Raw genomic sequence first — 57,021 nt, 5'->3', positions numbered from 1 at the left:
TTGTAGAACTGGGTGTAGTCCAATTCGTTGTTACGGAACGCGGCAAAGAACTGATAGGGGCCGTTGCTGGCCAATTCGTTGTTATACGCGTTACCGCCTTGGGTGCGCGGGCTGTCCTGGCTGACCAGTTGCAGGCTGAGGCCGGCGAGCACCAGCAGGCCCAGGGCGTTGACCAAACGGCCACGCAGCGCAGGCAAGGGCGCTGCCATCGCGGCATTGAAGGGTTTGCGCAGAGCCACGCTCAGAATCAGTGCCAGCATCGCCAGCAGGCTCAGCAGCTTGCCGATCGGGTAAGACTCCAGCAGGTTGTTCAGTACCTCATCGGAGTACACCAGGTAATCGACGGCGATAAAGTTGAAGCGCACGCCAAACTCATCCCAGAACAGCCATTCGGCCACCGAGGTGAACAGCATGGCGAACAGGCTGACGGTCAGCACCGCTTGCAGGAACCAGCGATGGCCACGGCGGCGCCACAAGGCAGGCGGGCAGAGCAGCAGATACAGGCCAAGCGGCAAGGCTGCATAGGCCAGGAAACCCAAGTCGTAGAGCAAACCCACGCCAAACACCGGCAACAGGTTGCCGCTGACTTCATCCAGGTGGGTAATGAGCAGCACGCTGCGGGTGAGCAGGAAAACCACTAACCAGGCACCGGTGATCAACAGCAAATAGCGCATTGGCGCTGTTTTGAAAAAACCCATGTCTATGTTCCTTAGATCAATGGGGGGCGATCTTCTTCCTGAGGCTGTAGTCAGTTTGTGAAGCTATAGTGAAAAACTTGTTCGGCTCTACAAACAGTTGAAAACCTTTATCGGCGGGGCTCTGCGCTCTATCCCTGAGCCTCGCTTGGCCTTAAGCTGCGCGAGCCAACACGGCCGTTACCGCGTACGGAGACACTGCCCATGCGAATTCTATTGGTTGAAGACAACCGCGATATCCTCGCCAACCTGGCCGATTACCTGGGGCTCAAAGGCTACACAGTGGACTGTGCGCAGGACGGTTTGTCGGGCCTGCACCTGGCGGCCACCGAGCATTACGACCTGATCGTGCTCGACATCATGTTGCCCGGCATCGATGGTTACACCTTGTGCAAACGCCTGCGTGAAGACGCGCGCCGTGATACGCCGGTGATCATGCTCACCGCGCGCGACCAACTGGATGACCGGCTGCAGGGCTTCAAGTCTGGCGCTGATGATTACCTGCTCAAGCCGTTCGCCTTGTCGGAACTGGCCGCGCGTATCGAAGCGGTGTTGCGCCGTGCCCAGGGCGGCGGGCGTCGTGCCCTGCAAGTGGGTGACCTGAACTACGACCTCGATACGCTGGAAGTCACCCGCGAAGGGCGCCTGCTCAAGCTCAACCCGGTGGGTCTGAAACTGCTCGCCGTGCTGATGCAGAAAAGCCCGCATGTTTTGCGCCGGGAAGTTCTCGAAGAAGCCCTGTGGGGCGACGATTGCCCGGACAGCGACAGCCTGCGCAGCCACGTTCATCAATTGCGCCAAGTGATCGACAAGCCTTTCGCCAAACCGCTACTGCAAACCGTGCACGGTGTGGGTTATCGCCTGGCCGAGGGTCGTGATGGAGTTTAAGCAAAGCCTTGCCCAGCGGATCATCATCGCTTTCGCCTTGATGAGTGCGTTGGTGGCGGGGGCCTTCGCCGTGGGCATCATTGCGACGGTGCACCTGGTGGAAGAGAAGTTGATCTCGGCGGGCCTGGGCGGGGACCTGCAGCGCCTGCTGTTGATGGACAGCGTCGAAGACTGGAGCCACCGGCCGGAGCCGGACCAGCTGTTTTATTTCAGCGGCGGGCGTGGCGATTTTGAACTGCCCAAGGACCTGCGCCATCTGGACCCTGGGTTTCATGAGGTGTTTCGTGAGGCGCTGTCGTACCACGCCATGGTTGAAGTGGTCGATGGTCGGCGTTATGTGTTGCTGCAAGACCAGAGCGATTTCGAAGAGCGTGAGCGCGTGCTGTTTGCGGTGGTGCTGGTGGGCTTCGTGCTCAGCCTGGCACTGGCGGCGTTCCTCGGCTGGGTGCTGGCCCGCAAGGTGATGGCGCCGGTGGTACGCCTGGCCCGCCAGGTCCGTCATCGTGACCAACTGTTGGGCCTGGCACCGCCCCTGGCGCCGGATTACGCCGCCGATGAAGTGGGCGAACTGGCGGTGGCGTTCGACGCCACCCTCGGTCGCTTGCGCCAGGCGTTGTCGCGCGAGCAGCTGTTTACCAGCGATGTGAGCCATGAGTTGCGCACGCCCTTGATGGTCCTGGCCAGTTCCTGCGAACTGCTGCGCGAAAACCCAGCCATCGATCAACGAGGTCGCAACCAGGTCGAGCGCATTGCCCGTGCCTGTGAAGAAATGCGCGAGCTGGTGCAGACCTTCCTGATGCTCGCCCGCGCCAAACACGACGACGCCGCCAGTTCGCCCCAGGGCAACCTCACCCAGGTGGCCGAAGACCTGCTCGGTATCTGGCGCGAGCCCATCGAGAAAAAAGGCCTGGCGTTGATCTACCTGCCAGGCAACCCCCTGGACACCCGCTACAACACCACCTTCTTGCATGCGGTGATGGGCAACTTGCTGCGCAATGCCCTGCATTACACCGAACACGGGTTTATCCGCCTGACGCTGGAGCCCAGTGGCTTCGTGGTGGAGGACTCCGGTGTCGGCATCCCCGAAGAGAAGCGCGAAGCGATGTTCGAGCCGTTCGTGCGCGGTAGCGAGAAACGTGGCGAGGGCCTCGGCCTCGGCCTGTCGCTGGTGCAACGGATCTGCGAAAGCCAGGGCTGGAGCGTAAGCCTGAGCACCATGGAGCCCAATGGCTGCCGTTTTCATGTGGAGCTCAACCCAGTCAAAACCTGACCCTTCAGTCTGTCGTTTTGCTGATGCAGACTGCCTGCTTTTCGGCGAAGATGGCCCGGTGCTACTGAATGTTTCTGTAAAGTATTGAAATGTATGCAGTTGGACAGGACAAGATTTTCACAACGAGTTGACCTGTTGATCACAGTTCGCTGCTTAAGGTCGTAGGCATCAGTTACTGGAGACGTAAGATGCCTTCCCCGATCAAGCTGGAATTTTCTGACAAGTACGACGATCAACACGCGCAGAAATATTTGCTCAAGCATCAGGACAATCTGGCTCGCCGGTTGTCCCACAAACGCGACGAGCAACTGGCGCGCGGCGCATTGGCCATGGCCGGTGAGCCGGGCCTGGTGTTGGACCTGCCGTGTGGCGCTGGACGCTTCTGGCCGTTACTGGCCGAAAAACCCAACCGTGTGATTATCGGAGCTGACAATTCGGCGTCGATGTTGAAGATCGCCACCGCTGCCCAGCCGGCAGAGGTGGTGAAACGGGTACGCCCTTTGCAGACGTCTGCCTTTGATATCGATTTGCCAGATAACTCCGTCGACAGTATTTTTTGCATGCGCTTGATGCACCACATTGGTGAGCCGGAGCACAGGCTGACAATACTGCGCGAGTTTCAACGTGTTACCCGCGACAGCGTGATTATTTCGCTGTGGGTGGACGGCAATTTCAAGGCCTGGAAGCGCAAGCGCAGCGAAGTGCGTCGTCGCAAAAAAGGTGAGCAGGAAGGTTACCAAAACCGGTTTGTGTTACCGGCTGCTACTGTCGAGGCAGAATTCGAGCAGGCCGGTTTCCGTGTTCAGGAATCCCTGGACTTCATACCGCTCTACGCCATGTGGCGAGTGTATGTATTGCGCAAGAGGTAACAGGATGGCAGTTGAGTGCGTAGTAGGCAGTCATGTAGCTCCCGAAGAACGATTTGATTTTTTCTGGCGTCAGCAAGGTGAATGGGTGGAAGAACCCAACCGTCGCCGGGGTGGTGAAAGTGGCGTGCAGCGGGTGATCAGCCCTAACGGTCGCTTGCTCTATTGCAAGCGCCAGACCGGCCACATTTACCGCAGTTGGCTGCACCCCTTTGGGCGTCCGACCGTGCTGCGTGAGCGTGATGCCCTCAAAGGCCTGCGTTTGCTGGATGTGCGTGTGCCGGAACTGGTGTTTTGCGAGGCGCGTCGCGACCCGGAGCACCAATGGAAAGCCCTGTTGGTGACCGCGTCCCTGGACGGGTTCGACGAGATCGAAAACTGGTACGCCGCCGGTGGCCGCCAACAGTATGGCGAGGCGGTCCACGAGCGCCTGCTGCAAGAGTTGGCCGGCACCTTGGCCCGTATGCACAAAGGCCGCTGGCAACACGGTTGCCTGTATATCAAGCACATCTTCGTGCGGGTGACCGGTGAGCCTGATGCGGCGACAGTGGAAGTGGCCCTGCTGGATTTCGAGAAATGCCGCCAGCGCCTGACCGCTTATCGGGCCGCGTCCCACGATATGCTGCAATTGCGCCGCCATTCGTCGTGGAATGATACCGACTGGAAAAAACTCAGCTACTTTTACGAGACGGCGTTTGGCAGCGCTATCAAGGGTTTAACCAGATGAAGCTAGAAATAGCACGAGGTTTGTTTCTGGTCGGGGCATTGGGTGTTGCAGCCCTGGCCCTGGCGGTATGGGAACAACCTCGTACACAAGTGTTGAGTGCGGTAGACGGTGGCGGGCAATGCCTGCTGCCACGCATTGCCAAGACGAGTGTGGCGGCCAAGCCCGACCATGAATTGCTGTTATTCATGTTCGGCATGTCTCAAGCGATGAGGCCGCAAAGTTGAAACGATTGACCCCGAAAAGGGCCTTGCCATGCGAGGCCCTTTTTTTATGGTGCGCCAGGCATGATCATTCCCACGCTCTGCGTGGGAATGCCTCTTGAGACGCTCTGCGTCTCGTCCGTTAGCGCCAGTGACGCAGAGCGTCACGGGTTGCATTCCCACGCAGAGCGTGGGAACGATCAGCCACAGAAGGGTAATTTCAGATCAGGTGCAGGTGATTGTCCCAAAGCCCCGCCGGTAGTTGCAGCGGTTGTGCGACCAGGTTTTTCTGGCGGCAGTCATAGAAGCGGCAACGCCCCTGACCGGATGTCACCACAAACCCATCCGCCACAGCGCCCACCCCCGCACAGTCCGGCAAGGGCCCATCCAGGCGCAGTTCGGCGGTGTCCATGTCCCAGATAAAAAAGCGGTTGCCCCGCGGTGCCGTCAACGCCACCAGGCGCAGTTCGCTGTGCACCGCCACGCTGGCGGTGTAATGCCCCATCGCCTGCAACTGTTCATCCGCCACCGGGAACGCCACGAACGGCTGCCCCGGGCGCTTGATCGCGAGCAACTCGGAACGCTCCTGGGACGGGCCCATGAACTGCTGCCCGGTCAGGATGGTGCCATCGCTGGCGATACCCATGTGCCGCACGCTGTTCATCTGCTGGGCCAGGGTTTCCTTGCTGATCAGGCTACCGTCGCGCCGCATCAGCACCAGGCTTGGCTCCATGGCATTGAGGTTCATTTCTACCCGGCTTTCGGCTTCGGTGCGAATGCCGCCGTTGGCCACAATCAGCGTCTCGCCGTCGGGCATCCACGAGACTTGATGCGGGCCGATGCCGTGGGTGGATATCTCGCCGCTGTGCACCAGCCGCTCACCTTCGAACTTATACACCCCCAACAGGCCCCGACCGGGGTCGGAGGTGTCGTTCTCGGTGGCGTACAGCCAGTCACCGCTCTTGTGGATCACCGCATGGCCATAGAAATGGCGGTTGGCGTTCGAGGTGATGGTTTGCAGCAGCCTGCCGTCGCGCAGGTCGATCAGGTAGCTCTCGGTGCCTGGGCGACGGGCGACGAACAGTGCAATCGGCAAGGTCGGGTGGTTGATGATGTCATGGCAGCGCTGGCCGACCTGGGTGGCAAATACCGGCTTGCCGTCCAGGCGATAGCCGACAGCGTAGTGCTTGCCGTCGGCATCATCGCGCGCCGACAGCAGCAGCGGGCCTTTGTCTTTGTGCTTGAACAGCGTCCAGCCACCCAAGGTGATAGCGCTGAGCAGCACGCTGCCCACCGCCAAAGCCTGTCGCCTGAGCATCATCAGTCACCGTCGTTGGCGTTAAAGCCCAGTTGTACGCCCAGCGCCTTGGCCAGTTCACCTTCATGCAGGCGGTGGACCACGTTGAGGCTGTCGTAGATGTCGTTGAGTTGCTGGCGCCCGGCGTCGTCATTCAACAGTTCGTTGAGGGTGCGCTGGTTGCTGGCGAACAGTTTCAGGGACGCTGCGTAGGCGGCGTCGATTTTCTCGGCCAGTGGCTTCTGGTCCGCCGGCAGCAGGCCACGCAGGCCTTTGTTATCGACGCCCACCCACACGGTCTGAGCCGCGGCGAGGCTGGCTTCCAGGCTTTGCAGGGACGACTGGCTGCGCCAGGCATCGGCCTGGAACGGTTGCGGGATGCCCTTGGTCTGGCGGCCCATCGGGGTGCCGAGTTTTTTCTTCAGGGTGTCCAGGGCGGTCACTTGCACGCGCAGCAGGTCGGCGATGGCTTCGTGGGAATCAGCGTAGCGCTGGTTCGGAAACTTGGTCATCTGCGCGAGCATGCCGTCGGTGCTGTTCCAACTGGCCAGGATCTCTTCGGCCAGGACTTTCTGGCGTTCACCGATCGCCATCAGCAGCGGGCAATAGCGCGCTTTCTGGGCGTCGTCGGCGACGTCAGGCTTGGCGTCGTAAAGGATGTATTCGTACGCCGACAGGCCCTGTACCACCACGCTGGATTTCGCCAGGGCCGCGGCGTCGATCTGCGGCTGGGCGCTGACCAGTTGCTCGACCTGACGGCCGACCAGGTTCTTCTTGTCTGGCCAGAACTGCACCTGCCACGCCCGGTTGCCTTCGGCCAGCGGGCCGATCAGCAGCGGTTGCAGCTCGGCCCAGGCTTTTTGCGCGTGCAGGAAGTCGGCGCGGGCGGTGTCCAGGCTTTCCTTGCCTTGGCAGTAAGCCAGGGCGCTGACGGCCAACTGACGGTCGGCCTCAACCCAGCGGCTGTAGGTTGGCAGGATCACTTGCTTGGCGATGGCCGCCGAGGTCACGGCTTGCGGGTCTTGGGGCGAGCAGGCGCCCAAGGCCAGGGCGGCGAGGCTGGTGAACAACAACTTGGGACGAAACATGTCGAGCTCCCTTCTGTAAGTGGGGCAAAGCTTATAAAGAATTCAGGAACGCCAGCAACGCGGCGCGCTGCTCGGCATTGAACGACAACACATGTTGCTGCGCCGCTTGGGCTTCACCGCCATGCCATAGCACGGCTTCAAGCAGGTTGCGGGCGCGGCCGTCATGCAGGAACTGGGTGTGGCCACTTACGGTTTGCGTCAGGCCGATGCCCCACAGCGGCGGGGTGCGCCAGTCGCGGCCGGTGGCTTTGAATTCGCTACGGTTGTCGGCCAGGCCTTCGCCCATATCGTGCAGCAGCAGGTCGCTGTAAGGGCGAATCACCTGGTTGGCCAGTTCAGGTTCGGCGGCGTTGGCGGCCGTTGTGAACATAGGTTTGTGACAGCCCTGGCAACCGGCCTGGTAGAACAGGTTCTTGCCGGCCAGCACTTGCGGCGTATCAACGTCGCGGCGCGCGGGCACTGCGAGGTTGCGGGTGTAGAACAGCACCAGGCGCAGGATGTTATCGCTGACTTCCGGCTCACCCTCGGGGCCATTGCCGTTGGGCGCCTGTTTGCAGGCCACTTGGGCGTCGGTGCAGTCATCGAAGGGTCTCAGGGACGTGGTGAGGCCCATATCACCAGAAAACGCGTGAACGTTTTGTTGATTGAGGTTGGGCTGCCCGGCTTTCCAGCCAAAACGCCCGAGGACAGTTTTGGCCTGAGCGTCATCCCAGACCCAATTGGCGCGGCCCACGATGGCCTCTTTGTCGGCGGTCTTGCGGTCAGTGTTGCGCAGGATATCGGCATCGCTGATCGCTTCGAGCAGGCCCAGGCCGATCATCGGCGGGGCGATACGCGCCGAGAAGCGTGTGTCGGGGTGCATCGGGCCGTAGCCCAGTTGGGTGATTTGCAGGTCGGGCTTGCGCAATTCAACCAGCGTGCCGTCCTTGAACCTGACGTTGACCGGTGTGTAGTCGACCCGCACCTTGCCTTCCGGCGCGACGCCGGGCACGGCCATGTCCTGGAGTTGCCCGCCGTAGACCGGCTCGGGCACCACGCCGATCTGTTCGATGAGCTTAGCGTAAGGCTGAGCATCCGGGATGGACAGGCGCACCAGCATCGACACGGCATTGGGCGCGTCAGGCAGCGGCGGGTGGCCACGGCCATCCTTGATATGGCAGTTCTGGCAGGCGTTGGTATTGAACAGCGGGCCCAGGCCATCGCGCGCCGTGGTGGTGGACGGCGCAATCACCCACGGGTTGCGAAAGAAGCTGTTGCCGACGCTGAAGTCCAGGCGCCGCGTGGGCGCCAGGTTGGCCGAGGGCAGGGAAAAGGCGTTCTGGTCGCGCTTGTTTACCGTCGCCGCGCCACCGGCCCGCGATTCACCCGGCTCTGCTTTTGTGAAGCGAGGGGCGTCATCGCACGCAGTCAGGCTTAAAGCCATCAACGCTGCTGGCAGGTATAAAAGCGCACGGAACATCAAGATTCCTGGACGAGGGCAGAAAATTAAGGCGCAAAGTCTAACAGGGCAGGGCAGATTGAATAAGAGCAATTATCGTTTGGTGGCATCCCGATTCTTTCCCGTTAGAATGACCGCACATTTTTTTATGGAGGTGGCCAATGCAGGCTCTCGACGCTTTGCTCAACCGTGTTTCCGTGCCCCGTTTGCTCGACCCGGCACCGACCCAGGAGCAGCGCGACCTGCTGTTCGCCGCCGCCATGCGCGCGCCCGATCACGGCCAACTGCGCCCGTGGCGTTTCCTTACCGTGGAAGGTGCAGCGCGTGAACAGATGGGCACGCTGTTGGCCGAAGCGGCTCGCCTGCAGGATGCCGACGCACCGCAAGCCGCCATCGACAAGGCCCAGAACGGCCCGCTGCGTGCGCCGCTGGTGGTGGTGGTGATTGCACGTTTGCAAGAGCATTTCAAAGTGCCCAAGTCCGAGCAATTGCTGGCCGCGGCCTGTGCGGCCCACGGCATTCTGCTGGCGGCGTATGCCCAGGGTATTGGTGCGGTGTGGCGTACCGGCGAATTGTCCTACTCGGCCCATGTCGCCAAGGGCCTGGGGCTGGCGGCGAATGAAGAAGTGATTGGCTTTCTCTACCTGGGCACACCGCAGAACCCGCCACGCACGGCGCCGAAGGAAGACCTGACGCCGTTCGTCCAGGCCTGGCCCGGCCGGTAATTCACCACTGTCCTATGTGGGAGCTGGCTTGCCTGCGATGGCATCGACTCGGTTTCACAGACACACCGAGTTGTCTGCATCGCGGGCAAGCCCGGCTCCCACCCAGATGTTTAGTGTTTTCAGAACCGAATCAGACCCTGAACTGATCCATCAACTTCATCTGCTGGCTGGCCAGCGCATTGAGCTGGCTGCTGATCGCCGCCGACTCGGTGGCCTGACCCGTGAGGGTTTCAGTCACGGTGCGAATCGCCGAGACGTTGCGGTTGACCTCTTCGGCCACCGCGCTCTGCTGTTCGGCCGCGCTGGCGATTTGCAGGTTCATGTCGCTGATCACCGTGACCGCGTCGCTGATCTTGCCCAGGGCTTGCACGGCTTGATGGATCTGCCCGGCATTGCTCTGCGCCTGGTGTTGGCTGGAGTGCATGGTCGCCACTACGCCACGGGTGCCGCTCTGGATACGCTCGATCACCAGGCGGATTTCTTCTACCGAGTCCTGGGTGCGCTTGGCCAGGTTGCGCACTTCGTCGGCCACCACCGCAAAACCACGCCCGCTTTCGCCGGCGCGTGCCGCTTCAATCGCGGCGTTCAATGCCAGCAGGTTGGTCTGTTCGGCAATGCTGCGGATCACCTCCAACACTGAACCGATTTGCTCGCTGTTGACCGCCAGGGCTTCGACTTCGCCCACGGCTTTGCTGACTTCGTCGGCCAGAGTGGTGATATCGCGGGTGCTCTGCTCGATGATCGACATGCCTTCGCGTGCCGACTGGTCGGCGCCGCGTGCCGCGCTGGCGGCATTGGAGGCGCTGTTGGCCACGTCGTGGGCGGTGGCGCTCATTTCGTTCGACGCGGTGGCGACCTGGTCGATTTCACGGAACTGCACCTGCATGCCTTCGCTGGTCTGGCGCGCAATGGCGGACGATTGATCGGCCGTTCCACGGGCTTCGGTGATGCTTTGCTTGATCTGCGCAATGGTCGGCTGCAGCTTGTCGAGGAAACGATTGAACCAGTTCACCAGCTCGCCCAATTCGTCCTTCTTGGCGTAGGCCAGGCGCTGGGTGAGGTCGCCGTCACCGCTGGCGATGTCCTTGAGCATGGCGGCCACGCTATTGATAGGGCGGGTCACGCCAGTAGCGGTCAGCCAGATCAGCAGCAAGCCCAGCAGGCCGGCGGCGGCGGCCACCAGCAGGGCTTTGAGCGTGCCCGTTGCCTGGGCCTCGTCGAGTACGGCTTGGAGTTTTTCGTTGTCGGCCAGCATCACCGCTTTGGGCAGCTTGATCACCACACCCCAGGATTTGGCACCGGCAATCGGCTTGAGCGGATATACGGCACGAATGGTGTCGTCCTGCTCACGGATAACAGGACGGTCATTGGCCAGCAGTTGCACGATCTCCTTGCCTTCGGCGCCGATGCTGTCGATCAGGTTCTTGCCGACTTTGGCCGGTTCACCGCTGTAGGCGGCGATCAGGCCGGTGCTGGACAGAATCTCCAGGTGGGCGGCACCGTTGAACAGGTCTTTTTGCGCCGCATCGGTGGTCGCTTGCAGGGCGGTCAGGGCAATGTCCACACCGATGACGCCGATGACTTTGCCGTCGACGATCAGCGGAAGAGAAATGGTGGTCATCAGTACCGGTTTGCCGGCCACTGTGTCTTCGTACGGGTCCAGCAGGCAAGTGCTGCGCGTGTCCCGTGGGCAGGTGTACCAGATGTTGTAGGGCGTACCGCTAAGGTTGAGGGTGGTCTTGGTCAGGTCATCTTCGACCATGATGGTGTTCTGGCCTTCGCCGCCAGCCCGGCTCCAGTAGCTGGAAAACCGACCTTTTTCATTGGAAACGCGCGCCTTGTCGTCGATGAATTCGCTGTCCTTGCCATCCAGCCCGTTGGGTTCGAACGACAACCAGATGCCTAGCACCTTGGTGTTGCGCTCGAACGCGGTTTTGACGCTGCGGTTGAGTTCTTCACGCAGGGCACCGGCTTCCAGGGAACGCTGGGTGCCCAACTGACGCAGGTCTTTGATCTGGTCGGCAAGGGCGGTGATTACCAGCAGGTTTTCGCCGAAGGTCTGCTGTAAGTGGCCGGCCTGTTCGGCCGCTTTGGATTGCAGCAATTGCTCCACGCTGGCGGTGAGCATTCGTGAGCTTGAATCACTGACCAACCGATCGTTCTGGTTGGTGTTGTAGATATTGATGCCGACCACCAGTGCAATCACACCCAGCAGACACAGGCCGGACAGCAACACGATTTTCAAGCGGATGGAGAGGGTGTCGAACATAGGTTCACTCACGAATGGACTTGTTGGAATGCACGCAAACGCGCCAAGTCCCTTCGGCGTCATGCCTGAAACATCGGCGTCACAAATCAATTCATGAGGAAGAGGCGATGAGCGGTAGGAAAACGCCTACAGGCCGCCTTAGACGGGACGTGCCAGCTGTTCGGGGCGGGACCAGATCCACAGGTTGCCCAGGCTCATCCCGGCAATCGCCAGGTATACCGGCCAGCCGTGATCGAGCATCACCAGCATCAACACGGCGCACAGCAACATGCTCACGGTGGCGCTGACCTTGGCGCGACGGGCGATGATCTTGCCATTGCGCCAGTTGGACAGGATCGGCCCGAACAGGCGGTGGTTTTCCAGCCAGGCGCTGAGGCGCGGCGAGCTTTTGGTGGCGGCCCAGGCGGCGAGCAGGATGAATTCGGTGGTGGGCAACCCCGGTATCACAATCGCCACCAAGCCGATGCCCAGGCTCACGTAGGCCAGCAGGCCGAAGAGGATTTGGGCGATTTTGGAGGAGGATTGGGGTTTGCCGGTCATGCTGCAGTTTTCTGGTGGGAGGGTTTACACATTGTCAGCGATGAAACGCACTCAAATGTGGGAGCTGGCTTGCCTGCGATAGCGGTGCATCAGGTTAAACATCTGGAGCTGACCCCCCGCCATCGCAGGCAAGCCAGCTCCCACATTGAACCGCCGTCTACCGGAACACTTACGCCAGTTCTGGGGCGCTAGCGTACGCCTGTTCCAGCAACACGGTGAAGCGCACAAACGCATCAATCGCGCCTTTTTCCACGGCAGCTTCTTCTTCGGCACTGAATGTCAGGCCGTCGAGGGTGCGGGTGAAACTCTTCCAGCCCTCGGCGCGACCGCCGGCCGGCTCGCCCAGGTGGCGCGCACCGAAGGTTTCACTCAGGCCCAGGCCCACGGCGCGCTTGATCAGGAATGCAGCGCCCAGCTTGGAGCCTTCGGAGACGAACAGCCAGCCCAAAGCTTCAGCTTTGCTGGGGTTGTTCACCGCGCCGGCAACCGGGGCCGGGATTTCGGTGTCCAAGTCTGCCAGGTCGAGCTTGGCCGCTTCGGCGCGGCAGCGGGCGGCCAGGTCAGGGATGATCTGGTTCAGCTCGGCATCGTTGTACAGGGCTACCAGTTCCGATTGGAACAGGTATTGGGCCACGACGAAGCGGGCGAAGTTGGCCTGGGTTTCGAACGGCGCGTGAGCCTTCACCAATGCGTCGAGCTTGGTGTGCGGCTCGTTGGTGATCTGGTTCAGGCGTTGGGAGCGCAGGCTTGGGCGTTCTGCGGTGGAAGAAGCGGTCATGAAAAAAGTCCTTGAGAAGAGAAGCGCCTGGGTGCCCTTAAAGAGAGCTGTTATCAACTAGACGAACAAGAAGACGCGGCACAGTAAAAAATCCTCACCTCGCCGCAGATGCATGGGCGGCGAGGTGGGGCGCATGGGTCAGATGTCCCAGATCACGTTGATCGCGAAGTTGCGACCGGGCTGGGTCAGGCGGTCGAGGTTGGCCGGGCCGGTGACACCGGCTTCGCCGACGCTGTCGTAGCTGCGCACGTCATCCCAGTTCCAGTACTTCTTGTCGGTGAGGTTGTAGAGGCCACCGTTGACGGTCACGTCTTTGCTCACCTTGTAGTAAGCGGTCAGGTCGAGGATGCCGAAGCCCGGGGTCTTGAACGGGCCGTCGGTGCCGCCGTCGGGCGCGTGGAAGGTCGTGCTGTCGACGCGGTTCTGTTTTTTCACCAAGGTCCAGCTCAGCAGGCCACCGTAAGTGTCCTGGTCGTAGCCCAGGCCAAACACGCCCTTGAGCGGGTTGACGCTGTTCAACGGCTCGCCATTGTCGTCATTGCGACCGTGGGTGTAGGCAACCGAGCCCTGGGTATACAGGCCCTTCGGCGCGCCGAAGGCATCCAGGTTCAGGCGGCCCTTGGCTTCCACGCCCTTGATGGTGGCGCGCTTGATGTTGACCGCCTGGAACTGTTCCACGGTGCCGCCGACCACGGCGTTGTCTTCGTCGATAAAGTCACGGTACTTGTTGTAGTACACCGCAATATCGAAGGAGCCTTCGTCGAATTTGCCGCGAATCCCGGTTTCGATGCCTTTGCTGGTTTCTGGCTTGAGGTCGGGGTTGGGTTCGACGGTGTAGCCCAGGTTCAGGTTTTCGAAGCGACCGTACAGGGCCTTGGCGGACGGCGTGCGGAAGCCCTCGGCGTATTGACCGAACCAGGTGTAGTTGTCGGTCAGGGCATAGGTGAGGCCGAACTTGGGTGTTACGCGGTTCCAGGTCTTGTCTTTGCCATCGACGGCATAGGCACCGGTCGGGTTGACGGTGTTGAGGAACTCTTGGGTCAGCTTGGGCTTGAGCCGGGTGTAGTCATAACGCACGGCGGGCAGGAAGGTCCATTTGTCCCAAGTGATCTGGTCCTGGGCGAACAGCGAGTAGGTGTTGATGGTCGGGTCGGGGAAGTCGCTGGCCTTCTTCACGCTGTCGCCGGCTGATGGGCTTGGCCCGCCAATGGCGGTGCAGCCGGCGCCAATGGCCAGGCACGAGGCCGAGCCTTCGCGTGAGCCGGTGACTTTCTGCTGCTTGAGGGTGGTGCCGTAGGTGACTTGGTGGTCGGTCTCACCCAGGCTGAAAGCCTTGTCTAACTGAGCGTCGAAGACCCACTGTTTTTCTTCGTAAAGGGTGTCGCGGGTGCGCAGCACGCGACGGCCGGCCTGGTAGATTTCCGCCGTGGTCTGGTCGGTCTTGGCGATCTGGTAGTTGAGGCTGGTCTTGATGCGGTCGGCAATCGGCGACTCCAGGGCGAAGGTGTTTTCCAGGCCGAAGCGCTCGCGGGTAATGGTGTCGTTACCGCGACGGTCGCGGTACAGGTTCATGCCCCGGCCACCGATGAACGGGCCGCCCACTGCGTTTTTCAGATTGACGTCGCGGTCATCCTTGAACTTCTCGTAGGTCAGGCCCAAACGGTTGTCATCGCCATAGTTCCAGCCCAGCTTGGCCAGCACGTTGGTGGTGCGCGCATCTTCCGGGTTGGCGCCGGTACGGGCCAGGCCGGTGGCGTTGTTGCCATCGTAGGACTCGGTTTCATGGCCATTGCGCTGGCTCAGGTGCAGCAAACCGTCGAAGTCCTGCACACGCCCGGCGAAGGTGCCGGAGGTCAGCCAGCTCTCGTCGGCGGAGCTGTAGCCGGTCTTCAGGCGGGCGCCGACGTCCTGGCCTGGCTTGATGATGTCGTCCGGGTCGAGGGTGAAATAACTCACCGCGCCGCCGATGGCGCTGCTGCCATACAGGGCCGAGGCCGGGCCGCGCAGGATCTCCACGCGCTTGACGATTTCGGGGTCGACGTAGTTGCGACGGGTCTTGGCGTAGGGGCCGTTGAAGAAATTGTCGGGCACTTCGACGCCATCCACCTGAGTGAGCACGCGGTCGCCATCGATGCCTCGAATGTTGTAGCCCGCGTTACCCGAGCGGCTACCAGCGCCGCCGACGGAGACGCCGGGTTCGTAGCGCACCAGTTCACGGATGTTGTTGACGTTCTGGCGGTCCAGTTCCTGGCGGTCGTGCACGCTGACGGTGCTCGGTACGCTGTTCACATCCTGTTCGTTACGGGTGGCGCTGATGGTCACCTGTTGCAGGGCGAGGGCGCTGCCGGCGCTACGTTTTTCCAGCACGATGTTGTTGGTGCCCAGTTTGCGATAGCTCAGGTTGGTCCCCACCAACAGCCGCTCCAGGGCTTTTTCCGCTGGTAGCGGGCCACGCACGCCCGGGGACGAAACGCCCTGGCCCAGTTCGGCCGGCAGGCCGACTTGCCAGCCGGTCACTGCGGTGAAGGCGTTAAGCGCCGACACCAGTGGCTGCTGTTCAATGCTGAAGGTGTAATTGGCGTGGCTGCGAGCGGCAGGTTCGGCGGCGCTGGCGCTCATGACGGGCGCGCCAGCCAGCAGGATCGCGGCGGTCAGCAAGGACAAAACGGGCGAAGCAGACCGGCGGTTGAAACGAGAGGACATCGAGAGCGCTCCGGGAGACGAATCTTATAGTTGCGAACCGAACCAAATAGGAATCAGTTGCATTGGCTATAACGAGACGTATCGCCGGTTAACATCGAGTAAAAATAATTCTCATTTAGTTCAGGATCACCAGCGCCGGGTACTCCGACAGCTTGGCCGAGGTGATGTGAGCCAGGGAGCGCACCACGTCCAGGGGTTGGTCCAGGCGGTAGTTGCCGGTGACGGCGACGCTGGCCAACTGCTCGTTGTTGTTGACGATCCAGCCGGGGTAATAGCGGCGCAGCTCAGCCAGCACTTCGCTCAGCGGGCAGTTTTCGAACACCAGACGGCCCTGGACCCAGGCCAGGTCTTTGCTGGCATCGAGCTTGGCCGGTTGGCCGAAACCCTTGGGGCCGATGCGGATGCTTTCACCGGCGCTCAGGCGCACACGGGCATCGTCGAAAGTATTGCTCAGGTCGACATCGCCGCGCTGCACTTGAACCTGGGCTTCGCCATTGAGGTAGCGCACGGCAAAGGCGGTATCACGCACGCTGGCGCGCACCGGGCCGGCGTCGATCTCCAGGGGCAGGCCACGGGAGGGCGCTATTTCGAAGAACGCTTCGCCCTGGTACAGGCGGGCAATGCGCTGGTGGTCCTTGATGGTGCTGGAAAATGCCGAGTTGGTGTTCAGCAGCACCTTGGAGCCATCATCCAGTTGCAGGCGCTGGCGCTCGCCCACCACCGTCAGATGGTCGGCCTGCAAACGCACCGGCAGGTTGCTGAAACTGAACAAGCCGACCAGTAACACGGCGGCGGTGGCCAGGGGTTTCCAGTGCGGTTTGATCCGGCGCCAGCCGCTGGGCTTGCGCGGTGCGGCGAGGGCCACGGCGGCGCTGTGCACCGGTGCGTCACCCCAGGCGGCCTGGGCCTTGCTGAAGGCGTGGACATGCGCCGGGTCCTGGGCCAGCCAGGCGTCGAACGCGGCCTGCTGCCCAGGTTGCGGGCACTGCAAGGCGATCAGCCAATCGAGGGCTTGGTCCATGGCCGCGTCTTGCAACACCTTATGAGCCAACGCATGGGGGCGCAGTTTATTCGGGTCCGTCACGGTGTTCCTCGGGTCTTCGCCACGTTCTATTCATTTTTCCTACAGCTTGGATCGACACCTCTGTCGGGTGAAGCTTAAGGCTGATCCAGCCGTTCGGCCACACCCACACAGATAGCCATGATCAATTTGAGTTCCTTTTGCACTGTGCTCAAGGACACACCCAACTGATCGGCAATCTCCTGATAGCTGCAACCGTGCAAGCGGCTGAGGATGAAAATCCGCTGCTGGCGGGCGCTCAACTGGCCGAGGCTGACACTCAAGTGCTCCAGCAGTTGCTCGGCCTGGGTGGCTTCCTCCGGCGTGCTAGCGGGCGCTGCGACACTTTGCAGGACATCCAGCGGGACATCCTCCTGCAGGGTGCGCGCCTGAATTCTGCGCGAGCGCAAGTGATCCAGCGCCAGGTTGCGGGCTGTCTGGTAGACAAAAGGTTCAAGGTGGTCGATTGGCCGCTCGCTCAGGGCCCGAGTCACGCGCAGGTAGGTTTCCTGCAACAGGTCCTCGGCAGTGCTGTGGTTGTGCACCATGCGTTGCAGGGTTCGTAGCAGGATCACCCGTTGGGTGAGGAAGACGTGGTTGAAGCGAGATTGGCTCACAGTGATACCAGACCGATTTGCAGTGAATGATAATGCTTATCATCAACTGAAATGGCAAGTGGCTATTTCTGTGGATTGCCGCTCGTTCCCATGCTCTGCGTGGGAACACATCCTGTGACGCTCCGCGTCACAACTTTAAGAGCAGGACGCGGAGCGTCCAGGGTGGCATTCCCACGCAGAGCGTGGGAACGATCTGGTCGATCTTGTGGAGTTACTCGGCGTTACACAACGCCAGGCAGTTATCCAGCATACGGTTGGAGAAGCCCCACTCGTTGTCATACCACGCGAGCACTTTGAGCAATTTGCCGCTGACCTTGGTGTGATTAGCGTCGAAGATCGACGACAGCGGGTTATGGTTGAAGTCGCTGGAAACCAACGGCAGGGTGTTGTAGCCGAGGATCTTCGAATGCTGGCTGGCGTGTTTGAGCAGGGCGTTGACTTCATCGGCCGTGGCTTCTTTCTTCAACTGCACGGTGAGGTCCACCAGCGACACGTTGATCACCGGTACACGCACCGCCATGCCGGTCAGCTTGCCTGCCAGTTCCGGCAGCACCAGGCCCACCGCTTCAGCGGCGCCGGTCTTGCTCGGGATCATGTTCTGGGTGGCCGAACGCGCGCGGTACGGGTCGGTGTGGTACACGTCGGTGAGGTTCTGGTCGTTGGTGTAGGCGTGGATGGTGGTCATCAGGCCGCTTTCGATACCCAGCTCGCGGTGCAGCACCTGGGCCACCGGCGCCAGGCAGTTGGTGGTGCACGATGCGTTGGAAATGATCTGGTGGGATTGACGCAAAATGTCATGGTTTACCCCGTAGACCACGGTCGCATCCGCGCCCTTGGCCGGTGCCGAGATGATCACCTTGCGTGCGCCGGCGGTAATATGGGCAGCAGCCTTGTCGCGGTCGGTGAACAGACCGGTGCATTCGAACACCACGTCGATCTTGTGCGCAGCCCACGGCAGGTCGGCGGGGTTGCGAATGGCACTCACGGCAATCCGGTCACCATTGACGGTCAGGCTTTCCTGATCGTGGGCGACCTCTGCGTCGAAAGTGCCGTGTACGGTGTCGTACTTGAGCAGGTGGGCATTGATCGAGCTGTCGCCCAAATCGTTAATGGCGACGATCTGCAGATCCTGGCGATAGCCTTGGGTATACAGTGCGCGCAGGACATTACGGCCGATACGGCCAAAACCATTGATTGCGATACGTAGAGTCATTGGAAAGTGCCTGTCGTCGATTTGTTGTAAGAATTACAAGATTATTCGCATAAAAATAGAAAACAAGCCTTTTTAGTGGCAATATTTTGTTCAATCTACAACGAGTGACCTGAATCAACTGGTCCGATGATCCAAACGACCCCCTGCCATCCCATGAGCCGTGGGCGTTTGATCAGCATAGACACTCAGGTCGCCACATCCGTTAGCCTGGAGTTCTATACATGCATCCCCGCGTCCTTGAGGTCACCGAACGGCTTATCGCCCGCAGCCGCGCCACCCGTGAGGCTTACCTTGCGCTCATTCGCGGCGCCGCCAGCGACGGTCCGATGCGCGGCAAGCTGCAATGCGCCAACTTCGCCCACGGCGTGGCCGGTTGCGGCACCGAAGACAAAAACAGCCTGCGCATGATGAATGCCGCCAACGTGGCAATTGTTTCTTCTTATAACGACATGCTCTCGGCGCATCAGCCCTACGAGCATTTCCCTGAACAAATCAAAAAGGCTCTGCGCGAAGTCGGCTCGGTCGGCCAGTTCGCTGGCGGCACCCCGGCCATGTGCGACGGCGTGACCCAGGGCGAGCCGGGCATGGAGCTGAGCCTGCTCAGCCGTGAAGTCATCGCCATGTCTACGGCGGTAGCGCTGTCCCACAACATGTTCGACGCCGCGCTGATGCTGGGCATCTGCGACAAGATCGTCCCTGGCCTGATGATGGGTGCGCTGCGCTACGGCCACCTGCCGATGATCTTCGTGCCGGGCGGGCCGATGCCGTCGGGTATCTCCAACAAGCAGAAGGCTGATGTGCGTCAGCGCTACGCCGAAGGCAAGGCCAGCCGCGAAGAACTGCTGGAATCGGAGATGAAGTCCTACCACAGCCCCGGCACCTGCACGTTCTACGGCACCGCCAACACCAACCAGTTGCTGATGGAAGTCATGGGCCTGCACCTGCCGGGCGCTTCGTTCGTCAACCCGTACACGCCACTGCGCGATGCGTTGACCCGCGAAGCCGCGCACCAGGTCACGCGCTTGACCAAGGCCAATGGCAACTTCACGCCCATTGGCGAGATTGTCGACGAGAAGTCCATCGTCAACTCTATCGTTGCGCTCAACGCCACCGGCGGCTCCACCAACCACACCCTGCACATGCCGGCCATCGCCATGTCGGCAGGCATCATCCTGACCTGGCAGGACATGGCCGACCTCTCCGAGGTGGTACCAACCCTGTCCCACGTGTATCCAAACGGCAAGGCTGACATCAACCACTTCCAGGCGGCGGGCGGTATGTCGTTCCTGATCCGCGAACTGCTGGAAGCCGGCCTGCTCCACGAAGACGTCAACACCGTGGCCGGCAAGGGCTTGAGCCGCTATATCCAGGAACCTTTCCTGGTGGATGGCGAACTGGTCTGGCGCGACGGCCCGATCGAAAGCCTCGACGAAACCATCCTGCGCCCGGTGGCCCGTGCGTTCTCGCCCGAAGGCGGCTTGCGCGTGATGGAAGGCAACCTCGGCCGTGGCGTGATGAAGGTTTCGGCGGTAGCGCCGGAGCATCAGGTGGTCGAAGCGCCGGCGGTGGTGTTCCAGGACCAGCAGGACCTCGCCGATGCCTTCAAGGCCGGCTTGTTGGAAAAAGACTTCGTCGCCGTGATGCGCTTCCAGGGGCCGCGCTCCAACGGCATGCCGGAACTGCACAAGATGACCCCGTTCCTGGGCGTGTTGCAGGACCGTGGTTTCAAAGTGGCGCTGGTAACAGATGGGCGCATGTCCGGCGCGTCGGGTAAGATCCCTGCCGCGATCCACGTCAATCCCGAAGCCCAGAGCGGCGGGCCGCTGGCGCGGGTCCAGGATGGCGATATCATCCGTGTGGATGGCGTTACCGGCACCCTGGAGCTTAAGGTGGACGCCGAAGTATTTGCAGCGCGCACGCCTGCCACGGGCCTGTTGGGCAATAACGTGGGGGCCGGTCGCGAGCTGTTTGCATTCATGCGCTTGGCCGCAAGCTCCGCAGAGCAGGGCGCCAGCGCCTTTACCTCTGCCTTGGAGACGCTTAAGTGAAGCTTGCGCTGGTCGGTGACATCGGGGGGACTAACGCCCGTTTTGCGTTATGGCGGGATCAGGAACTGCATTCGATCCGCGTGCATGCCACGGCGGATCACGGCAGCCCTGAAGAGGCGATCAAGCTCTACCTCAAAGAAGAAGGCCTGCAAATCGGCGACATCGGTGCGGTGTGCCTGTCGGTGGCCGGGCCGGTGAGCGGCGATGAATTCAAGTTCACCAACAACCACTGGCGCCTGAGCAAAACCGCGTTTTGTCAGGCCCTGCAGGTGGATGAGCTGTTGCTGGTCAACGATTTCTCGGCCATGGCCTTGGGCATGACCCGGCTCAAGCCCGACGAATTTCGCGTGGTCTGCGAAGGCACGCCAGAGCCCTTGCGCCCGGCCGTGGTGATCGGCCCGGGCACCGGTCTTGGCGTCGGCACCTTGCTGGACCTCGGCGCAGGCCGCTGGGCAGCATTGCCGGGGGAGGGTGGGCATGTCGACCTGCCCCTGAGCAGCCCACGGGAAACCCAGCTGTGGCAACACATCTACAGCGAGATCGGGCATGTCAGCGCCGAAACCGCGTTAAGCGGTGGCGGCTTGCCGCGGCTGTACCGGGCTATTTGTACGGTGGATGGGCATGAGCCTGTGCTGGACACCCCCGAAGCCATCACGGCGGCGGGCCTGGCCGGCGATCCGGTGGCCATGGAAGTATTGGACCAGTTCAGCATCTGGCTGGGCCGGGTGGCGGGCAATAACGTCTTGACCACCGGTGGGCGCGGTGGCGTGTATATCGTGGGCGGGGTGATACCGAGGTTTGCCGACTTCTTTATCACCAGTGGTTTCGCTAAAAGCTTTGCGGATAAAGGCTGCATGAGCGACTACTTCAAGGGTATTCCAGTGTGGCTGGTGACGGCGCCGTATTCCGGGCTGACTGGGGCGGGTGTGGCGCTTGAGCAAGCTTTTGCATAGGTCATAATGGCGCCATCGCAGGCAAGCCAGCTCCCACAGTCTGGAATGCATTCCAAGTGTGGGAGCTGGCTTGCCTGCGATGACGGCCTAAAGGGCACCCGATGATTTAAGCCAGGCCATAACAACAAGGAGGCCCCCGTGAGCGTAATCAGTAAATCCATTCTCCTCGTCGACGACGACCAGGAAATCCGCGAATTGCTGCAAACCTACCTCAGTCGCGCCGGCTTCCAGGTCCGTGGCGTGTCCGATGGCGCGGGGTTCCGCCAGGCCATGAACGAGGCACCGTGCGACCTGGTCATCCTCGATGTGATGTTGCCGGACGAAGACGGCTTCAGCCTGTGCCGCTGGATCCGCCAGCACCCGCGCCAGGCGCAGGTGCCGATCATCATGCTCACCGCCAGTTCCGACGAAGCCGACCGCGTGATCGGCCTGGAGCTGGGCGCCGATGACTATATCGGCAAGCCGTTCAGCCCCCGCGAGTTGCAGGCGCGTATCAAGGCACTGCTGCGCCGCTGCCAATTCGGCCAGGAGCGCAGCAGCGGCGGTGATGTGTGGGTGTTCGATGAATGGCGCCTGGATATGATCAGCCACCGCTTGTTTCATGTGGATGGTGAAGAGGTGATCCTCTCCGGTGCCGACTTCGCCTTGCTCAAGTTGTTTCTCGACCACCCGCAACAGATCCTCGACCGCGACACCATCGGCAACGCCACCCGTGGCCGCGACCTCATGCCCTTGGACCGTATCGTCGACATGGCCGTCAGCCGCTTGCGCCAGCGCCTGCGCGACACCGAGAAACCTCCGCGGCTGATCCGCACCGTGCGTGGCAGCGGCTATCAACTGGCAGCCAGCGTGGTTGCCGGCAATGCCCACTGAACCGCTGAACGAACGTCGCCGCCGCTTCCCGGTACCCCGCTCGCTGCTGGGGCGCATGTTACTCCTGACCTTGCTGGCGGTGCTGTTCGCCCAAGCGCTGTCCAGCGTGATCTGGGTGTCGCAACTGCGCGCCACCCAGCTTGAGGGCCTGGTCACCAGCGCCCGCAGCTTGGCGCATTCAATGACCGCCAGCGTGAGTTACTTCCGGTCGCTGCCGGTGGCCTATCGCCCGTTGGTGCTGGACCAATTGCGCAGCATGGGCGGCACGCGTTTTGTGGTGACCCTCAATGATCGCCCGCTGGACATGCAAATACTGCCCGAAACCCCGCGCAAGCAAGCGGTACTGGTGGCGGTGGATGAAGTGCTGCGCCAGACCCTGGGTGCCGACGTGCACATCTCGGTTGAGTTCGTCAGCGCCGAAGACCTGCGCATCTTCAATGCTGGCCTGAAGCTCGACGAACTGCCACGCTCCTGGGCCCATTACGCGCTGACCCTGGAACCGGTGAACCCGCCGGTGCTGGTCACCCAGATCCAACTGGCGCCCGGTGAATGGCTGTACATCGCCTCGCTGTTGCCCGAGCCCTACACCAGCCTGGAAGAGCAAGGCCTGCCGTCCCAGCAGGTGTGGTTTATCGTGCTCACCAGCGGTTTTCTGCTGCTGTTCATCGGCCTGCTGGTGCACTGGCAAAGCCGACCGCTCAAGCGCCTGGCGCGAGCGGCGCGGGACATGTCCCTGGGCGCCGATGTGGAGCCGGTGGCGGAAGGCGGCGGCAGTGAAGTGGTGGAAGTGGGCCGTGCGTTCAATGCCATGCGTGAACGCATCAGCCGTTACCTGACCGAGCGCAGCCAGTTGTTCAGCGCGATTTCCCATGACCTGCGCACGCCCATCACCCGCCTGCGCCTGCGCGTGGAATTGCTGGAAGACGAGAACCTGCAAAACAAATTCGGCCGTGACCTGGATGAACTGGAGTTGCTGGTCAAGGGCGCGCTGCAATGCGTGAAAGACACCGATATCCACGAAAACATCCAGCCGGTGGACCTCAACCACGTCCTCGAATGCCTGGTGGAGCCGTACCTGGCACCCCATGGCAATGGCCGAGTGACCCTCGATGGCACGGCGCTGTCAGCCTACCCAGGCAAGCCGCTGGCGCTCAAGCGTTGCATCGGCAACCTGATCGACAACGCGCTCAAGTACGGGCAGAACGCGCATTTGCATATCGAGGACGATGGCGTGCAGTTCATCCTGCATGTGGACGACGAAGGGCCTGGTGTGCCGCAGCAGCGACTGGAGCAAGTGTTTGAACCGCACTTTCGCCTGGCCGGCCAGCAGCAGGGTTACGGGTTGGGGTTGGGGATTGCGCGCAACATTGCCCACAGCCATGGGGGCGAAGTGAGTTTGCAGAACCTGCGCGAAGGCGGCCTGCGTGTCACCCTGCAACTCCCCCGCGGATTAGACTGAATATACGCAGGACTACTGTGGGAGCTGGCTTGCCTGCGATAGCCATAGGTATCTACACAACTGTGCAGTTCGCCGCAGCCACCGGTAACCACGATGCGAAGCGAGCCGCTCTTGATCTTGCTCTTGATCTGCTTGTGATCTTGATCTTAGGCGCCCCGTTAAACCACGCTGGCCGGAATTCGACAGGGATTTGGGGGGTAAACCGGCAGGGATGCCGGTTTAGCCGCCCCGCGCCATGGATGGCGCGTGGCGGCGGCCCCCCAAATCACTGGCGGATTACGGGCACACCGAGCCTGGGCGAGGTGCCGAGTGGTGGGGCAAGAGCGCTTTGCTTACTTTCGCGCTTTTCGAAAGTGAGCCGCCGTCAGGGCGGAACCCTAAGTGGCCGTTACCGCAGCAATGGATATGTACACAATCCAACTGTGTTGACTGTCAGGCCGCCTTCGCGAGCAAGCCCGCTCCCACAGTTGGATCGTGGGGCATTAGGTAGATAAGTGTCGGCTGCCAGGCCGCCATCGCAGGCAAGCCAGCTCCCACATTTTACTCCGCGTACATCAGATGCTTTGGCGCAACCGGGCCAGGTCGCGCAGCGGCGGCGCACCAAACAACCGGCTGTACTCCCGGCTGAACTGCGACGGGCTTTCATACCCCACCCGATACCCCGCCGCCGAAGCCTCCAGCCCTTCGGCGATCATCAGCCGCCGCGCTTCCTGCAAGCGCAGTTGCTTCTGGTATTGCAGCGGGCTCATGGCGGTGATCGCTTTGAACCGGTGGTGCAAGGTCGAGACGCTCAGGTTCACTTCCTTAGCCAGGTCGTCGATACGCAGCGGCTGTTCGTAGTTGCCATTCAACCAGGTGATTGCCTGGCTCACCCGATGGCTCTGGCTGTTAGCCACAGCAATTTCATACAGGCGATAACCCTGCGGGCCACGCAGCAAACGGTAGAGGATTTCACGGTTGATCAGCGGCGCGAGCATCGCGATGTCTTTAGGCGTGTCCAGCAAGCGGGTCAGGCGCAGCACCGCATCGAGCAGTGCGTGATCGATGCGGTCGACGTACATGCCTCGCGAGGTCGGGCGTGAGGGCACGCCCATCGGCCCGGCCTCTGCGATCAGCGCGGTGAGCTGCGCCGGGTCGATGTTGATGCGCACCGAGAGGTTCGGGTCCTCGGCGGTGGCGTCAATGATGCGGCCGGCCACCGGCATTGCCACCGAGAACACCAGGTAGTTGAGCGGGTCGTAGGCAAAGATCTCGTCGGCCAGGCGCACTTCCTTGCTGCCACTGGCGAGGATGCACAGCGCGGGTTCCACCAGCACCGGCATGAAATCCCGGGGCGCATTGTGGCGGTTCAGGTACAGCGAGGTAATCGCCGTGCCGTAGGAGCCGTCCTCCCAGGTATGGCGGTGCACGATACTGGCGAGCTCGGCGCGTTGTTTCTCCATCTCGGCATCGAGGGGAACGGGCTTGGATTCGGGCGACGGCATGGGGCGTCCTCTACACGCGGCTTTGATGGGCTCAGCTTAGCGGCGGCTTTTCAGAAAGTGTTACGTCGATTCTGCAGGATCCTTGCCTGATCCTGCGAGATAGCGTGAATCAGGCAAGTGCGCAGCCTGTCATCAGCCTGAAACATGAGGCCTGGGCCTGGAATAAATCCTGGGGCCGAACGTCCTCCCTACGCTTCTCGCAGGATTGTGCAAGAAGCCTGCAGGAATCGACTAACCGCGCCCACGCCCGCGCCGTTATCTTTGATCCTGTGGCAACACGCCCTCATTGTGCTTGCCGAGCATCACTTCTCAACGGGAGAGTCGAACATGTCCACCCCCATTCCCGCGAGCCATATGGCCTTTATCCGCGCCCGTAGCGGGTGCAGCACCGAACTCGGTGCACGCTTGAGCAGTTTGATCGAACCAGGTCGCCAGGCCCAGGGTTGCCTGCAATTCTCGTTGCAGCACTCCCAGGTCGACCCCGATGTGTGGCTGGTGTCCGGGTTCTGGAGCAGCGAGCAGGCCATGAGCGCCTACTTCAACTCTCCGGCCCTGATGATCTTCACCGAGCTGCTGAATGACATGGTCGTGCGTAGCATGGACTTCCAGACCTTCACCGACGCATCGGCGGCACAGGCCTACGGCGAGTACCTGCAACTGGCCGGTTAACGGTTAGAATGGCCGACTTTCCATTGGCCAGGACCTGCAACATGGCACGTAAACAATTTGCCCACCACGAAGCCGTTTCCGCCGTAGTACCGGGCGAAGGTGGCTACAGCGCCGCCGTCGCCGTCAAGGCACTGGATGGCATGGGCGCACCCAAGTTTCACAAGATCCTTGATGGGCAGACGTTCAAGACGGCTTCGGATGCCGATGATGCGGCGACGCTGCAACTTGAGCATCTGGTCGATGTGGATGCAGAAGGCCAACTGACCTGGGCGACTGCTGAACGCTGAGGCAGCACACCTAACCAATGTGGGAGCTGGCTTGCCTGCGATAGCGGTGTATCAGTCACTCTTGGGTTAACTGACCCACCGCTATTATCGCAGGCAAGCCAGCTCCCACAGTTTTGATTGCATTGCAGTCAGGGTTTTGTGGCGCCTGGGCGGTACATCTTGAACAGTGCTTGCGGCCCCAGCTGGAAATAATCCGCCGGGCCACCCCCGCGCAAAATCGGCTCGGCGGCAGCAGTGTCGTAGATCCCATCCTTGAGCAACCATTTGGCGATGTGCACCGCAACCACCTCGCCCAGCACCAGCCAGCTTGGCACCAACTGTTGGTCGGCACGTTGCAGTTGGATGATCTGCGTCACCTTGCACTCGAACGACACCGGGCTCTCGCCCACCCGTGGTACGCCAACGATTTTCGAAGCCACCGGCGTCAGCCCGGAGAGTTCGAATTCATTCACCTCGGGCGATACGGCCGCGCAGCTCTGGTTCATCTGCTCGGCCAGCGGGCGGGTGGCCAGGTTCCAGACGAATTCTCCGGTCTGTTCGATATTGTTCAGGCTGTCTTTACGCCCGACACTGGAAAACCCAATGATCGGCGGAATGTAGTTGAACGCATTGAAGAAGCTGTAGGGCGCCAGGTTCAGGCGGCCTTCGCGATCGTGCGAGGAGATCCAGCCAATCGGGCGTGGGCCGACGATGGCATTGAACGGGTCATGGGGCAGGCCGTGGCCGTTGGCGGGTTCGTAATAGTGGATGTCGTCAGGCATGGCCGGGGTTCCTGCTACGCGGTTTGGGAGGCGGTCATAGTGCAATTCATGGCGGTGAATTTCCATCGTACCGATGGATTTTTCATACATCGCCCACCTATTTTTCACAGCTTTCCCTTCAGTCTGCGCCCAAGGTCAATACCCCCTATAAGACTGAGCCTTGGAGCTATCTACTGCATGAACAAACTTCCTCAGATCACCCTGGCGTTCTGGGTCATGAAAATCTGCGCAACCACCTTGGGCGAAACCGCCGGGGACTTGCTGTCGATGACCTTGAACGTTGGATACGCCATCAGCTCCATGATCCTCATCAGCGTGTTCCTGGTGACCCTGGTGACGCAACTCTGGTCGAAAGCCTACAACCCGGTGCTGTACTGGATCGTGATTTTGTCTACCAGTACTGCGGGTACCACGATGTCCGACTTCATGGACCGCACGCTGGGGCTGGGCTACGCCACCGGGTCGATGATCCTGATCGTGATCCTGATGATCATCTTTGCATTGTGGCACCTCAGTGGTGACTCGCTGAACGTGAACAAGGTGCAGACCTTCCGAGGGGAGCTGTTTTACTGGATGGCGATCCTGTTCTCCAACACCTTGGGCACCGCATTGGGCGATTTCCTCGCGGACGATTCGGGGCTGGGCTTCGCCGGTGGCGCATTGTTGATCGGCTCGACCATCGCCGCGGTGGTGGTACTCAAGTACTTCACCCGCATCTCGTCGGTACTGTTGTTCTGGGTGGCGTTTGTACTGACACGGCCGTTTGGCGCGACCTTGGGGGATTTTCTGACCAAACCCCATGAAAAAGGCGGCTTGGATTTCGGCACCATCGGTTCATCCGCGGTATTGGCTGCGGTGCTGGTGGTGATGATTGCTGGCGCGTCGTATGCGCAGCGGCGCTATGGGCGCAATGAGGCCGCAGAGTTGTCCTAAGACTAAATGTGGGAGCGGGCTTGCTCGCGAAGGCGGTGGGTCAGTTGATACAACTTTGACTGATCCTCCGCTATCGCGGGCAAGCCCGCTCCCACATTTTTTAGTCGGTGGTGATGCGCGAGTGTTTACGCGTGTCCTTCATGGTCACGTAAACCATCAACGACACCGCGATACACGCGGTCACGTACCAGTAGTAGCCAGTTTCCATACCGATGCTCTTGAACCACAGCGCGATGTATTCAGCGGTACCGCCGAAGATCGACACGGTCAAGGCATACGGCAGGCCCACGCCCAGGGCGCGGATTTCGGTCGGGAACAGCTCGGCCTTCACCACGGCGTTGATCGAGGTGTAGCCGCTGACGATGATCAGCGCCGCCATGATCAGGAAGAACGCGCCCCACCAACTCTGGATGGTGTGCAGGGTGGTGAGGATTGGCACGGTGAACAGGGTGCCAAGCACGCCGAAGGCGATCAGGATCGGGCGGCGGCCGACTTTATCCGACAGCCCGCCGATGATCGGTTGCAGGCACATGAACAGAAACAGCGTCGCCGCCGAGATGGTGGTGGAGTCGGAGATGCTCATGCCGACCGTGTTCACCAGGTATTTCTGCATGTAGGTGGTGTAGGTGTAGAACGCCAGGGTGCCGCCCATGGTCAGGCCGACCACGGTCATCAGTTCCTTGGGGTGGCGCATCAAGGTGCGCATTGCGCTTTCCTTGGCTTTTTCTTTCTTGGTGAACGACTCGGTTTCTTCCATGCCACGACGCAGGTACAGCGCGACCACTGCACACAAGGCACCGATGGCGAACGGGATACGCCAGCCCCAGGCGTACAACTGCTCGGTGGTGAGCACCTGTTGCAGCACGATCAGCACCGCCAGCGCGATGAGCTGGCCAGAGATCAGGGTCACGTACTGGAAGCTGGAGTAGAAGCCGCGACGTTCCTTGGTGGCCATCTCACTCAGGTAAGTGGCAGAGGTGCCGTATTCGCCGCCGACCGACAGGCCCTGCAGCAGGCGGGCAAACACCAGCAGGATCGGCGCACCGATACCAATGACTTCATAGCCTGGGCTCAGGGCAATCAGCAGCGAGCCGAAGCACATCAGGTACACCGAGGCCATCAAGGCTTTTTTACGCCCGACTTTGTCGGCGTACAGGCCCATCAGCCAGCCACCGATCGGGCGCATCAGGAAGCCCACGGCGAAAATCGCGGCGGTGTTGAGCAGTTGGGCAGTGGTGTCGCCCTTGGGGAAGAAGGCTTTGGCAAAATACAGCGAGAAGGCGGCGTAGACGTACCAGTCGTACCATTCGACCATGTTGCCGACTGATCCGCTGAAAATCGATTTGATGCGGCTGGAGGTGGTGCGCTCCTGCGCTTTTGCGGCCGTCGATCCCAGAGGCACGGTGTTGGAGTTATCCATTGAAGGATCCTTCATCTAGTTGTTTTTATGGAGCGGCGCGTGCGCAGCCTGTTGGGGCTATAGCAGGAGCTGTGCCAGGTAGAGGAAGGCCCGGAATAGAAGGGTTGCGGGATTTTTTTGAGCGGAAAGTCGCTGATGGTTTTGGGGTGATGAGCGGAAATCCGCTTATGGCTGCCGACGCCATCGCAGGCAAGCCAGCTCCCACACCTGCTGTGTTCACAGACCAAAATGTGGGAGCGGGCTTGCCCGCGATGGCGATCCAAAGGTCGCTACACAAACATCTCCCTTACCAACCCATGCCGCTGCATCTTCTCATTGAAGGTACGGCGCGGCAGTTGCAGCTCGGCCAGCACCGCCTTGATATCGCCCTTGTGACGCGTCAAAGCGGCCTTCAGGCAGTGTGCCTCGAACGCCTCCTGCTGCGCCGCCAACGATTGCCCGGCTTCGATCCCTTGCGGTTCCGGCTCGTCCAGCCCCAACACCTGGCGCTCGGCGACGTTGGCCAGTTCGCGCACATTGCCCGGCCAGTCATGGCTGAGCAGGCGCCCCAGCTGTGGCCCACTCAAGGGCTCGACCTGGCGGCCCAGACGCTCGGCGGCGCTTTGCGCAAAATGCTCGTACAACAGCGGAATATCTTCGCGACGTTCACGCAAGGGCGGCAGGCGCAGTTGCGCGACGTTGAGCCGATAGGCCAGGTCTTCGCGAAAACGCCCGGCACGGGCCTCTTCCAGCAGGTCGGGCTTGGTGGCGGCGATGATGCGCAGGTCCACCTGGATACTCTGGTTGGAGCCCAGCCGCTCCAGCTTCTGCTCTTGCAACACACGTAGCAATTTCACTTGTTGGGCCAGGGGCATGCTTTCGATTTCATCCAGGAACAAGGTGCCGCCGTGGGCATATTCCAGCTTGCCGATACGTTTGCCCTGGGCGCCGGTGAAGGCGCCGCTTTCATGCCCGAACAGTTCGGCTTCGAACAACTGCTCGGGGATCGCCGCGCAATTGAGGGCCACGAAGGGCTTCTTGGCGCGTGGGCCGAAGTCATGCAGGCAGCGGGCGACCAGCTCCTTACCGCTGCCGGTCTCGCCACGAATCAGCACATTGACCGGTAAACTCGCCAGGTCCAGCACTTGGCGGCGCAAACTTTGCAGTCCCTTGGACACGCCCAGCAGGCTGGACTCCAACTGCGCACGATGATCGGCCTGTTGATGCAGGCGGCGGTTTTCCAGGATCAGGCCGCGCTTGTCCAGCGCCCGGCGCAGGCTGTTGAGCAAGGCGTCGGGGCTGAAGGGTTTTTCCAGGAAGTCGTAAGCCCCGTCGCGCATGGCTTCGACGGCCATCGGCACGTCGCCATGACCGGTGAGCAAAATCACCGGCAAATCGGCATCGCGGCGCTGCACCTCGGCCAACAACTCAAGACCGCTGAGCCCCGGCATGCGCACGTCGCTCAGAATCACCCCGGCAAAGTCCTTGGGCAGTTGCGCCAGGCACTCTTCGGCGCGGCTGAACAACTGCACGTCAAACCCCGACAGGCTCAGCCATTGCTCGACGGCCGTGCGAATACTGGCTTCGTCATCGACCACAATCACAGCGTTCAACATAGGTCTGGCGTCTCCAGGGCGATAGGCAGGGTCAAGGTGAAAGTCGCGCCATCGCCACGGTTAGCGGCACTCAGGCGTCCGCCCAGTTCATGCACGATAGCGTAGGACACCGCGAGTCCCAAGCCGAGTCCGTCGCCCACCGGCTTGGTGGTGAAAAACGGGTCGAACACACTGCCCAAGTGTTCTTCTGCAATCCCGCCGCCGCTGTCGCAGACGCTCAACTGCCACAGCTGCTGATCGGCGTGCAGGCGGATTTCCAGGCGCTTGCGCGGTTTGTCGGCCATGGCGTCCAGAGCGTTGCGCAACAGGTTGATCAGCACCTGTTCGAGGCGGATCGCGTCGCCACGTACCCAGGCCGGGCGGGTGAGGTCCAGCACCACACCGATGGCTTCGTCACGCAGGCGTGCGTCGAGCAGGTGCAAGGATTGGTCGACCACCGTCGCCAGGTCCAGCTTTTCGCGCAGGCCACTGGGACTCTTGCGCGCGAACGTCTTGAGGTGGCCGGTGAGCGCGGCCATGCGCGTGAGCATGTCATCCAGCGGTGTGAGGGCCTTGTAGGCATCGTCCACGCGACCATGGTCGAGCAGCAGCCGCAACGTCGCCAGTTGCATGCGCTGGGCGGTCAGTGGCTGGTTGATTTCATGGGCGAGGGCGGCTGACATCTGCCCCAGTGCCGCCAGCTTAGCCGACTGCACCAGACCATCCTGGGCGGTGCGCAACGCCTGGGTGCGTTCTTGGACCAATTGCTCCAGTTCTTCACGGCTGCGCTGGCGCAAGCGGGCCAGGCGCCAGCGCTGGCTGAGGAACAGCACCAAGAACACCAGTGCCAGCCACGAACCCGCAGCGGCAAGGCCCGCGTTGCGTTGATCTTCAAAGGCAAACTGGGGTTTGCGCAACAGGTGCAGGGTCCAGCCTTCGCGCTTGAGCGCCAGCGACTCCCAGATGTAATTGGCGTTGCCGTCGGGGCCGTTGACGCGGATCAAGTGGCTGTTTTCGTCAAAGCGTTGCAGGGGCTGGGTGTCCAGTGGCTGCAGTTGCTTTTTGTCGTATTGGCGGGTGGCCTTGAGTTCGGCCAGGTCATTTTCGGACAACGGCCGCAGGTTGCGATAACGCCAGCCCGGCTGGTTGGCGATAAACACGATGCCCCGCGCATCGCTGACCAACAGCAGGTCATTGCCCTGGGCCCATTCGCGTTCCAGCTCGGGGAACTCCAGCTTGACCACCATGGCGCCGAGGAACTGCTCGTGCTCATCCACGACCGCACTGGACAGGAAGTAACCCGGAATACCCGTGGTAACGCCCACTGCATAAAAGCGCCCGGTGCCCTGGCTCAAGGTCTGGCTGAAATACGGCCTGAACGCGTAATTGTGGCCGACATAACTGCTGGGCAGGTTCCAGTTGCTGGCGGCCACGGCCAGGCCGGTGCGGTCCATCAGTTCCAGGGTCGAAGACTGCGCAGCGCCGTTGATACGCTCCAGCTTGCGGTTGAGCCGGTCTTGCGTAGCGGCGTCCAGCGGGCCCTTCAAGGCGCTGATCATCTCCGAATCCAGCGCCAGCACGGCGGGCAGGGCGCGGTAGCGTTCGATCAGGGTGTGCAGCGAGTTGGCATACAGCGCGAGCTGCTGATTGGCACGGGCGGCGTCGTCCACCAAGGCCTGGCGTTCGGCATGGCGCGTGGCCAAGGCGGCGGCCAGCACCGCACCGGCGATGATCAACAGGGAATAGAAGGTCAGGCGCAGGGGGCGAGGGATCACGATCATACGATGATGAACAGGCACGGTAAGGGGCGAGCACCATAGCATGGGCGGCACATATCTTGTGGCCAAGGCGCTTGTGTGGGGGCTGGCAAGCCTGCGATGACGGCCTGCCAGCCGACGGCTATCTACCTGACGCCCCGCGATCCAACTGTGGGAGCTGGCTTGCCTGCGATGACGGCTTGCCAGCCGACGGCTATCTACCTGACACCCCACGATCGCAATGTGGGAGCGGGCTTGCTCGCGAAGGCGGCCTGACAGCCGACCGGGATGTGGGATCAGATTGAGTACATATCCGTTAGTTAGGTAACGGCCACTTAGGGTTCCGCCCTGACGGCGGCTCACTTTGCAAAAGCGGCAAAGTAAGCAAAACGCTCTTGCCCCACCACTCGGCACCTCGCCTAGGCTCGGTGTGCCCGAACGCAGGCTTGAATCCGTGGGCCGCCGCCACGCGCCATCCATGGCGCGGGGCGGCTAACCCGGCGTCCTGCCGGGTTACCCACGAATTCAAGCCTGCGTTCGGCCAGCGTGGTTTAACGGGGCGCCTGAGATCAAGATCAAAAGCAGATCAAGAGCAAGATCAGGAGCAGTCCCTTGCTTCAGGCATAAAAAAGGCGACTGGGCCATGGGGCTGCAGTCGCCTTTTTTCTTTTGGAGCAGGTGCTTACTGCACTTCTACCGCCAGGCTGTCACTGATCTTTTTCTGCCAGATGGCAGGACCGGTGATGTGGACGGACTCGCCTTTGCTGTCCACTGCAACGGTGACCGGCATGTCTTTGACGTCGAACTCGTAGATGGCTTCCATGCCTAGTTCGGCGAAGGCAACCACGCGCGACTTCTTGATGGCTTGGGCCACCAGGTAAGCGGCGCCGCCCACGGCCATCAGGTACACGGCCTTGTGGTCCTTGATCGCTTCGATGGCGGTCGGGCCGCGCTCGGATTTGCCGATCATGCCCAGCAGGCCGGTTTGCTCGAGGATCTGGCGGGTGAACTTGTCCATCCGCGTCGCGGTGGTCGGGCCAGCAGGGCCAACCACTTCTTCGCGCACCGGATCAACCGGGCCGACGTAGTAGATAAAGCGGCCCTTGAGGTCCACCGGCAAGGTTTCGCCCTTGTTCAGCATCTCGACCATGCGCTTGTGCGCCGCGTCGCGACCGGTGAGCATCTTGCCATTGAGCAGTACGGTTTCGCCCGGCTTCCAGCTCTGCACTTCTTCCGGGGTCAGGGTGTCGAGGTTGACGCGACGGGCCGATGGGCCGGCTTCCCAGACGATTTCCGGGTAGGCGTCCAGCGGTGGCGCTTCCAGCGACGCCGGGCCCGAGCCGTCGAGCACAAAGTGCGCGTGACGGGTGGCGGCGCAGTTAGGGATCATGCACACCGGCAGGGAGGCGGCGTGGGTCGGGTAGTCCATGATCTTTACGTCGAGCACCGTGGTCAGGCCACCCAGGCCCTGGGCGCCGATGCCCAGTTGGTTGACCTTCTCGAACAGCTCCAGGCGCATTTCTTCGATACGGTTCTGCGGGCCGCGCTTTTTCAGCTCGTGGATGTCGATGGACTCCATCAACACTTCCTTGGCCATTACCGCGGCTTTCTCGGCGGTGCCGCCGATGCCGATGCCGAGCATGCCCGGTGGGCACCAGCCGGCGCCCATGGTCGGAACGGTCTTGAGCACCCAGTCAACGATCGAGTCGGACGGGTTGAGCATGGCCATTTTCGACTTGTTCTCGGAACCGCCACCCTTGGCCGCCACGTCCACTTCCACGGTGTTGCCCGGGACGATGGAGTAGTGGATGACCGCTGGGGTGTTGTCCTTGGTGTTCTTGCGGGCACCGGCCGGGTCGGCGAGGATCGAGGCGCGCAGGACGTTTTCCGGCAGGTTGTAGGCGCGACGCACGCCTTCGTTGATCATGTCGTCCAGGCCCATGGTGGCGCCGTCCCAACGCACGTCCATACCCACGCGCACGAACACGGTGACGATACCGGTGTCCTGGCAGATCGGGCGGTGGCCGGTGGCACACATGCGCGAGTTGATCAGGATCTGGGCGATGGAGTCACGGGCCGCCGGCGATTCTTCGCGCAGGTAGGCTTCGTGCATGGCCTGGATGAAATCAACGGGGTGGTAGTAGGAAATGAATTGCAGGGCGTCGGCAACGCTCTGAATCAGGTCGTCTTGCTTGATCACGGTCATGAGTCGCGCTCCTCTATAAGGGAACATTCAATAAAGATGGCGTCAGTGTTGCATCGGTCGGCTGAAGCCATCTTTCCAAGGCACGCCAGAATGGTGCAGGCGCGACGCTAAAAAGGCGCGGCAGTATAACCCGGCACGGTGGCCGATACACCCGACTATGGTCACGAATGCCCGGCCCGGTTATCGGTAGGAGCGAGCTTGCTCGCGAAAAGCGTGAATCTGGTGGGTTTCATCGGGTTGTCCGCGTTATCGTTAGCGATCTTCGCGAGCAAGCTCGCTCCTACCTAGAGAGGTAACGGCGTTATGCCTGAACTCTACGTCGGCGAACGCCACTGGTCGGTCACCTCCGGCAGCAACCTGCTGGATGCCTTGAATCAGGCCGGCGTGGCCGTGCCCTTCAGTTGCCGGGCCGGCAGTTGCCATGCGTGCCTGGTGCGTTGCGAGGGTAAGGTCGACGACCAGCAGCCCGAAGCCCTCAGCCCGACGCAACGCCAGCAAGGTTGGCGCCTGGCGTGCCAGTGCCGGGTCAGTGCGGACCTGAAGGTCGAAGCGTTTGACCCCCAGCGCGATGGCCTGCCCGCCCAGGTGGTGGGCGCCGATTGGCTGAGTTCGACGGTACTGCGCCTGCGCCTGCAACCGGAACGTGCTCTGCGGTACAGCGCCGGGCAGCATCTGGTGCTGTGGGCGGGGCAGGTGGCGCGCCCTTATTCTCTGGCGAGCCTGCCTCAGGAGGAGCCGTACCTGGAGTTTCATATCGAGTGCCGCCAGCCTGGTGCATTCAGCGATGCCGCGCGACAGTTGAGGGTCGGTGAGCCTCTGCGCCTGGGCGAACTGCGGGGCGGAGCGCTGCACTATGATCCCGACTGGCAATCGCGGCCATTGTGGCTGCTGGCCTCCGGTACCGGCCTGGGGCCCTTATGGGGGGTGTTGCGCGAGGCACTGCGCCAGGATCACCAAGGCGAGATTCGCGTGATTCACCTCGCCCATGAGGCCGAGGCTCATTACCTGACTAAACCCCTGGCAGCCCTTGCCGCCCAGCATGGGAACCTGACCGTGGAGCTATGGACTGCGGCGCAGTTGCAGCCGGCATTGGCGCAACTGCGGCTTGTTTCCCGGCAAACCCTGGCCTTGCTCTGTGGGCACCCCGCCAGCGTCGAGGCGTTTTCCAAGCGCTTGTTTCTGGCGGGACTGCCGCGTAATCAATTGCTGGCGGATGTGTTTCTGTCCAGTCCTTCCAATTTATGAAAAGCCAGCTCCCACAGTAGACCGAATTGTCTGACCAGACACGGACTACTGTGGGAGCTGGCTTGCCTGCGATGAGGCCCTGAAATTCGACATATTGGCTTGCAGTGAAATGCAAAAAGCCCCGCCATTCACATGGCGGGGCTTTTGTTTTTCAGCCTGTCACTCAGACCTGCGGGTCGCCCACATGCAGGATCTTCATGCCATTGGTGCCACCGGTGGTGTGGTAGCTGTCGCCCTTGGTCAGGATGACCCAGTCGCCTTTTTCCACAACGCCGCGTTTAACCAGCTCGTCGATCGCCTTCTGGCTGACTTCGTTCGGTGCCAGCGAAGCCGGGTCGAACGGGATGGTGTACACGCCACGGAACATGGCCGCGCGGGCCTGGGCTTCGCGGTGTGGGGTGAACGCGTAGATCGGCACCGAGGAACGGATGCGCGACATGATCAACGGCGTGTAGCCACTTTCGGTCAAGGCGATGATGGCCTTGACACCCGGGAAGTGGTTGGCGGTGTACATGGCAGCCAGGGCGATGCTCTGGTCGCAGCTTTCGAAGACCTTGCCGATGCGGTGGCTGGAGGTCTTGCTGGTCGGGTGCTTTTCGGCACCGACGCAGATACGCGCCATGGCCTGCACGGCCTCCAGCGGGTACGGGCCGGCAGCACTTTCAGCCGAGAGCATCACGGCGTCGGTGTAGTCGAGCACGGCGTTGGCCACGTCGGACACTTCGGCACGGGTCGGCATCGGGTTCTGGATCATCGACTCCATCATCTGGGTCGCAACGATCACCGCTTTGTTGTGGCGGCGTGCGTGCAGGATGATCTTCTTCTGGATACCGATCAGCTCGGCGTCACCGATTTCCACGCCCAGGTCGCCACGGGCAACCATCACGGCATCGGAAGCCTTGATCAGGCCGTCGAGGGTTTCATCGTCGGCCACGGCTTCAGCGCGTTCGATCTTCGCCACCAGCCAGGCGGTACCGCCGGCTTCGTCGCGCAGTTTACGAGCGTATTCCATGTCGGCGGCGTCGCGCGGGAAGGACACGGCGAGGTAGTCCACTTCCATTTCGGCGGCGAGCTTGATGTCGGCCTTGTCTTTTTCAGTCAGGGCCGGCGCCGTCAGGCCACCACCGCGACGGTTGATGCCTTTGTGGTCGGACAGCGGGCCGCCGATGATCACGGTGCAGTTCAGTTCGGTCGGCGTGGCGGTGTCGACGCGCATCACCACACGGCCGTCGTCCAACAGCAGTTCGTCACCGACGCCGCAGTCCTTGACCAGGTCCGGGTAATCGATGCCCACCACGTCCTGGGTGCCTTCGGTCAGCGGGTGGCTGGTGGAGAAGGTGAACTTGTCACCTATCTTCAGCTCGATCCGCTTGTTGGTGAATTTGGCGATACGGATTTTCGGGCCTTGCAGGTCGCCCAAGAGTGCAACGAAGCGGCCATGCTTGGCGGCGAGGTCACGCACCAGCTTGGCGCGAGCCTTGTGCTCGTCCGGGGTGCCGTGGGAGAAGTTCAGACGGGCGACGTCCAAACCAGCCAGAATCAGCTGTTCGAGGACTTCCGGCGAGTTACTGGCCGGGCCAAGGGTGGCGACGATTTTGGTACGACGGACGGACATGCACGGACTCCTGAGTTCAAGCGCTGGGGAAGGCTACTATGCTCTTTCGTTGTAGTCATTGTTCGTTTGCACTACTTATCGACGATTGGCTTGTTTTGGCTGCGGTTGAATGGGCAAACGCCTTGAAGATTTTCGACCAGGGGTCGATACACTGCACAAGACAGGAGAACCCCATGCGAATTTTGCTCGTTGCTGCCCTGGCCGTCAGTGTTGTCGGCTGTACCCGCTGGTCGATGGACCACCATTTGAACAACGCTTACCGCGCCTATGGGGTCGGTGATTGCCAGCGTGTCACCCTGGAGTTGTCCCAGGTCGATCGCGAGAGCCGAACTCGCCGCTACGTGCAACCGGAGGTTTCGATGTTGCGTGGGCAGTGCCTGGAACGCCAGAAACTCTTTGTCGATGCCGCACAGACCTATCAGTTCATCATCGGCCACTACCCGTCGAGCGAGTACGCCTATCGAGCCCGTGCGCGGCTCGATACCTTGCAGCAACTGGGGCATCTGCCGGCTGCAGGCCTGGCAAAACCAAGGCCTGAGTCGTTGTAAGGGTATTTGTCGCTTCATGGCTGGCCTGTCGCCAGTCTTGCGCTATTCTTTGAATGTCTGTTTGTGCAGTACCCATTCGAACGGATGCAATGCCCGGATTCGGCAGCTGTTTGGTGACAAGCGGTAGCTGTTGTCACACCGAGATCCAGGGAGAGCGAGCGATTGCTTGTTCCGAATCACTGGCACGGCCAGATTTTTGGCTATTGGATGGCGACTTCACCATGTTTACCGAACGACGGATCGAGCGGCATCAACTGCCGTATTTTCTGCAGGTGTTCAATCGTATTACTGACAAGCCAATCGGCTATCTTGGAAATGTGTCTGAAAACGGTCTGATGCTGATCAGCTCGTTACCCATGATGACCGACGTGGATTTCGAGCTGCGCTTGAAAGTGCCGGTGGCGCAGGGCGAGTTCAAGGCAATTGACCTCACGGCAACCTGCTTGTGGAGCCATGAAGATGTCACCCCGCAGCATTACGACTCGGGGTTCAGCGTGCTTGAGGCGCCCGAAGAGTACCGGCACCTGATCAACGCGCTGTTGCAGTACTTCAGCTTTTATCCTTTGCAGGCCTCTGTCTGAATTATGCGTGGGGTCGTGGCCGTTTCCTGGGCGTGCCCCTGCGCAGTCATCCTCAGAATACCCCGGCCTTTTTCCACTCCAGATAGCGCGTGACCAGCCCGGCACCCAGCGCCGATGGCAAGGTATCCAGCACCGACAGGCCATGAGCACTCAAGCGATCATGGCGTTGGTTGCGGGTGTTGAGGTAATCGATCGTGCCGCTGTAAGCCAGCGCTTCGGGCAGTGTCTGCACAGGCGCCTGGCGTAGTTGGTCGAGGACCTCTTCCCTCAGGCTGGCCACCAATACCCGGTGATGCCTACTGATACGCTGGACGGCGGCCATCAAGGCTTCATCCTCCTCATCCCGCAGGTTGGTGACGATGATCACCAGTGCCCGGCGTTTTTGCCGTGCCAGCAATTGGCTGGCGGCAGCCTGGTAGTCGGCGGTTTTTCGCGTGGTCTGCAGGTCGTAGACCGCATTGAGCAACAGGTTCAATTGGCCACTGCCTTTGACCGGCTTCAGGTAGCGCGGCTGGTCGCTGGCGAACGTGCACAGCCCTACGGCATCGCCCTGGCGCAAGGCGACATAACTGAGCAGCAGGCAGGCGTTGAGGGCGTGGTCAAAATGGGGCAGTTCATCATCCTGGCTGCGCATGTGCTGGCCGCAATCGAGCATGAACACGATTTGCTGGTCGCGCTCATCCTGATATTCCCGGGCAATGGGCGTTCGTTGGCGGGCGGTGGCTTTCCAGTCGATCTGACGCAGGCTGTCGCCTTCACGAAACTCGCGCAGTTGGTGAAACTCCAGGCCCAATCCTCGCCGCTGATGTTGGCGCACGCCCAGTTGGCTCAGCCAGTTATCCACACCTCGCAACTGCGCACCGTATAAACGTGCGAAATCCGGGTAAACGCGGGTGGCATCGTGGGTAACGACCCAGCGTCGTGCAGACCACAGCCCCAGTGGGCTGGGCAGCAGCAGCTCGCAGCGACTGAAATGGAAGTGCCCGCGCCGCAAGGGGCGCACGCGATAGCCCAACTGAGCACGTTCACCGGGGCGTAGTTGAATGAATTGAGGCAGGTTCTCCACAGCCAAGCCATCGGGCACGTGATCGAACACCTGCACGGTCAGTGGTTGCGGGTAGTCGTGCTCCAGGCACAGGCGTATTTCTTCCCAGCGCCCCAGCGCCAGGCTACCGGGCAATGCCCTGTACACGCGGGCCGAAGGGCGGCGACGTAAGCGTGCAGCATCCAGCATCGCCAGCAGCAACAGGGCCAGCAGCAGGCCCCAGGCTACCGAATGCAAGGTGGCGGGCACTTTGAACTGCAACGCTGCCGAGGCGCCCAGCAAGATGTTCAAGCCGAGCAGAACGCCCAGCCAGGTCAGCAGCAGACGAGTCGGTTTCATGGCCGCGTCATTGCCTTGGTGCTGCAATCTGGTCGAGTAACTGCTGGAGCACCTGGTCGACTTCAAGGCCGTCGATGTCCAGTTCGGGTGCGATGCGTACCCGGTGACGCAGTACCGCCAGGGCGCAGCCCTTGATGTCATCGGGGGTGACGAATTCGCCACCGCGCAACAGCGCACGGGCACGGGCGCCGCGTACCAGGGCAATGGAGGCCCTGGGGCCGGCACCGATGGCCAGCCCCGGCCAACTGCGCGTGGCACGGGCCAGGCGCACGGCGTAGTCGAGCACCTGCTCATCCAACGGCAGGTCACTGGCAATTTGCTGCATCGTTACTACGTCCTCGGCTTGCAGCACCGTACGCAACGGCTGTACCTCCAGCATGTCGGCCTTGGACGAGCGCGTCACTTCGCGGACCATATCCAGCTCTTGTAGAGCATCTGGGTAGTCCATTCGTACCTTGAGCATGAACCGGTCCAGCTCGGCCTCGGGCAGTGGGTAGGTGCCTTCCTGCTCGATGGGGTTCTGGGTCGCCAGCACCATAAAGGGTTGGCCGATGGGTAATGCCTCACCCTCAAGGGTCACTTGACGTTCCTGCATGGCTTCGAGAAGCGCTGCCTGGGTTTTGGCCGGTGCCCGGTTGATCTCGTCGGCCAGCAGCAGGTGGGTGAATAAAGGCCCCTTGCGCAGTTTGAACTGTTCGGTCTGCAAGTCGTACACGGCGTGGCCGGTGACATCGCTGGGCATCAGGTCCGGGGTGAACTGGATACGGGCGAAATCACCGCCAAAGCAGCGGGCCAGGGCGCGTACCAGCAAGGTCTTGCCCAAGCCAGGCACGCCTTCGAGCAGTACATGGCCGCCTGCGATCAGGGCGGTGAGTACGTCATCAATCACAAGGTCCTGGCCAATCACGGCCTTGCGCAATTCCACGCGCAGCGCCTGGGCCTGCTGGCTGGCATGCTGAAGGTTTTCGGCGGTCAGGGCGGTGGCCAGTGGAGAGTCGCTCATAAGGCATTCCTGAGGGTTTGCAGGCACGCCACCTGTCGGCTGAAGTCGGCGCTGGAAAGCCGCTTCAGCGCAACGGGCTCTAACGCCTGGCTGATGATATGAGGGGGTTGTCGCGTAAGGTGCTCCAGCACTTGGCGTTGCCCTGGCGCATCGAGGTGTTCAAACCCAGGATGGCGTCGCCGGGCTACGCGCAGAATGTCGTGTTGCAAGGCTTTCAACAACGTGCCCTGGCCACTGCGGCGCAACAGGAAATCCGCGCTGGCCTTCAAGTGTTCCTGCAACTGGCGACGCGCCTTGGGCGCCGGTGCCTGGACCGGGCCGTGGCGCATGCCTGCCTGCCACAGCCCCAGGGCAACCAGCGCAATCAGGGTGACCAGGGCCTGGGGGAAATAACGCAACAACAGGGTAAACAGGTCGTCTGTGTCGCTGTTGAACAGCAAGGTGACGTCAGTGCCCTGGTTCAGATACCACAGCAACCAGGCGTTATCATGTTTGCCGATATCCGCGGTTTTCCACAGGTCGCTGTCGGTGATCACCGTTACGCGGCCTTGCCCAAGGTCAAGTTGCATCAGGTGGCTGGACTTGGCGCTGTTGGCGGAAAACTGCGCCAGATGCTTGGGGTCGGTGAGGTTGAAGTCGGTGTCAAAACTGAAATAGGCCGGTGCCGTTTCGTTGTCGACATACAGCTTGGTCAGGTCCGGCTTGGTTTTTTTACGCGGTGGCGCGGGTTCGTCGAAGGTGTCGCTCAAGGTTTGACGGACAGTGAGGCGATCAAGCAGCAGGTCACCGCTGGTGCCGGTTTCCTCATCCCATAATGCTTCGGCGACTAATAGCAGGTGGCCGCCGGCTTTTGCCCAGCCCAGCAGTTGTTCGACCTGGCGTGGGGTCATGTTGCTGCGCTCCCCCAGCAGCAACAGGCTATGGCCTTTGGCGGGCAGCTCGGCGAGTCGTTCAAGGCCATTGGCATGCGCCACCACCACGCCTTGCTGGCGCAGAAAGTGCTCAGCGGCCAGGTAAGGGTTGGCGCGTGCCTCTGGTGACGGGCCGCGATCTACCACTTCCTCGTAGGGAATTGCCTTGTGCCAGGCATAAAGGCCGCCCGCACCCAACAGGCATGCCGATAACAGCGCTATCCACAATAACGCGCGATTCATTGGCCCGCTCCGCCACTGAAGAGAGCACGCCAATCGCTGCACAGTTTTTGTTGGGCTGAAGGAGGCGGCAGGCGGTGACCATAGGCCAGGTTTTGCCAGTGGCGTGTCAGTTCGTCGCTGAACGCGAGTAACTGCGGTTGTTGCAAATGATGGACACGCTCCAGCACCTGCCCCTCGGTATCGGCGTTTGTCAGTGGCAGGTCGAACTCATGCAACAGCCGGCTGAGCAAACCACGATACAGCAGGCCAAGAGCTTCCCGGGGCTGGGTGGGCCATAGCTGTTCGACGGTACTGGCGATGTCTTGGGGCAATGTCTCGGTGCCCAGCTCCAGCCCGAACAGTTGGGCAGGAACGGGCGAGGGAGCGGCCGTGCGAGTGGGCCCAAGGCGGCTGACGAAGGTGCGCAACCATTCACGGTAACGCCAGCACACCAGGGCCAGGCCGCCAATCACAAGGCTCCAGAGCAGTATTTCCAAGGTTTTGGCGACGTATTTGAAGGTGTCGCTGTTGAAGTTGTCGAGCAGTGCCTGGAGCCAGCCAGGTAACCTGCCGTCGCCCTTGGCCTTGTTTTTAACCGGCGTTTTTTCTTCGCCAAACCGATAGCGTGTGACGGTTTCCGGGTTCTTGAAAGGTGGCTTTTCCAGCAATGCCTGGATGGATTGGCTGGCGGCCTGGGTGCTGAGGGGCTTATGGGCTGTGGCTTCATCTGCCATGGCGGGTGGGCTGACGTGTAGCAGCGCCAAGCCGACGACCAGCAACAACAGCGGTGCGACGTTGCTCAGGCGCTGGCGCAGGCGACGGAATACCAGTTCCAGGTCCCAGGCCTCCAACACCGTGCGGCGGTTGAGGTACAGGCTGAAGCCACAGGCGACATAGATAGGTTCCCAGAACACCAGGATCAGGGCGTAGAAGGCATTGCTCAGGTGCTCCAGCCAAAGCACGTCCGAGCCTGACGCCAATATCAGCCGTTGCCAGTCCCAGTCCAGTTCGATCTGTTGCGGGATGAAGAGATAGAACAGGGCCATGGCGCCAAACCACAGGCCGATTTCCAGGTGCACGCCGATCGTCGTCAGCCAGCGTGCGGCGCCAGCGTTGCGTTGCAGCAACACCCCAAGGCGTCGTTGACGGGCGTCTCCGTCCAGGCCTTCCAGTTGGCTGACGGGCAGGGTGAAGCTGCGGCTCATGCTCAGCCGCCGCCAGGTCAGGCTGGCGAACAGTTGCCCCTTGAGCAATTGCGGCCAATGGCGAACGGCCTGTTTGAGGCCGGGGGGCTCACCAAACAGGGCTTTGGAAAGAATATACAGCGGCAAGCGCTCGAAGGCCGGCTTGAGCCACCAGAACAGGAACATGGCCAAAGACGGGTAATTCCAGAGCAGCACTGTCAACAGGCTGAATACCGGCAGGCTCACCAGCGCCCAACTGCCCATCAGCAGGGCGCGGTGTTCCCTGGCCATCAGCACCCCCAGGTCCATGGCTTCCCAGGAAGTGCGCGGGCGAATCACTACGCTGGCGTCAGTCAGGCGCATGGCGACTCCGCCCGGCCAGGGTCAGGTAAGCGGCCACCAGCAGCCAGAGCGCGACGCCTACTGCGTATTTGATCCAGGGCTCAATGCGAGTGGTTGAGGACCAGTAGGCTTCGATAAAGGCTGCGATCAACAGAAACACCATGACACCGCAAAGCATCCGTACGCTTTTGCGCGCGGCCAGGCGCAGGGCCTCGCTGCGCGCCAAGCGCCCGGGGGCGACCAGTGACCAGCCCAGTTGCAAGCCCGCGGCACCGGCCAGTGTGATGGCGGTCAACTCGAATGCGCCGTGACCAATGACAAACGACCAGAAAGTCTGGCCATAGCCGATGTCGGTAAGGTGCCCGGAGACCGCACCTATGACCAGACCGTTGAAAATCAGGAAAAACACACTGCCCAGGCCAAACAACAGGCCTGCGGCAAAGGTCTGGAAGGCAATGCCGATGTTGTGCATCACGTAATAGCCAAACATCATCCAGTCTTCGCTGGAGGCACGTTCGGCAGCACGGCCCAGACGGCTGGCGTCGGGGTTGTACATACTCTGCATCTCGGCCACCTGCTGGGGGCTGATGATGCTGTAGACCAGGTCGGGGAACAGGTACACCAGCAGGGCAATCCCCACCAGGCTGCCAAAGAACAGCAGGCCGGCGATCAGCACGAAGCGCCACTGTTCGCGTACCAGGCGCGGGAAGTCGGCGAGAAGAAATGCCAGTATGTTTGCCGTCAGTTGGCTGCGATGGCGATACAGTTGTTGATGGCCGCGCAGTGCCAGTTGTTGCAACGGGTCGACCAGGTAACTGCTGTAGCCGCGTTGTTGAGCCAGGGCCAGGTGTTGGCACAGGCGTCGATATTGATGCGGGAAGTCGGCAACGTCGGTGGCCTTGGCTTTACCTTGCTCCAGTTGCGTCAACTGCTCGGCGAAAGTTTGCCATTGGTGTTGGTGGCGGCTTTCAAAAAGGCTCTGCTTCATGTCGGCCCCAACAAACCACGGGCTACACCGTTGAGTTGCTCCACGGCACGCGGTGCAGACACCTGCAGAGGCTCTGCGAGGATGGCGGCCAGTTCATGCACCCGTTCGGCCGAGAGCTCGGCCTGGCGCTCGGCGAAACCGAGGATGGCCCGCTGTTCGCTCAACGCCAGTGCGAAGGGCAGGCGCAGGGCGGGTGCTTGAGGGATGCTTGGGCGTGCCAGCGGCAGTTCGCGGTATACCACCAGCGTACCGGCCGCCAGGTCGCCGAGCCGCTTGAAGTGCGGATGCTGCAGGCAGCTGATCGCGCCGAGGAAATAACCGAAGGGCAGCATGTCGACAAAACGCAGCAGGTTGCGGATCAGCGATGCCGACCAGCCGATGGGCGTGCCGTCATCCTGTACCACGCGCAGGCCCATGACCTGCTTGCCCGGCGAGCAGCCCTGGTTGAGCACTTCGAACAACACCATGTACCACCAGCTCACCAGGAACAGCAGCAGCGAACCCAGCCCGACCCCCACATTGCCGAGCAACGCCAGTGGCACCAGCAGGATACCCATGATGATCCCGCGCACGCCCAGGTCGAATGCAAACGCCAATGCCCGGGAGGGCAGGCCAGCAGGGCGCAGGGGCAGGTCGATGCCCTCCGGCGTTTCTATCTGATAGTGGGTATCCAAAGGCGTTGATGGCATTGCGATCCTTGGCAGTGCGAGGCGACTTAGAAACACGGATGCTAGCAGTGTCGAGGATGGAAGCAACCACCCGAGGTTTTTCTGGATATTTATACAGTAAGGTATCGCTGGCCCCAAACGCCTTGCAGCGCCTAGACTTTGTCGGTCTTCAGCACAGGAATAGCCCGTGACCTCGATTTTCTGGTACGACTATGAAACCACCGGCATCAACCCGCGCAACGATCGTCCGCTCCAGGTAGCCGGGATCCGCACCGACCTTGAGCTCAATGAGGTCGGTGCGCCGATCAATCTGTATTGCCAGCCCAGCGACGATATCCTGCCTCATCCGGCAGCGTGCGCGATCACGGGTATCACGCCGGGTATCCTCGCCGAGAAGGGCCTTGCCGAAGCCGATTTCATGACCCGGGTGCACGCCGAACTGGCCGCGCCAGGTACCTGCGGCGCCGGCTACAACACCCTGCGATTTGACGATGAAATGACGCGCTACAGTCTGTACCGCAATTTTTTCGACCCGTATGCGCGCGAGTGGCAGGGCGGCAACAGCCGCTGGGACTTGATCGATGTCATGCGCACCGCCTACGCCCTGCGGCCGGAGGGCATCAACTGGCCCGAGCAGGAAGGGCGTGTGACCCTCAAGCTCGAACGCTTGACCGAGGCCAACGGCATCGACCATGGCCAGGCCCATGACGCGTTGTCGGATGTGCGTGCAACCATCGCCCTGGCGCGGTTGGTCCGAGACAAACAACCGAAGTTGTATGAGTGGTTGTTTCAACTGCGCAGCAAACAGCGGGTTATGGATGAGGTGCGGTTGCTGCAACCGATGGTGCATATCTCCGGGCGTTTCTCTGCCGAGCGCCATTACCTGGGCGTGGTCTTGCCCCTGGCCTGGCACCCGCGCAATCGCAATGCCTTGATCGTCTGTGACCTGGGGCTCGATCCACAAGGGCTGTTGGACCTGGATGCGGCGACCCTGCGCCAGCGCCTTTACACGCGCCGCGATGAGTTGGCCGAAGGTGAGCTGCCGGTTCCGCTCAAGTTGCTGCATATCAACCGCTGCCCGGTGGTCGCGCCGTTAAAGGTGCTGCGCCCGCAAGACCTGGAGCGCCTGCAACTGGATAAGGAGGCTTGCCTTGCGCGAGCGCTGCGGCTAACTGACGCACAGGAAGTTTGGCGGGACAAGTTAGCGGCCATTTATGCCGAGGAAGACTTTGCGCCGAACGCGGACCCGGAGCAGCAGCTCTACGATGGTTTTATTGGTGACCGTGACCGTCGTTTATGTGAGCAAGTTCGCATGGCGGAGCCTGCGCAGTTGGCCCGTCAGCAGTGGCCGTTCGATGATCATCGTTTGCCGGAATTATTATTTCGCTACCGGGCGCGTAACTTTCCTGAAACCTTGAACAATGAGGAGCAACAACGCTGGAAACTTTTCTGTCAGCAACGTTTGTCGGATGCGCAGTGGGGGGCGCCGAATACCCTGTTGGGATTTAAGCAGGCGCGTGAGGAGTTGGCGGTTAGTGCTACATCGTTTCAGTGTCAGGTACTGGCGCAATGGCAGGACTATGTAGATTCCTTAGCGGCGCGCCTGAATCTGTAGGCGCATAACTACAGAATATTCCGACAATAAAAAACGCCAGCAAGCTGGCGTTTTTCATGTGTGACGTATCGGGTGAACGTCCGACCGGGCTTAGCCCAGCAGGGTTGCCCAACCTTCAACTACGTCACCGCCCCACTTGGCTTTCCACTCTTTCAGAGTTTTGTGGTTGCCACCTTTGGTTTCAATCACTTCGCCGTTGTGCGGGTTTTTGTACTGCTTGACCTTGCGAGCACGCTTGGTGCCGGTAGTTTTCACAGCGCCACGTGGTGCTTTAACTTTCGACTCTGGATCCAGCAGCGCGATGATGTCACGCAGGGATTTGGAGTATTCACCCATCAGGGTGCGCAATTTGCCTTCGAATTCCAGCTCGGTTTTCAGCTTGTCGTCTTCGGACAGGTTCTTCAAACGGGCTTGCAGCTCTTTGATAGCTACTTCGGTGGCGCGGTATTCGTTGATCAGTGACATGTGGACTACCTTATGTAGAACGCTGATTGACAGGGTGAGTGGCCTAATAATAGTCAGGCAATTTCATCAAGTAAACATTTAAGACGTTATTCAGGCGAATGACATTGAATGTGTGTGAGAAAACCTGGCCGATGAGTTAATTAGAATGCGTTATGCGCAAAGATAATCGCGTTAATTTTTTGCTACTGGCCTGAGCATACCGTTGTACCGTCATATAGCGGTGGTAAAACCTTACACGATTAAGGGGTGTTGCCACGGCGAGGGCTCAAGATCAGGTGCAAGGGAATACTGCAGTTTTTTTGCGTAATCGCTAGAATAGCCGCCTTTGTGAAGTTCTGGAGTTTTCCCCTAATGCGCACTTTTCGGCTGGTGATTGCTTGCCCGGACCGGGTTGGCATCGTTGCCAAGGTCAGTAACTTTCTGGCTTCCCATAATGGCTGGATCACCGAGGCGAGCCATCACTCGGACGATCTCAGTGGTTGGTTTTTCATGCGTCACGAAATCCGTGCCGATACGCTGCCCTTTGGCCTGGAAGCCTTCCGCGAGGCGTTTGCGCCGATTGCCGAAGAGTTTTCGATGACCTGGCACATCACTGATACAGAGCAGAAGAAACGCGTGGTGCTGATGGCCAGCCGCGAATCCCACTGCCTGGCAGACCTGCTGCACCGCTGGCACAGCGACGAACTCGATTGCGAGATTGCTTGCGTGATCTCCAACCACGACGACCTGCGCAGCATGGTCGAATGGCATGGCATCCCTTATTACCATGTGCCGGTCAACCCAAAGGACAAGGAGCCGGCATTTGCCGAGGTGTCGCGCCTGGTCAAGCAGCACGACGCGGATGTGGTGGTGCTGGCGCGCTACATGCAGATCCTGCCGCCGCAGCTGTGCCGCGAATACGCGGGCAAAGTGATCAACATCCACCACAGCTTCTTGCCGTCGTTTGTCGGTGCCAAGCCGTATCACCAGGCTTCCCTGCGTGGCGTGAAGTTGATTGGTGCAACCTGCCACTACGTGACTGAAGAGCTGGACGCCGGCCCGATCATCGAGCAGGACGTGGTGCGCGTCAGCCACAGCGACAGTATTGAAGACATGGTGCGCTTCGGCCGTGACGTCGAGAAAATGGTGTTGGCCCGTGGCTTGCGCTACCACCTGGAGGATCGCGTGTTGGTGCACGGCAACAAGACCGTGGTTTTCTGATTCAGCGGTTTTGATTGAAAGACGCAGGGGCCTGGAGGTAAAACTCTCCTGGCCCTTTTTTATTTCTGTTTCAGGAGATTCCCATGAGCGACCCGCTCGATAAAGCCACCTCACGGGCGCCTGCTACCTTGGGCGAGGGCTGTTTGAGTCGTTACGACCCCGACGCGCTGGATGCCGAGGATGGAACTGATTTTCCAGGCGCGGCGCGTTTATGGGAGCAGACACAGGCGCAGGACCAGCCGCCTGCCGCCCCTGAAAAAGACGCTTGAGCAGCGGTTTGCCGACCATCAATAGAAACACTGGCGCACCGGCCAGCAAATAGAAGTAATAGGTCACCGCTCGCCAGATCAGAATCGCCGCCGCCGCCGTGGATGTGCCCACCATGGGCGCCAGCAGTGCCGCTGACGTCAACTCCGCTGCGCCGGCCCCGCCTGGCGCGAGGCTGAACTGCCCGGCAGTCAGCGACAGCATCTGGATCAGAAAACTCCAGGCCCACTGCACCTCACCGCCCAACCCGCGCAGCGCCAGGTACAGCACGCTGTAACGCAGCAACCAATGCAGGCTGGTCAGCGCAAAGACCCCAAGCAAGGTGCTCCGGGGAAGTTTCAGCGTGGCGCTGAACGCCGCAAGAAAACGCAGCGACCGGCGTGCCCAGTGTCGGCGGGCGGTAGCGCCGACCTTCATGGCCTTGAGTGCCAAACCCGCCAGGCGAATCAGCCGTCGGTGAAAATGCACCACGGCCCAGCCACTGATCACCCCACCCACCATCGACACGGCGCTGAGCCCCAGCAACCACTCCATACGCGGGCTGATGCTATGAAACAGCGCATACAGCAGGATGCCCACCAGTGCGCAGAGAAAAAACACCAAGTCGCTCAGTTGGTCCATGGCGAACACCGCACTGCCGTGGGCGGGGCGCACGCCGTGACGTGCCAGCAGTGCCATCAGGGTCAACGGCCCGCCGCTGCCACCGGGTGTGGCGCACATGGCGAACTCGGTGGATATCACCACGCCTAGGCTTTTGAGCGGCCCTAACCGAGCGCGATGCTCGCCAAGCAACAGGCGGATGCGCAGGCTGTTGATCAGCCAACAGCCGATGATCATGGTGAACATCCCCAGCAACTGGGGCAGCGGAAACTGGCGCAGGCGTGTAATGCTATCGCCGCCGCCCAGCCACAGGGGGATCACCAGCGCCACCAAGAGCGCCAACATTAACCAGATCAGTCGGCCCATGGCTGCGTCGCCAGCCAGGCGGCCTTGGTTTGGGGGACGCGCCCCGCGTTGAGCAGGCGTTGCAGGGTGTGCAGCCAATAATCGCGGGAAAACCTGTGGCGCATGTCCACCGGGTGCAATCCCAGTCGGATCAGCGGGGCCTTCTGCCACCGCTGTTCCCGGCGGTCGCTGAGGACTTTGGATAATCCCCGGCGCCAGGCACTGCGCGCACTCCACACCAGGCCGGGGGCGTTGATAGGCGTGAAGTCCGGCAGGCGATAAAAATGTTGTGGGTCGCTGGTGTAGCTCAGCGGCAACTGGCGCAATGCCTGCCGGGTGCCGTCGCTCATCAACCAGGCGGGTGCAACAAAGCCATGCAGCGGCCAACTATTACGCTGGAATACCTCAATGCCGGCGGTCAGCCGCCGCAACGCCTCGGCTTCGGACAGCTGGTAAAACTCGCCTTCGTGGGTATAGATGCGTCGCATAAACCATTCTTTTGGCGTACGCGGCCGAGGTTGGTCGTCGCAATGGTAGTAACCATGCAAGGTGAGTTCATCGCCCTTGGCGACACGGCTATCGAGCAGGCGCCGAAAATCGCGGTGGGCGGCCAAGTCGTCATGGTGATGGAAGTCCGGCACCACCAGCCAAGTGATGGGCACGTTGCCCTGTGCGTCGACGGCCTCGACAAAGGGCCGGTAGTCGGCCCAGGTGTGCGGTGCCACGTCGTGCAGTACCAGCATCAGCGCGCGCTCAGCCATGGGCGAGCATCGGTTCATGGCTGCCCAGCACGGCGTAGTAATGCCCCAACAGGCTGTCGACTACCGTGTCCCACGCATAGTGCTGCTCGACATGGCGCCGAGCCTGGGCCCCCAGGCGTCGGCTGTCGGTACTGAACAGCTCGCGCACCGCATCGGCCATGGCCTTGGGGTTGTTCGGCGCGCACAGCAGGCCACAACGCTCATCGACAATCTCGGTAAAGGCCCCGGCCGCCACGGCGACCACCGGAATACCGCAGGCCATGGCTTCCAGAATCACCAGGCCGAAGGTCTCCTGGTCGCCGCCATGCAGTAAGGCGTCGGCGCTGGCCATCAGCCGCGCAACATGCTGGGCGGGCCGGAATCCATCTATCACGGTGACATTGTCCGGCACGCTGGCCGGCATGCCGGAGCCCACCAGCAGCAAGTGGTAGCCATCCCCCAGGCGCTTCATGCAGTTGAGCAGCACCGGTAGGTTTTTCTCCTTGGAGCCGCGCCCGGCGAAGATCAGTAGCCGAGTGTCTTCGCCAATCCCCAGTTCGGCGCGCAGGCCGGGGTCACGTACCTCAGGGGTGAAGGTTTGCAGGTCTACGCCCAGGGGTTGCACGAAGACATTTCTGACGCCAAGCCCGGTGAGCTTGTCGGCCATGACCTGGCTGGGGGCGAGCACTCGGTCAAAATTCCCATAGAGTTTGCGCACATAGGCTTCAACATTGGGGGTAAACCAAGGCCCCATGCGGTTGCTCACCAGCAGTGGCAGGTCGGAGTGGTAGAAGCCGATGACCGGCACATCCAACTGGCGCCGGGCATCCAGGGCTGCCCAGGCGGTCAGGTAAGGGTCGCCCACTTCGATCAGATCGGGCTGTAAATCGTGCAGGACATTTCGCCATGGCGCCAAGCGAACGGGGAAACGGTAGCCTTTGCCGAAGGGCAGGGCGGGCGCCGGTACTTTGAAGATGCCGTCCTGCTCGCTCAAATGTGCGCCGGGGATCAACAGGCTGTGGCGAATGCCCGGCTTGAGCGCCAGACGCCGGTGCTTGGCGTCAAGGTAAGTGCGTACGCCACCGCTGGCCGGGGCGTAGAACATGGTTATGTCAGCGATATGCACGATGAACATCCCTCCGATCCATTGCTCTCCCTAGATGGACCTGAGGTAAGGATAGATGTTCGATTGGGATTGGTGTGTTTGCCGGTCGGTTAAACGCAGGTCCCCTGTGTGGGCTTGCTCGCGAAAGCGGTGAGTCAGTTAGTACATCTTCAACTGATAGACTGCTTTCGCGAGCAAGCCCGCTCCCACATTGGATCGCCTTGCGTTCGTTTTAATGGTCGGTGTTGTTAATCAGATCCGGAAACTGCCCACCAATTGCTTCAAACGCGAGGCCTGTTGTTCCAGGTCCGAGCAGGCGCGCAGGGTCGATTGCAGGTTTTCCACCCCTTCCTGGTTGAGGGTGTTGATCTCGGTGATGTCCATATTGATCGACTCCACCACCGAGGTCTGTTCTTCAGTGGCAGTGGCGACCGATTGGTTCATGCCGTCGATCTCGCCAATGCGCTGGGTCACGCTGTTCAGGCGCTCGCCGGCCAGGTTGGCGATTTCCACGCTGTCCAGGCTGTGGCGTTGGCTTTCGCTCATGGTGCTCACCGAATCCCGAGCGCCCACCTGTAGCTCTTCGATCATCGTCTGCACCTGTTGCGCCGACTCCTGAGTGCGATGAGCCAGGTTGCGCACTTCATCGGCTACCACCGCAAAGCCACGCCCGGCTTCGCCGGCGCGCGCCGCTTCGATCGCCGCGTTGAGCGCGAGCAGGTTGGTTTGCTGGGAAATGCTGGTGATCACCTCAAGGATCTGGCCGATATTCACCGTTTTGCTGTTAAGTGCTTCGATATTGGTACTGGAGGTGCTGATCATGCTGGATAACAGCGTCATCGCCTTGATATTGCGTTCAACCACCTGCTGGCCGTCCTCGGCGAGGTGCCGTGCATCGCTGGCCTGGTTAGAAGCCTGTGCAGCATTGCGTGCGATCTCCTGGGCTGCCGCCCCCAGTTGGTTGATGGCCGCAGCAACGCTGTTCGTACGGTTGGCCTGTTCGTCTGAATTGACCATCGACGAATTCGAGGCGCTGACCACCCGCAGGGCCACCTCATTGACGTGCTCGGTGGCGGAAGACACTTCGCGGATCGAGGTATGAATGCGCTCCACGAAGCGGTTGAACGCATTGCCCAGGGTGCCGAACTCATCATTGTTCTGGATGGTCAGGCGGCGGGTCAGGTCGCCTTCACCGTCGGCAATGTCCTGCATGGCGCGGGTCATCAGGTGCAGAGGTTGCAGCAAGACGCGGATGAGCATGCCGAGCAGGGCGATAATGATCACCACCGCGATGATCGTGGCGATCACCGCCGAGGTGCGAAACTCACTGAGCATGGCGAAAGACTTGTCTTTATCCACCGAAACGCCCAGGTACCAGTTCACCGAGGGCAGGCCCTTGATCGGTGTGAACGTCACGATATTGGTCTTGCCGTTGGCTTGCACTTCGCTGAAGTCAGCGCTGATCTTTGGTGTGTCTTTTGGATAAACGTCCGCCAGGGTCTTCATCACCAGGGCTTTATCCGGGTGCACCAGCACTTTACCGTCAGCGCTGACCAGGAAGGCATAACCCATGCCGCCAAAATCCAACGCGCCGATGTTATCCACCAGGGTCTGCAGGCTCAGGTCGCCACCGACTACGCCGATGCTTTGGCCGCCCTTGGCGCTGGGCGTGGCGACAGAAATGATCAGTTGCCCGGTCGCCGCGTCGATATAGGGTTCGGTCAGGGTCGAGCCGTTACTGGCCTGGGCGCCTTTGTACCAGGGGCGAACACGTGGGTCGAAGCCGTCGGGCATCTTGGTATCAGGGCGGATGGTGAATGTGCCCTGGCTGTCACCGACGTAGGTGGCCATGAATGACGAGGTCAGCGCTTTCTGCTCCAGCAGGCTGGCGACGACAGTTTTTTCAGGGTTGATGGCGATGTTCTGTGCGGCGTTTTCCACCAGGGCGATACGCCCGGTGAGCCAGGTCTGGATGTTGCTGGCGGTGACGTCGCCCATCTCATGCAGGTAATTATTGAGGTCGTCGCGAATCGCGTTGCGCTGCAGGTAGTCGTTGTAAAGGGTAAACAACGCAAAGGCGGCGATGACGATAAGGGAGGCTGCAAGCAGGATCTTGTGGCTGAAGCGCAGATTTTTGTTCATGGCTTGAAGGGTCCGCTAAGGTCTTAATATCCGAGGCGCATCCTATGCGGGAGGCGCAAAATGGCAGCGTCAAAAAAGGTGTGGTATTTCTGGTGATAGCTCCGTTGGTCCGTATCGGAATTATCTGACCGTTTTTTAGTCTTTGTCGGGCTTACATCCGTCTATATCGACCTCGCGGCACTAAAGATTAACCATAGGTGACGAAATGCCTGACTCCACACAACTGCTTATCGGTGCCGGCCTTGACGGCCAGCCCATCGCCCAGTCCATGCGCCTGGCCAACCGTCATGGGTTGATCGCCGGCGCCACGGGCACCGGTAAGACCGTCACCTTGCAGCGCCTGGCGGAAGCCTTCAGTGATGCGGGCGTGGCGGTGTTCGCTGCCGACATCAAGGGCGACCTCTGCGGCCTGGGCGCCGCCGCCAACCCCCAGGGCAAAGTGGCCGAGCGTATTGCCGGTATGCCCTTCCTTAATTACACCGCCCAGGCGTACCCGGTCACCCTGTGGGATATCCACGGCCAATCCGGTCACCCACTGCGCACCACCATCAGTGAAATGGGCCCGCTCTTGCTCGGCAGCCTGTTGGAACTCACCGACAGCCAACAATCGGCGCTCTATGCGGCATTCAAAGTGGCCGACCGCGAAGGCCTGTTGCTGCTGGACCTCAAGGACCTCAAGGCACTGCTCAATCACCTGCGCTATCACCCGGAACTGCTGGGCGAAGACGCCGCCTTGATGACCACCGGTTCCAGCCAGGCCTTGTTGCGGCGCCTGGCAGTGCTGGAGCAGCAGGGCGCCGAAGCCTTGTTTGGCGAGCCGGCCCTGCAACTGGAAGATATTTTGCAGCCCGCCAGCGATGGGCGTGGGCGCATCCACCTGCTGGACGCCAGCCGCTTGGTGCATGAAGCGCCGAAGGTCTACGCGACCTTCCTGCTGTGGCTGCTGGCAGAGTTGTTCGAACAATTGCCGGAACGCGGCGATGCCGACAAACCGTTGCTGGCGTTGTTTTTCGACGAGGCGCACTTGTTGTTCGCCGATACGCCAAAAGCCTTGCAGGAGCGCCTGGAGCAGGTGGTGCGCCTGATCCGTTCCAAAGGCGTCGGCGTGTATTTTGTCACCCAATCGCCGGGCGACTTGCCGGACACGGTACTGGCGCAACTGGGCTTGCGCATCCAGCACGGTTTGCGTGCGTTCACCGCCAAAGAGCAGAAATCCCTACGGGCGGTGGCGGACGGTTTCCGGCCCAACCCGACATTCGATACCTTGTCGGTGCTCACAGAGTTGGGCACCGGTGAGGCATTGGTGGGAACCTTGCAGGAAAAGGGCACGCCAGAAGTCGTCCAGCGCGTACTGGTTGCTCCTCCGCAATCGCGGATCGGGCCGCTCAGCGAAGCCGAACGCAAAGCGTTGATCGCCAGTTCGCCGCTGTTGGGGCGCTATGACAAGCCGGTGGATCGTGAGTCTGCCTATGAAGTGCTGATGGCCCGCAAGGAACTTGGGCCTGCCGAGCAGGCCGCGCCGGCCGCCGAAGAGCCGAGCTTCACCGACAAGGCCGGTGCCTTCCTGGGGACCACGGCGGGCAAGGCGTTGAAATCAGCCATGCAGCAGGCCGCCAATCAGATGGGGCGTCAGTTGGTGCGGGGTCTGCTCGGTTCGTTATTGGGCGGCAGCAAACGCAAGTAGCGCTTCAGGCTTTGGGCCGGGCATGGGCGGCCAGCCGTTCCAGGGCGGCGCGCAAGCCAGGGTCGTTGATCCCTTCGGCGGTGGCCTGAAGGGTTTCGGCGGCTGTTTCCGACAGGTCCAGGGTATGCCCCACTGCGCCTTGCGGCACGGTGGGTGGCTGCACCTTGAACTGAATGCGCGTCAAACCGGCGAACTCTTCAAACACCATCAACTGGCGCTGCAAGCGTTTTTGCTGATAACGCAAGCGGGTGGCCCAATGACCATCGGTGACGATTAATAGCAGATTGCCTTCCCGCCAGGACGCCACATGACAGTGCTCACGTGCGGCCGGTTGCAGCTGGCTTTCAAGCAGGCGTTGCAAATGGCCCAGGCGCTTGGCATGGCCAAAGATGGCTTTCAACGGCTTGGCTTCGCGAAGCAACACGCCGGGAGCGCGGGCTGTGAGAGGGCGAAATGCCATGTTTAGACACCTTAGGTAACAGAGCGGCTATCTTAGCAGAAAGCGCCTGCACACCCCGAGGCTCTGCGTCGGCTGGGCTTTGCCCATGAAATCAATAAGTAACTTCTGCACTCCATGGGTTGAAGTTCGCGCAAAAGCCCTTATTTTAAACAAGCCCTCTCACAGCGCCGTGCCTGCCTCGGGGAACAACGCCACTTTCCTCACCCACGATTCCGGGTAGAATGCGCGTTCGCAATGCGGCCGTGAGGGCTGCTCGGGCCACTCACGGTGCGCCCTCCATCCCTATGTGTGGAAGAACCTGCCGATATGTTTGCGCCTTTGTTAAAGAAACTTTTTGGAAGCAAGAATGAGCGCGAAGTCAAACGCATGCTCAAGACGGTGCAGCTGGTCAATGCCTTCGAAGAGCAGATGGTTGCTCTGTCGGACGAGCAATTGCGCGCCAAGACCCAAGAGTTCAAGGCCCGCATAGCCAAAGGTGAAACCCTCGACAAGCTGCTGCCCGAAGCCTTCGCGGTCGCCCGTGAAGCCGGTAAGCGCGTCATGGGCATGCGCCACTTCGACGTCCAGTTGATCGGCGGCATGACCTTGCATGAAGGCATGATTGCCGAAATGCGCACCGGTGAAGGCAAGACCCTGGTGGCAACCCTGGGCGTCTACCTCAACGCACTGTCCGGCAAGGGCGTGCACGTTGTGACGGTGAACGACTACCTGGCTCGCCGGGACGCCAACTGGATGCGCCCGCTGTATGAATTCCTCGGCCTGACCGTCGGCGTGGTAACGCCGTTCCAGCCGCAGGAAGAGAAGCGCGCCGCGTACGCCTGCGATATCACCTACGGCACCAACAACGAATTCGGTTTCGACTACCTGCGCGACAACATGGCGTTCAGCATGGATGAAAAATTCCAGCGT

50 protein-coding genes and 2 pseudogenes (2 of these 52 running past the window's edge) are annotated in these 57,021 nt (G+C 61.0%); 20 read left to right on the top strand and 32 right to left on the bottom strand.

The window, feature by feature from the left end; all coding sequences use genetic code 11:
- Window positions 1-698: the 5' portion of an LTA synthase family protein gene (locus tag TX24_RS13340; RefSeq protein WP_057710496.1), read on the bottom strand. Its footprint begins 1,252 nt before the window's first position; 698 of the gene's 1,950 nt are visible here — the first part of the coding sequence; it begins with the start codon at window positions 696-698; its stop codon lies off the left edge, out of view.
- 201 nt (window positions 699-899) lie between these two features.
- On the opposite strand from TX24_RS13340, the gene colR reads away from it, so the two are divergent.
- The 5 genes from colR to TX24_RS13315 all read left to right on the top strand — a co-directional run bounded on the left by colR (window position 900) and on the right by TX24_RS13315 (window position 4,670).
- Window positions 900-1,583, top strand: a complete 684-nt coding sequence (colR, locus tag TX24_RS13335) for a two-component system response regulator ColR (RefSeq protein ID WP_003193936.1) — start codon at window positions 900-902, stop codon at window positions 1,581-1,583.
- On the top strand, window positions 1,573-2,853 hold the full coding sequence (locus tag TX24_RS13330; RefSeq protein WP_003193935.1) for a sensor histidine kinase: 1,281 nt from the start codon (window positions 1,573-1,575) through the stop codon (window positions 2,851-2,853). The genes colR and TX24_RS13330 overlap by 11 nt, the downstream gene beginning before the upstream one ends.
- Window positions 2,854-3,041: 188 nt before the next feature.
- Complete coding sequence (locus TX24_RS13325) at window positions 3,042-3,722, top strand: class I SAM-dependent methyltransferase (RefSeq protein ID WP_003193934.1); 681 nt, start codon at window positions 3,042-3,044, stop codon at window positions 3,720-3,722.
- 4 nt (window positions 3,723-3,726) lie between these two features.
- Window positions 3,727-4,446 (top strand): lipopolysaccharide kinase InaA family protein, encoded by a 720-nt coding sequence (locus TX24_RS13320; RefSeq protein ID WP_003193933.1) that lies wholly within the window; start codon window positions 3,727-3,729, stop codon window positions 4,444-4,446.
- Entirely contained in the window at window positions 4,443-4,670 is a 228-nt protein-coding gene (locus TX24_RS13315) for a hypothetical protein (protein ID WP_003193932.1), read from the top strand. The genes TX24_RS13320 and TX24_RS13315 overlap by 4 nt, the downstream gene beginning before the upstream one ends.
- A gap of 196 nt (window positions 4,671-4,866) precedes the next feature.
- Here TX24_RS13315 and TX24_RS13310 read toward each other — a convergent pair whose 3' ends face one another.
- Genes TX24_RS13310 through TX24_RS13300 form a run of 3 tightly spaced genes read right to left on the bottom strand, consistent with a single transcriptional unit; the run spans window position 4,867 to window position 8,490 of the window.
- The gene (locus tag TX24_RS13310; RefSeq protein WP_003193931.1) at window positions 4,867-5,964 is read right to left on the bottom strand and encodes a DUF1513 domain-containing protein; all 1,098 of its coding nucleotides are present in this window, start codon (window positions 5,962-5,964) and stop codon (window positions 4,867-4,869) included.
- Window positions 5,965-5,966: 2 nt separating this feature from the next.
- Window positions 5,967-7,031 carry an imelysin family protein gene (locus tag TX24_RS13305; protein ID WP_003193930.1) on the bottom strand — a complete coding sequence of 355 codons (1,065 nt, stop codon included), beginning with the start codon at window positions 7,029-7,031 and terminating at the stop codon, window positions 5,967-5,969.
- 31 nt (window positions 7,032-7,062) lie between these two features.
- Window positions 7,063-8,490 (bottom strand): di-heme oxidoreductase family protein, encoded by a 1,428-nt coding sequence (locus TX24_RS13300; RefSeq protein ID WP_057710495.1) that lies wholly within the window; start codon window positions 8,488-8,490, stop codon window positions 7,063-7,065.
- A gap of 140 nt (window positions 8,491-8,630) precedes the next feature.
- On the opposite strand from TX24_RS13300, the gene TX24_RS13295 reads away from it, so the two are divergent.
- Entirely contained in the window at window positions 8,631-9,194 is a 564-nt protein-coding gene (locus tag TX24_RS13295) for an NAD(P)H nitroreductase (protein ID WP_003193928.1), read from the top strand.
- Window positions 9,195-9,324: 130 nt separating this feature from the next.
- Here the strand turns inward: TX24_RS13295 and TX24_RS32930 are convergent, their stop codons facing one another.
- The 8 genes and pseudogenes from TX24_RS32930 to gap form a co-directional block, all read right to left on the bottom strand.
- Entirely contained in the window at window positions 9,325-10,080 is a 756-nt protein-coding gene (locus TX24_RS32930; RefSeq protein WP_370706227.1) for a methyl-accepting chemotaxis protein, read from the bottom strand.
- A gap of 102 nt (window positions 10,081-10,182) precedes the next feature.
- A pseudogene (locus TX24_RS32925) lies at window positions 10,183-11,322 on the bottom strand (methyl-accepting chemotaxis protein); the annotation flags it as partial.
- A 279-nt stretch (window positions 11,323-11,601) separates the two neighbouring features.
- Window positions 11,602-12,003, bottom strand: a complete 402-nt coding sequence (locus TX24_RS13285; protein ID WP_057710493.1) for a YbaN family protein — start codon at window positions 12,001-12,003, stop codon at window positions 11,602-11,604.
- 169 nt (window positions 12,004-12,172) lie between these two features.
- Window positions 12,173-12,781 (bottom strand): biliverdin-producing heme oxygenase, encoded by a 609-nt coding sequence (locus TX24_RS13280; protein WP_047711689.1) that lies wholly within the window; start codon window positions 12,779-12,781, stop codon window positions 12,173-12,175.
- Between the two features lie 138 nt (window positions 12,782-12,919).
- Complete coding sequence (locus tag TX24_RS13275) at window positions 12,920-15,484, bottom strand: TonB-dependent receptor (protein WP_057710492.1); 2,565 nt, start codon at window positions 15,482-15,484, stop codon at window positions 12,920-12,922.
- Between the two features lie 115 nt (window positions 15,485-15,599).
- Window positions 15,600-16,568 carry a FecR family protein gene (locus tag TX24_RS13270; protein ID WP_057710491.1) on the bottom strand — a complete coding sequence of 323 codons (969 nt, stop codon included), beginning with the start codon at window positions 16,566-16,568 and terminating at the stop codon, window positions 15,600-15,602.
- Between the two features lie 74 nt (window positions 16,569-16,642).
- Window positions 16,643-17,161 (bottom strand): RNA polymerase sigma factor, encoded by a 519-nt coding sequence (locus TX24_RS13265; protein ID WP_003193922.1) that lies wholly within the window; start codon window positions 17,159-17,161, stop codon window positions 16,643-16,645.
- A 211-nt stretch (window positions 17,162-17,372) separates the two neighbouring features.
- Window positions 17,373-18,374: a type I glyceraldehyde-3-phosphate dehydrogenase gene (gene gap / locus TX24_RS13260; RefSeq protein WP_057710490.1), complete on the bottom strand. Its 1,002-nt coding sequence runs from the start codon at window positions 18,372-18,374 to the stop codon at window positions 17,373-17,375.
- A 221-nt stretch (window positions 18,375-18,595) separates the two neighbouring features.
- On the opposite strand from gap, the gene edd reads away from it, so the two are divergent.
- From edd to TX24_RS13240, 4 genes are all read left to right on the top strand, one after another.
- A complete protein-coding gene (gene edd, locus TX24_RS13255; protein WP_014719752.1) occupies window positions 18,596-20,422 on the top strand; it encodes a phosphogluconate dehydratase in 1,827 nt (608 codons plus the stop codon).
- Window positions 20,419-21,375 (top strand): glucokinase, encoded by a 957-nt coding sequence (locus tag TX24_RS13250; protein WP_057710489.1) that lies wholly within the window; start codon window positions 20,419-20,421, stop codon window positions 21,373-21,375. Before edd ends, TX24_RS13250 begins: the two co-directional genes overlap by 4 nt.
- A gap of 138 nt (window positions 21,376-21,513) precedes the next feature.
- Window positions 21,514-22,248, top strand: a complete 735-nt coding sequence (locus TX24_RS13245; RefSeq protein WP_003193918.1) for a response regulator — start codon at window positions 21,514-21,516, stop codon at window positions 22,246-22,248.
- The gene (locus TX24_RS13240) at window positions 22,238-23,707 is read left to right on the top strand and encodes an ATP-binding protein (protein ID WP_003193917.1); all 1,470 of its coding nucleotides are present in this window, start codon (window positions 22,238-22,240) and stop codon (window positions 23,705-23,707) included. Before TX24_RS13245 ends, TX24_RS13240 begins: the two co-directional genes overlap by 11 nt.
- Before the next feature lie 554 nt (window positions 23,708-24,261).
- On the opposite strand, the gene TX24_RS13235 is transcribed toward TX24_RS13240, so the two are convergent.
- Complete coding sequence (locus TX24_RS13235) at window positions 24,262-25,191, bottom strand: AraC family transcriptional regulator (protein WP_003193916.1); 930 nt, start codon at window positions 25,189-25,191, stop codon at window positions 24,262-24,264.
- A gap of 327 nt (window positions 25,192-25,518) precedes the next feature.
- On the opposite strand from TX24_RS13235, the gene TX24_RS13230 reads away from it, so the two are divergent.
- Entirely contained in the window at window positions 25,519-25,860 is a 342-nt protein-coding gene (locus TX24_RS13230) for an antibiotic biosynthesis monooxygenase family protein (protein ID WP_003193915.1), read from the top strand.
- 41 nt (window positions 25,861-25,901) lie between these two features.
- A complete protein-coding gene (locus TX24_RS13225; RefSeq protein WP_003193914.1) occupies window positions 25,902-26,147 on the top strand; it encodes a hypothetical protein in 246 nt (81 codons plus the stop codon).
- A 128-nt stretch (window positions 26,148-26,275) separates the two neighbouring features.
- Here the strand turns inward: TX24_RS13225 and TX24_RS13220 are convergent, their stop codons facing one another.
- The gene (locus tag TX24_RS13220) at window positions 26,276-26,908 is read right to left on the bottom strand and encodes a flavin reductase family protein (protein WP_003193913.1); all 633 of its coding nucleotides are present in this window, start codon (window positions 26,906-26,908) and stop codon (window positions 26,276-26,278) included.
- Window positions 26,909-27,085: 177 nt separating this feature from the next.
- Between TX24_RS13220 and TX24_RS13215 the strand changes: the two genes are divergently transcribed.
- Window positions 27,086-27,841 carry a COG4705 family protein gene (locus TX24_RS13215; protein ID WP_003193912.1) on the top strand — a complete coding sequence of 252 codons (756 nt, stop codon included), beginning with the start codon at window positions 27,086-27,088 and terminating at the stop codon, window positions 27,839-27,841.
- Between the two features lie 100 nt (window positions 27,842-27,941).
- Here the strand turns inward: TX24_RS13215 and TX24_RS13210 are convergent, their stop codons facing one another.
- From TX24_RS13210 to TX24_RS13195, 4 genes are all read right to left on the bottom strand, one after another.
- Window positions 27,942-29,261 (bottom strand): MFS transporter, encoded by a 1,320-nt coding sequence (locus TX24_RS13210; RefSeq protein ID WP_003193911.1) that lies wholly within the window; start codon window positions 29,259-29,261, stop codon window positions 27,942-27,944.
- A 269-nt stretch (window positions 29,262-29,530) separates the two neighbouring features.
- Window positions 29,531-30,856, bottom strand: a complete 1,326-nt coding sequence (locus TX24_RS13205) for a sigma-54-dependent transcriptional regulator (protein WP_003193910.1) — start codon at window positions 30,854-30,856, stop codon at window positions 29,531-29,533.
- Complete coding sequence (locus tag TX24_RS13200; RefSeq protein ID WP_003193909.1) at window positions 30,850-32,616, bottom strand: ATP-binding protein; 1,767 nt, start codon at window positions 32,614-32,616, stop codon at window positions 30,850-30,852. The genes TX24_RS13205 and TX24_RS13200 overlap by 7 nt, the downstream gene beginning before the upstream one ends.
- A gap of 658 nt (window positions 32,617-33,274) precedes the next feature.
- Window positions 33,275-34,798 carry a fumarate hydratase gene (locus tag TX24_RS13195; RefSeq protein WP_003193907.1) on the bottom strand — a complete coding sequence of 508 codons (1,524 nt, stop codon included), beginning with the start codon at window positions 34,796-34,798 and terminating at the stop codon, window positions 33,275-33,277.
- Window positions 34,799-35,101: 303 nt separating this feature from the next.
- Here TX24_RS13195 and TX24_RS13190 point away from each other — a divergent pair, with 303 nt between their 5' ends.
- Entirely contained in the window at window positions 35,102-36,043 is a 942-nt protein-coding gene (locus tag TX24_RS13190; RefSeq protein ID WP_057710488.1) for an iron-sulfur-binding ferredoxin reductase, read from the top strand.
- A 163-nt stretch (window positions 36,044-36,206) separates the two neighbouring features.
- On the opposite strand, the gene pyk is transcribed toward TX24_RS13190, so the two are convergent.
- The gene (gene pyk, locus TX24_RS13185; RefSeq protein WP_003193904.1) at window positions 36,207-37,658 is read right to left on the bottom strand and encodes a pyruvate kinase; all 1,452 of its coding nucleotides are present in this window, start codon (window positions 37,656-37,658) and stop codon (window positions 36,207-36,209) included.
- 173 nt (window positions 37,659-37,831) lie between these two features.
- Between pyk and TX24_RS13180 the strand changes: the two genes are divergently transcribed.
- Window positions 37,832-38,206, top strand: coding sequence for a tetratricopeptide repeat protein (locus tag TX24_RS13180; RefSeq protein ID WP_057710487.1), 375 nt, complete (start codon window positions 37,832-37,834; stop codon window positions 38,204-38,206).
- Window positions 38,207-38,427: 221 nt separating this feature from the next.
- Window positions 38,428-38,787, top strand: coding sequence for a PilZ domain-containing protein (locus tag TX24_RS13175; RefSeq protein WP_034134388.1), 360 nt, complete (start codon window positions 38,428-38,430; stop codon window positions 38,785-38,787).
- 52 nt (window positions 38,788-38,839) lie between these two features.
- On the opposite strand, the gene TX24_RS13170 is transcribed toward TX24_RS13175, so the two are convergent.
- The 6 genes from TX24_RS13170 to TX24_RS13145 are packed head-to-tail and all read right to left on the bottom strand — an operon-like array spanning window position 38,840 to window position 45,510.
- The gene (locus TX24_RS13170) at window positions 38,840-40,171 is read right to left on the bottom strand and encodes a DUF58 domain-containing protein (RefSeq protein WP_057710486.1); all 1,332 of its coding nucleotides are present in this window, start codon (window positions 40,169-40,171) and stop codon (window positions 38,840-38,842) included.
- Between the two features lie 7 nt (window positions 40,172-40,178).
- Window positions 40,179-41,174, bottom strand: coding sequence for an AAA family ATPase (locus tag TX24_RS13165; protein ID WP_003193900.1), 996 nt, complete (start codon window positions 41,172-41,174; stop codon window positions 40,179-40,181).
- Window positions 41,171-42,328, bottom strand: coding sequence for a DUF4350 domain-containing protein (locus tag TX24_RS13160; protein WP_057710485.1), 1,158 nt, complete (start codon window positions 42,326-42,328; stop codon window positions 41,171-41,173). The genes TX24_RS13165 and TX24_RS13160 overlap by 4 nt, the downstream gene beginning before the upstream one ends.
- Entirely contained in the window at window positions 42,325-43,854 is a 1,530-nt protein-coding gene (locus tag TX24_RS13155; protein WP_057710484.1) for a DUF4129 domain-containing protein, read from the bottom strand. The genes TX24_RS13160 and TX24_RS13155 overlap by 4 nt, the downstream gene beginning before the upstream one ends.
- Window positions 43,841-44,821 carry a stage II sporulation protein M gene (locus TX24_RS13150; protein ID WP_034134384.1) on the bottom strand — a complete coding sequence of 327 codons (981 nt, stop codon included), beginning with the start codon at window positions 44,819-44,821 and terminating at the stop codon, window positions 43,841-43,843. Before TX24_RS13150 ends, TX24_RS13155 begins: the two co-directional genes overlap by 14 nt.
- Complete coding sequence (locus TX24_RS13145; RefSeq protein ID WP_003193896.1) at window positions 44,818-45,510, bottom strand: RDD family protein; 693 nt, start codon at window positions 45,508-45,510, stop codon at window positions 44,818-44,820. Before TX24_RS13145 ends, TX24_RS13150 begins: the two co-directional genes overlap by 4 nt.
- A 166-nt stretch (window positions 45,511-45,676) precedes the next feature.
- Between TX24_RS13145 and sbcB the strand changes: the two genes are divergently transcribed.
- Window positions 45,677-47,104, top strand: coding sequence for an exodeoxyribonuclease I (gene sbcB, locus TX24_RS13140; RefSeq protein WP_057710483.1), 1,428 nt, complete (start codon window positions 45,677-45,679; stop codon window positions 47,102-47,104).
- A gap of 90 nt (window positions 47,105-47,194) precedes the next feature.
- Here the strand turns inward: sbcB and mvaT are convergent, their stop codons facing one another.
- Window positions 47,195-47,569 (bottom strand): histone-like nucleoid-structuring protein MvaT, encoded by a 375-nt coding sequence (mvaT, locus tag TX24_RS13135; RefSeq protein ID WP_003193894.1) that lies wholly within the window; start codon window positions 47,567-47,569, stop codon window positions 47,195-47,197.
- Between the two features lie 351 nt (window positions 47,570-47,920).
- Between mvaT and purU the strand changes: the two genes are divergently transcribed.
- Window positions 47,921-48,769: a formyltetrahydrofolate deformylase gene (gene purU, locus TX24_RS13130; protein ID WP_057710482.1), complete on the top strand. Its 849-nt coding sequence runs from the start codon at window positions 47,921-47,923 to the stop codon at window positions 48,767-48,769.
- Window positions 48,770-48,892: 123 nt separating this feature from the next.
- Here purU and TX24_RS13125 read toward each other — a convergent pair whose 3' ends face one another.
- The 5 genes and pseudogenes from TX24_RS13125 to TX24_RS32915 all read right to left on the bottom strand — a co-directional run.
- The gene (locus tag TX24_RS13125; protein WP_057710481.1) at window positions 48,893-50,002 is read right to left on the bottom strand and encodes a glucosaminyl phosphatidylglycerol flippase; all 1,110 of its coding nucleotides are present in this window, start codon (window positions 50,000-50,002) and stop codon (window positions 48,893-48,895) included.
- Window positions 49,990-50,742 carry an N-acetylglucosaminyl phosphatidylglycerol deacetylase gene (locus TX24_RS13120; protein ID WP_057710480.1) on the bottom strand — a complete coding sequence of 251 codons (753 nt, stop codon included), beginning with the start codon at window positions 50,740-50,742 and terminating at the stop codon, window positions 49,990-49,992. Before TX24_RS13120 ends, TX24_RS13125 begins: the two co-directional genes overlap by 13 nt.
- Complete coding sequence (locus TX24_RS13115; RefSeq protein ID WP_003193890.1) at window positions 50,735-51,856, bottom strand: N-acetylglucosaminyl phosphatidylglycerol synthase; 1,122 nt, start codon at window positions 51,854-51,856, stop codon at window positions 50,735-50,737. Before TX24_RS13115 ends, TX24_RS13120 begins: the two co-directional genes overlap by 8 nt.
- 222 nt (window positions 51,857-52,078) lie before the next feature.
- Window positions 52,079-52,843, bottom strand: a complete 765-nt coding sequence (locus tag TX24_RS32920; RefSeq protein ID WP_373878135.1) for a methyl-accepting chemotaxis protein — start codon at window positions 52,841-52,843, stop codon at window positions 52,079-52,081.
- A 93-nt stretch (window positions 52,844-52,936) separates the two neighbouring features.
- Window positions 52,937-53,968, bottom strand: a pseudogene (locus TX24_RS32915) (HAMP domain-containing protein); the annotation flags it as partial.
- Window positions 53,969-54,173: 205 nt separating this feature from the next.
- Here TX24_RS32915 and TX24_RS13105 point away from each other — a divergent pair.
- Window positions 54,174-55,652, top strand: a complete 1,479-nt coding sequence (locus TX24_RS13105; protein ID WP_003193888.1) for a helicase HerA-like domain-containing protein — start codon at window positions 54,174-54,176, stop codon at window positions 55,650-55,652.
- Between the two features lie 4 nt (window positions 55,653-55,656).
- Here the strand turns inward: TX24_RS13105 and TX24_RS13100 are convergent, their stop codons facing one another.
- On the bottom strand, window positions 55,657-56,112 hold the full coding sequence (locus TX24_RS13100; RefSeq protein WP_003193887.1) for a DUF721 domain-containing protein: 456 nt from the start codon (window positions 56,110-56,112) through the stop codon (window positions 55,657-55,659).
- A 306-nt stretch (window positions 56,113-56,418) separates the two neighbouring features.
- Here TX24_RS13100 and secA point away from each other — a divergent pair, with 306 nt between their 5' ends.
- On the top strand, window positions 56,419-57,021 hold the beginning of the coding sequence (gene secA / locus TX24_RS13095) for a preprotein translocase subunit SecA (RefSeq protein ID WP_057710478.1). Its footprint extends 2,133 nt past the window's final position; only the first 603 of its 2,736 coding nucleotides appear in the window; the start codon lies at window positions 56,419-56,421; the stop codon falls past the right edge of the window.

Source organism: Pseudomonas lactis, assembly GCF_001439845.1.
Taxonomy (GTDB): domain Bacteria; phylum Pseudomonadota; class Gammaproteobacteria; order Pseudomonadales; family Pseudomonadaceae; genus Aquipseudomonas; species Aquipseudomonas lactis.
This window is presented reverse-complemented; position numbering and strand designations above follow the sequence as displayed.

Bases quoted from the DNA above. Each gene is read 5' to 3' on its own strand.
- TX24_RS13330 (WP_003193935.1), top strand. From the start codon at position 1,573: ATGGAGTTTAAGCAAAGCCTTGCCCAGCGGATCATCATCGCTTTCGCC.
- TX24_RS13230 (WP_003193915.1), top strand. From the start codon at position 25,519: ATGTCCACCCCCATTCCCGCGAGCCATATGGCCTTTATCCGCGCCCGT.
- TX24_RS13280 (WP_047711689.1), bottom strand. From the start codon at position 12,781: ATGACCGCTTCTTCCACCGCAGAACGCCCAAGCCTGCGCTCCCAACGC.
- TX24_RS13180 (WP_057710487.1), top strand. From the start codon at position 37,832: ATGCGAATTTTGCTCGTTGCTGCCCTGGCCGTCAGTGTTGTCGGCTGT.
- TX24_RS13235 (WP_003193916.1), bottom strand. From the start codon at position 25,191: ATGCCGTCGCCCGAATCCAAGCCCGTTCCCCTCGATGCCGAGATGGAG.
- TX24_RS13190 (WP_057710488.1), top strand. From the start codon at position 35,102: ATGCCTGAACTCTACGTCGGCGAACGCCACTGGTCGGTCACCTCCGGC.
- TX24_RS13240 (WP_003193917.1), top strand. From the start codon at position 22,238: ATGCCCACTGAACCGCTGAACGAACGTCGCCGCCGCTTCCCGGTACCC.
- TX24_RS13205 (WP_003193910.1), bottom strand. From the start codon at position 30,856: ATGTTGAACGCTGTGATTGTGGTCGATGACGAAGCCAGTATTCGCACG.
- TX24_RS13220 (WP_003193913.1), bottom strand. From the start codon at position 26,908: ATGCCTGACGACATCCACTATTACGAACCCGCCAACGGCCACGGCCTG.
- TX24_RS13275 (WP_057710492.1), bottom strand. From the start codon at position 15,484: ATGTCCTCTCGTTTCAACCGCCGGTCTGCTTCGCCCGTTTTGTCCTTG.
- colR (WP_003193936.1), top strand. From the start codon at position 900: ATGCGAATTCTATTGGTTGAAGACAACCGCGATATCCTCGCCAACCTG.
- TX24_RS13285 (WP_057710493.1), bottom strand. From the start codon at position 12,003: ATGACCGGCAAACCCCAATCCTCCTCCAAAATCGCCCAAATCCTCTTC.
- mvaT (WP_003193894.1), bottom strand. From the start codon at position 47,569: ATGTCACTGATCAACGAATACCGCGCCACCGAAGTAGCTATCAAAGAG.
- TX24_RS13100 (WP_003193887.1), bottom strand. From the start codon at position 56,112: ATGGCATTTCGCCCTCTCACAGCCCGCGCTCCCGGCGTGTTGCTTCGC.
- gap (WP_057710490.1), bottom strand. From the start codon at position 18,374: ATGACTCTACGTATCGCAATCAATGGTTTTGGCCGTATCGGCCGTAAT.
- TX24_RS13145 (WP_003193896.1), bottom strand. From the start codon at position 45,510: ATGCCATCAACGCCTTTGGATACCCACTATCAGATAGAAACGCCGGAG.
- TX24_RS13170 (WP_057710486.1), bottom strand. From the start codon at position 40,171: ATGAAACCGACTCGTCTGCTGCTGACCTGGCTGGGCGTTCTGCTCGGC.
- TX24_RS13160 (WP_057710485.1), bottom strand. From the start codon at position 42,328: ATGAATCGCGCGTTATTGTGGATAGCGCTGTTATCGGCATGCCTGTTG.
- TX24_RS13150 (WP_034134384.1), bottom strand. From the start codon at position 44,821: ATGAAGCAGAGCCTTTTTGAAAGCCGCCACCAACACCAATGGCAAACT.
- TX24_RS32930 (WP_370706227.1), bottom strand. From the start codon at position 10,080: ATGCAGGTGCAGTTCCGTGAAATCGACCAGGTCGCCACCGCGTCGAAC.
- TX24_RS13200 (WP_003193909.1), bottom strand. From the start codon at position 32,616: ATGATCGTGATCCCTCGCCCCCTGCGCCTGACCTTCTATTCCCTGTTG.
- TX24_RS13215 (WP_003193912.1), top strand. From the start codon at position 27,086: ATGAACAAACTTCCTCAGATCACCCTGGCGTTCTGGGTCATGAAAATC.
- TX24_RS13175 (WP_034134388.1), top strand. From the start codon at position 38,428: ATGTTTACCGAACGACGGATCGAGCGGCATCAACTGCCGTATTTTCTG.
- pyk (WP_003193904.1), bottom strand. From the start codon at position 37,658: ATGTCCGTCCGTCGTACCAAAATCGTCGCCACCCTTGGCCCGGCCAGT.
- TX24_RS13305 (WP_003193930.1), bottom strand. From the start codon at position 7,031: ATGTTTCGTCCCAAGTTGTTGTTCACCAGCCTCGCCGCCCTGGCCTTG.
- edd (WP_014719752.1), top strand. From the start codon at position 18,596: ATGCATCCCCGCGTCCTTGAGGTCACCGAACGGCTTATCGCCCGCAGC.
- TX24_RS13155 (WP_057710484.1), bottom strand. From the start codon at position 43,854: ATGCGCCTGACTGACGCCAGCGTAGTGATTCGCCCGCGCACTTCCTGG.
- TX24_RS13300 (WP_057710495.1), bottom strand. From the start codon at position 8,490: ATGTTCCGTGCGCTTTTATACCTGCCAGCAGCGTTGATGGCTTTAAGC.
- TX24_RS13195 (WP_003193907.1), bottom strand. From the start codon at position 34,798: ATGACCGTGATCAAGCAAGACGACCTGATTCAGAGCGTTGCCGACGCC.
- TX24_RS13120 (WP_057710480.1), bottom strand. From the start codon at position 50,742: ATGGCTGAGCGCGCGCTGATGCTGGTACTGCACGACGTGGCACCGCAC.
- TX24_RS13315 (WP_003193932.1), top strand. From the start codon at position 4,443: ATGAAGCTAGAAATAGCACGAGGTTTGTTTCTGGTCGGGGCATTGGGT.
- TX24_RS13225 (WP_003193914.1), top strand. From the start codon at position 25,902: ATGGCACGTAAACAATTTGCCCACCACGAAGCCGTTTCCGCCGTAGTA.
- TX24_RS13310 (WP_003193931.1), bottom strand. From the start codon at position 5,964: ATGCTCAGGCGACAGGCTTTGGCGGTGGGCAGCGTGCTGCTCAGCGCT.
- purU (WP_057710482.1), top strand. From the start codon at position 47,921: ATGCGCACTTTTCGGCTGGTGATTGCTTGCCCGGACCGGGTTGGCATC.
- TX24_RS13320 (WP_003193933.1), top strand. From the start codon at position 3,727: ATGGCAGTTGAGTGCGTAGTAGGCAGTCATGTAGCTCCCGAAGAACGA.
- TX24_RS32920 (WP_373878135.1), bottom strand. From the start codon at position 52,843: ATGGTCAATTCAGACGAACAGGCCAACCGTACGAACAGCGTTGCTGCG.
- TX24_RS13165 (WP_003193900.1), bottom strand. From the start codon at position 41,174: ATGAGCGACTCTCCACTGGCCACCGCCCTGACCGCCGAAAACCTTCAG.
- TX24_RS13325 (WP_003193934.1), top strand. From the start codon at position 3,042: ATGCCTTCCCCGATCAAGCTGGAATTTTCTGACAAGTACGACGATCAA.
- TX24_RS13105 (WP_003193888.1), top strand. From the start codon at position 54,174: ATGCCTGACTCCACACAACTGCTTATCGGTGCCGGCCTTGACGGCCAG.
- TX24_RS13125 (WP_057710481.1), bottom strand. From the start codon at position 50,002: ATGGGCCGACTGATCTGGTTAATGTTGGCGCTCTTGGTGGCGCTGGTG.
- TX24_RS13115 (WP_003193890.1), bottom strand. From the start codon at position 51,856: ATGTTCATCGTGCATATCGCTGACATAACCATGTTCTACGCCCCGGCC.
- TX24_RS13210 (WP_003193911.1), bottom strand. From the start codon at position 29,261: ATGGATAACTCCAACACCGTGCCTCTGGGATCGACGGCCGCAAAAGCG.
- TX24_RS13295 (WP_003193928.1), top strand. From the start codon at position 8,631: ATGCAGGCTCTCGACGCTTTGCTCAACCGTGTTTCCGTGCCCCGTTTG.